Raw genomic sequence first — 57,671 nt, 5'->3', positions numbered from 1 at the left:
AGGTACATCCAGTACACCGCGATCGGCGCCCAGGGCGTGGTTGGGTATATCTCTACAGCCAAGCATCTGCTCGCCGATCTGCGCAGTTTCAAGCCAACGTATCTGCTCGGCGTGCCGCGCGTGTTCGAGAAGGTTTACAACGCGGCTTCGCAGAAGGCCGGCGCAGGCTTCCAGGGCCGCGTGTTCGCCAAGGCGTTCAAGCATTTCGCCCAATGGTCGAAGGATGAGGACGAGCACCAAGGCCGTCATACTTTGGGGGAGCGGATCCACCATCGTTTCTACATGGCCACGGTCGGCAAATCGATGCGCTCCGCACTCGGCCCGAACCTTAAGTATCTTGCCTGCGGCGGCGCGCCCATCAACGCCGACCTCGCCCATTTCTTCAACGGTATGGACGGCATTACCTTCATCCAGGGGTACGGCATGACGGAAACCGCAGCTCCGTGCGTGGTCAACTTCGAAGACGCGAACGAAGTAGGTTCGGTCGGTCGCCCCGGCCCCGGCATCGCGATCAGGACGCTGGACGACGGAGAAGTCGAAATAAAAGGCCCGAATGTGTTCAAAGGCTATTTCAAGCAGCCGGAACTCACGGCTGAAGTCCTTGAGCCCGACGGCTGGCTGCACAGCGGCGATATCGGATATATCGACGACCGCGGATTCCTGTTCATCACCGGCCGCAAGAAGGATATCATTATCACCGCGGGCGGCAAGAACATCAGTCCGGCACCGTCGGAAGACACGATCAACACCTGCCCGATCGTCTCGCACACCGTAGTGATCGGCGATGGACGGCCGTTCGTGGCGGCACTCATCGCGCTCGACGAAGAGATGACCCGTGATTGGCTGAAGAACCAGGGTATGGATGCCGAGATGCCAATGGAACAAATCGCGAACAACGATGCTGTCAGGGCGTTCGTGCAGCAGTACATCGATCAGGCGAACAGCTCCGTCTCTCGTGCGGAATCGGTGCGCAAGTTCGCCATTCTTCCCGATGATTTCAGCCAGGACGCCGGCACGCTTACCCCAAGCATGAAAATGGTGCGCAAGAAGGTCATCGAGCGTTACGACGATATCATCGAGCATGTCATCTACACGCCGAAAGGCCCGTCCGTACCGATTCCCGCGACCGTGAAACTGTTTGACAAGACCGCGGAGACGGTGTCGCAGGTCTCTGAGACCGTCAGCCCGAAGGTTAAGCAAGCGATTGACCAGGCCAAGTCGAATATGGCCGAACTCCGCGCCAAGCGGCAGGGCGAAAACTCCGACGAGGAACTCGCTCGGGGCACGGATGCCGAGACCCAAGACAACGGCACTGAGAGCACCAATGAGACAGAGGAGAAGTGACAATTGGCAATCCGAGAGATTCGAGTAATTCCCGATCCCATCCTGCGCACCCCGTGCGATGAGATCACCACAATCACGCCGGCAATCCGCCGTTTGGTGCAGGATCTGCTCGACACCGTCGACGATCCCGGTCGCGCCGGACTTTCAGCAAACCAGATCGGCGTGAGTCTGCGCGCCTTCTCATACAACATCGAAGGCAAGGTCGGCTATGTCCTCAACCCGGTAATCGAGGATAAGCAGGGCGAACAATACGCCGATGAAGGCTGCCTCTCCGTACCCGGCTTGTGGTACAAGACCCGTCGCGCCGATTACGCCCGGGTGCGCGGCATCGACCTCGACGGAAAAACCGTCGTGCTCGAAGGCAAAGGCATCATGGGAAGAATGCTGCAGCATGAGACAGACCACCTCGACGGCCATATCTATCTGGACCGGCTGGAGAAAAGCGAGCGCAGGGCCGCAATGAGGCAGTTGCGCGGCGAACGCTGATCTGGCGGTTGGTTGTGTGATGGCACGGATCGGGAAATCCCCGGTCCGTGCTATTATCTTGCCCCGTGCGCCGTATCGCTTCCGTGCAAGTCGCGCAGCTAGGAAGCACCCATTGTCCAACCGGCGCATAATTCGCGTCATGTCCGCGACGCCCCGTGTCGGTCGGCCTGGTATCAGGTTGCACGCGGAGGCACATGGCCAGGCAATAACCGACAATGAAAGGTAGCAGTACCATGGCTCAGATCACTATGAGCGACATGCTGAAGGCCGGTCTCCATTTCGGCCATCAGACCCGCCGTTGGAATCCGAAGATGAAGCAGTACATCCTCATGGAGCGCAACGGCATCCACATCATCAATCTGTTCAAGTCCCTTGATCTGATTGACGTCGCCTACGACTTCATCAAGGAAACCGTTGCCCACAACGGCACGGTTCTCTTCGTGGGCACCAAGAAGCAGGCGCAGGAAGCCATCAAGAACCAGGCGATCCGCGTCGGTATGCCGTATGTCTCCGAGCGCTGGCTCGGCGGTATGCTTACCAACTTCCAGACCGTGTCCAAGCGCGTCGCCCGTCTCAAGGAACTCGAAGAGATGGACTTCACCGACGTGCATGGTTCCGGCCTGACCAAGAAGGAACTGCTGCTGCTTGAGCGCGAGAAGGACAAGCTGGAGAAGCAGCTTGGCGGTATCCGCAACATGAACCGCACTCCTTCGGTGCTGTTCGTCGTGGACATCAACAAGGAAGCGCTGGCCGTCTCCGAAGCCCACAAGCTGGGCATTCCGGTGGTCGCCATCGTTGACACTAACACCGACCCGGATCTGGTTGATTACCCGATCCCGGCGAACGATGACGCGATCCGCGGCATCGAACTGCTCACCAGCCTGATGGCTGACGCCGTAGCCGACGGTCTGCTCGAGCGTTCCGGCAAGGCGGCCAAGGCCGATGACAAGTCCGAACAGCCGATGGCTGCTTGGGAGAAGGAGCTCCTGACCAAGGACGCCCCGACTGCCGAGGCCGAAGAAACCAAGAGCGAAGAGCCCAAGGCCTGATTCGCGGCATTTGTTATCCTAGGCGGCGGGAGACCAACCATCTCCCGCCGCTGGGTATCACTTCAAAATCAAGAGGAGACAACACATGGCAGCTATCACTGCAGCTCTGATCAAGCAGGTGCGTGAAGAAACCGGCGCCGGCATGATGGATGTGAAGAAGGCTCTTACCGAAGCCGAAGGCGATGTCGCCCGCGCCAAGGAAATCATCCGCGCCAAGGGCATCGCGGCAGCAGGTAAGCGCGAAGGCCGCAAGGCTCAGGAAGGCACCATCGCGTCTAAGGTCGTCAAGACCGCGGACGGCGAGGTCGGCTACGCTGTTGAGATCAATTCCGAGACCGATTTCGTGGCAAAGACCCCGAAGTTCGTCGAGTTCGCCGACTCCGTGCTGGACGCAGCCATCGCCGCCGACGCGAACAACGTGGACGACGTGCTTGCAGCCAAGACCGCTGACGGCGATGTCAAGCTGGACATCGAACAGGCCGCTGCGCTCTTCGGCGAGCATGTCAAGGTCGGCCAGTTCGCCAAGATCGCCGGACCTCATGTCGAGATCTACGCGCATCGCAAGTCCGCCGAAATGCCGCCGTCCATCGTGGCCCTCATCGCCACTGACGAAGCCGGCGAAAAGGTCGCTCACGAGGCTGCGCTGCAGATTTCTGCGATGAGCCCGCGCTGGCTCACCCGTGAGGACGTCGATCCGACCGTTCTCGAGTCCGAGCGTCGTATCGCGACCGAGAAGACTTCGGATGAGCTCGCCGCCAAGGGCAAGCCGCAGGCAGTCATCGACAAGATCGCGCCGAAGATCGTCGAAGGCCGTCTCAACGCTTTCTACAAGGAAGCGGTGCTTCTGGATCAGGATTACGTCAAGGATCCGTCCAAGACCGTCGGCAAGCTGTTCGACGAAGCCGGTGCGAAGGCAATCGCTTTCGCCCGTATCGAAGTCGGCAAGGGCGACGAAGAGGACTGAGCCTCTGACAGTCCGCCCCGTGCCATCACCTGAGGGTCAGGGCTACGGACGCGAACCGATACCCGTCGTAGTCAGTTTCAAGCAACTGGCCGCGGCGGGTTTTCCTATCTTTGGCGGTTTGCGATATCCCCAATGCGGTGATGCAACACCCGCGTGCGAGTCGATGTACGCCTGTCGTTCATCGACGCTACAGTGGTTAGGCGGCAATGATAAGACAGGCACAGAAAGGCCCAAATATGACTGGCACGGATAAGCCACGCAGGGTGTTGCTCAAGCTCTCAGGCGAAGCGTTCGGCGGGGGAGCAGTCGGCATTGATACGAAAGTGGTGCGGCGCATCGCCCAGGAAATCGTTCCCGCAGTACGTCAGGGTGTTCAGGTAGCCATCGTCACCGGCGGCGGCAACTTCTTCCGCGGAGCAGAACTTCAACAGGCCGGCATCGATCGCAGCCGCGGCGATTACATGGGCATGCTCGGCACCGTTATGAACTGCCTCGCATTGCAGGACTTCCTCGAGCAGGAAGGCCAAGCCACCCGTGTGCAGACGGCCATCGCCATGGGGCAGGTCGCCGAGCCGTATATCCCGCTCAAGGCCATCAGGCATCTGGAAAAGGGCCGCGTGGTGATTTTCGGCGCCGGCGCCGGCATGCCGTATTTCTCAACTGACACGGTTTCCATCCAGCGTTCCTTGGAAATCCATTGCGACGAGGTGCTGATGGGCAAGAACGGCGTCGACGGTGTCTATACCGCCGACCCGCGCAAAGTCGAAAAAGCGCAGCGTTTCGCCACGCTCAGCTACAATCGCGCCCTTGTCGATAACCTCGCTGTCATGGACGCGTCCGCATTGTCCATGGCACGCGACAACCGCAAGCCGATCCGCGTATTCGGGCTCGAGGAGCCGGGCAATGTCACCAAGGCCCTGCTCGGCGAACAGCTCGGCACGCTCGTGTCAACCGCCCAATCGACGCTCGTCGACTGAACATCAAGGGTCGTGCGCCGATTCGACGCCGCATGACGATACAATAAGAACAACCAGTCGTTCAACGACGAATCCGCCAAAGGAGATAGCATGGCCACAGTCATCGAACAAGCCAAGGAACAGATGAGCAAGTCCGTCGAAGCCACCAAGGAGAACTTCACCGGCATCCGTACCGGGCGCGCGAACCCGGCGCTGCTCAACGGCCTGACCGTCGAGTATTACGGCGTGCCTACGCCAATCAAGGCCGTCGCCACCATCGGCGTTCCAGAGCCGCGTACTCTGGCGGTCACTCCTTATGACGCCTCACAGGCGAACGCCGTCGAAAAGGCCATCCGCGACTCCGATCTCGGCGTCAGCCCCCGCAGGGAGGGCAGCGTCATCTACGCGACCATGCCCGAGCTAACCGAGGAACGCCGCAAGGAATATGTGAAGATCGCCAAGACCAAGGCCGAAGAGGGCAAGGTGGCGGTTCGTAACATCCGTCGCAAGGCCAAGGAAACCATCGACAAGTCCGTCAAGGACGGCGATATGGGCGAGGACGACGGCGATCGCCAGCTCAAAGAGCTTGACAAGATCACCAAGCAGTTCACGGACGAACTTGATTCTCTGCTGGAAACCAAGCAGAAGGAGATCATGGAGGTCTGAGGACCCCTACACGACGGGCCTCGATCATGCCGTATACACGGATGTCGGGGCCCGTTTCCGATGGTGAGCCGATAAGGGATGATGATGGACAAACATGTAGAGCATGACGGCAACGCCGACGAAACGATAGAGGAAATCAACAAGAAGACGGGTCGCAACATGCCCCAGGCGATTGCCACGGCCGTCGTGCTGATCACGATCATCATCGCATGCTTGGCGATCAGCATGGACGTGTTCATGGTGTTGCTCGTCGTCTTCATGATCCTGGCCTTGTGGGAGCTTCGAGTCGATTTCGCGATCGCCGGCATGCACATCCCTGTGGTGATGCTGTGGATTTGCTCAACGATCACCCTGCTGGCAACCTACTATTCGCCTTGGCATGTGTCGACAATGGCCTTGTGCATCATGCTCTCAATCGTGCTCGTCGCACTGAGCGCCACCGCGAATTTCAGCTTCGGAGACCGGCTGAGCATGGAGGTTGAGCGGAAACTCGCGCAGACAAACGCCGGGGCACGGCTCGAATCCTCCTTCAATCACGGTTCCGCCACCGTACAGCACAGCCGGCTGACCAGTGTGGCGGTCTCCGTGTTCGCAGTGTTGTATATCCCCTTGATCGCCTCGTTCATCGCATTGTCGCTGACCTTCCACGGCCATGCTTTCGCCCATGCCATCATGATTGTGTTCCTGCCCGCGTTGAGCGATACCGGCGGCTTGTTCGCCGGCGCTTGGTTCGGCAAGCACAAACTGTCTCCACGTATTTCCCCCAAGAAATCGGTGGAAGGGCTGCTCGGCTCGATTCTGTTCGCCATGGCGGGCGCGTTCGCCATCTTCGCATGCACCTACCCGTCTCTGTGGGCATCCCGCTGGTGGGTGCCGATCGTGGTCGGCATCCTCATGGGTATCGTGGGCACGTTCGGCGATTTGTGCGCATCCATGCTCAAGCGCGACATCTGCATCAAAGATATGGGCCATCTGCTCAAAGGTCACGGCGGGGTGATGGACCGCGTCGATTCCATTCTGCTGACCGCCCCGTTCATGATGGCGTTGCTGTATGTCACCGGCTTGTAACCTGATACGCGGTCGGCATCATCAATGACAGCATTCCATGGGTCCGCCCGCAATACAAGAACCAAGCAACACAACCGACAGGAGCATGTATGGCTACGCACGATGACGGCGATGTGAACTCGGGTCAGACACCGGAAACCGGTATCACACCCGGAGGCACCACTGGCGCATTCCGCGATGTGCTCGCCAAGGACCATGCCCGACGCGGCAAACCGCCGGTTCATCTGGTCGATATGAGCCCCGAGGAACGCGTGGCTGCGGCGAAGGCCATCGGCATGCCCAAATTCCGTGTCAAGCAGCTCGCTAACCACTATTTCGCGCATTTCGACACGGATGTCGAATCATTCACCGATTTTCCGTCGAAACTCAGCGCCACCGCGCAGGAGGCGTTCTTCCCGGAACTCATCCATGAGGTCACGCACCAGAGCGCAGACGAGGGAACGACAATCAAGACGCTGTGGCGCTTGTTCGATGGGGCCATGATCGAATCCGTGCTCATGCGATACCCGAGTCGCACCACCTTGTGTATCTCAAGCCAGGTCGGTTGTGGGATGGGCTGCCCATTCTGCGCCACCGGCCAGCTCGGACTGACGCGCAACATGTCGACCGGCGAGATTCTCGAGCAGGTGCGCATCGCGGCGAAAACCGCTCGCGACGGCGGCATCACCGGCGGTCCATGCCGATTGAGCAATGTCGTGTTCATGGGCATGGGCGAGCCGATGGGCAACTACCGTTCCGTCATCAGCGCAGTCCGGCAGATCAGTGCGATGCCACCGGAGGGGTTTGGCATCTCCGCACGCAACATCACCGTCTCAACGGTCGGCGTCGTGCCTGGCATTCGAAAACTCGCCCAAGAGGGGCTGCCTGTCCGCCTCGCGGTGTCGCTGCATGCCCCCAGCGACGAGCTGCGCGATGAACTCGTCCCGATGAACCGCAGGTTCAACACCACCCAGGTGCTCGATGCCGCTCATGACTATTATCTGGCGACCAAACGCCGGGTGAGCATCGAATACGCGCTGATGCGGGGAATCAACGACCAGGCGGAACATGCCCGACTACTCGCGAAACGATTGAACCACTACGGCGATGATTGGGCGCATGTCAACCCAATTCCGCTCAACCCTATCGAGGGATCGAAGTGGACCGCGTCCAAACCGGAAGACGAGCGCCAATTCCTTGACATCCTGCACCGCGCAGGCATCACGGCGACCCTGCGGGACACCCGTGGACAGGATATCGACGGCGCGTGTGGGCAACTTTCAGCGAAATACAGGAAAACCGCTTGAAACGAACCGAATTCGGATTGCGCGCCCACTTCGTGAGACGGACCGCCGGATTGCTCTAGCCCAACGGCTATGGTGTGACGTGTAGGCAAGCTTCACCCTTCACACAAGGAGTCGCATATGGCATTGGCGGTTCGCGTTATTCCGTGCCTCGACGTCGACGCAGGTCGTGTGGTCAAGGGCGTGCATTTCGAGAACCTCCGCGATGCAGGCGATCCGGTGGAGCTTGCAGCCGAATATTATCGTCAGGGCGCGGATGAGCTCACCTTCCTCGATGTGACCGCCTCCACAGGGCATCGTCGCACCATGTTCGACGTCGTCAACAGGACGGCCCAGCAACTGTTCATCCCGCTTACCGTGGGTGGTGGAGTCCGTTCCGTCGACGATGTAGACCAGCTCTTGCGGTGCGGCGCCGACAAAGTCAGTGTCAACACTGCCGCAATCAACAATCCGACGCTAATCAGCGATATCTCCCAGCGTTTCGGTAGCCAGGTCCTAGTGCTTTCTGTGGATGCACGTCGCGAACGCGGCGAGCAGCACACGCAGTCCGGTTTCGAAGTGACGACCATGGGCGGCCGCCATTCCACCGGCATCGACGCATTGTGGTGGGCCCGGCGGGCCCAGGAACTTGGAGCAGGCGAAGTACTGCTGAACTCAATGGATGCTGATGGAACCGAGAACGGATTCGATCTCGAGATGATCCGTGCGATGCGTTCGCAGGTCACCATACCGATTATCGCCAGCGGCGGTGCCGGCAAGGTGGAGGATTTCCCACCCGCCATCGAGGCCGGAGCCGATGCAGTCCTCGCAGCGTCAGTCTTCCATTACGGGAAGATGACGATTGGCGAAGTCAAAGCCGAGCTGCGCAAGGCCGGCTATACGGTTCGCTGACCCAACAGCATTCCGAGGATACGTTGAGACATCCGGATATGGCCATAACGCAATCAGGCCAGTCCATCATCCCGAAGTTTCTCTCATGTTTTCTTCAGTACCCGCTTTCCGCACCGGCGGACGGGAAATCCCTCGCCGATGCTTGGCGACAATGACATCCCAACAACAAGCCAACAGACAGGGAGCGAAACCCATGGCATCGAATGGCAATGATCCACAGCCGCAATACGACAACAGCACCGTGCTCGACCCAAGGATCGCCGCAAGACTCAAGCGCGACGACAAAGGACTTGTGGCCGCGGTCATCCAGCAATACGACACGCGTGAAGTGCTGATGGTCGGTTACATGAACGATGAGGCTCTCAGACGCACACTCACCACCGGGCGGGTGACGTTCTGGTCCCGCTCACGACAGGAATATTGGCGCAAAGGAGACACGTCCGGACATGTCCAGTATGTCAAGGCGCTGAATCTCGATTGTGACGGCGACGCCATCCTCGTCGAGGTCGATCAGGTCGGAGCGGCATGCCACACCGGCAAGAGGTCATGCTTCGAACAGGGCGGTCCGCTGCCGGTGGTCGTTGGATATCGCACGAAGGAACAGGAACAGCAATGAGCACGTGCAGTGTAACCAACCTGAGATGGGGCGAAACCTGGCCGGACCGCCGCCAATTCCACGAGCTGGCCGACCAAGGGTACCGCGTCATTCCCATTGTGCGCAGGCTGCTCGCCGATTCACTGACACCCGTGGGATTCTACGAACGGCTCGCCGGTGGAGCAAGCGGCACGTTCATCCTGGAATCCGCGGAATACGGCGGATCGTGGAGCCGGTACAGCTTCATCGGTGTACATTCCATGGCGCAATTGCGTTCCGACCACGGCCAAGCCAGCTGGTTGGGCACCGTGCCCAAAGGCATCCCCACGAGCGGCGATGTCGCCGAAGTCGCGCATGCCACTCTGCGAGCGCTCAAGGCGCCTAACGTCGAGGGGCTGCCGAACCTGACCAGCGGGCTGGTCGGCACGGTCGGCTGGGATGCCATCAGGCACTGGGAGCCGACGCTCAGCGCGAACGCGCCCGATGAGACCGGCCAGCCGGAAACGGTGCTGGCACTGGCCACCGATATCGCCGTCGTCGACCATGTGAACGGTTCGGTGTGGCTGATTGCGAACGCCGTCAACATGGATGATTCGCCTGCCCATGCCGACCTCGCCTACGATCGCGCCGTCGAGCGCCTGAACACGATGGAGCGCAAGGCCGCAACCCCCGCCGAGGGCGAATCCCGGGTCAATGTCCTCGACCCGAGCGTCCCCAAGCCGGAACTTAGGTTCCGTACGCCCAAGGACCAGTACGAGCACGCGGTCGAACGCGCCAAGCAGCATATCATCGACGGGGACGTGTTCCAGGTCGTCATCTCGCAGCGTCTCGACATTGATTCCCCAGCCGATCCCATCGATGTCTACCGGGTGTTGCGCACGCTCAATCCGAGTCCATACATGTACTTCTTCGCGTTGACGGACGCACAGGGCCGTGATTTCAATGTCGTCGGTTCGAGCCCGGAAACCTTGATCAAAGTGGACGACGGCCATGCGATGACCTTCCCGATTGCAGGGTCGCGGCCCCGCGGCGCCACCCCAGAAGAGGACGCCCGTCTGGAGCAGGAACTGCTTGCCGATCCGAAGGAACGCAGCGAGCACATCATGCTTGTCGACCTGTCCCGCAACGATCTGAGCCGCGTATGCGTCCCCGACAGCGTGGAAGTCGTCTCCCTGATGGATATCAAACGGTTCAGCCACATCATGCACATCTGTTCGACGGTGACCGGCACGGTCAGCCCGGACAAAACTGTATTCGATGTCTTCACCTCGGCGTTCCCGGCGGGCACGTTGTCGGGAGCACCGAAGCCCAAGGCGATTGACATCATCGACCAGCTCGAACCCGCAGACCGCGGTATTTACGGTGGAACCGCCGGATACTTCGATTTCAGCGGCAACATGGATATGGCCATCACCATCCGCACCGCCTTCATCCGCGACCATCAGGCCTCGGTGCAAGCGGGCGCCGGCATCGTACTCGACTCCGTGCCGGCCAACGAGTGGCAGGAGACACGCAACAAAGCCGAGGCGAGCGTCGAAGCAATCCAGATTGCCGCGCAATTGCGTTCGCTGCAACCAGAGGATCCACGCCATGTACGGGGAGGAGCTGCGACGCGTCCACGCGCACGCCGAGGTACCGGCATGCGGGAATCCCTGTGGAATAACGCGTCTGAATCGTTAGTCTTGGGAACAACTTCTGGAGGAACCATGTCAGTACTTGACGATCTTGTGGCAGGAGCCACACAAGACATGCATGAGCGTGCGCAACGCACGCCGCTCGATGAGCTCAAACGGCTCGCGGAGACGAGGACGCCGGCGCTTGACGCCACGAAATGGCTCAAACGCGCCGATGCCATACCGGTCATCGCGGAAATCAAACGCGCATCGCCGTCCAAAGGGCATCTGGCCGATATTCCCGATCCGGCTGCGCTTGCACGCGAATACGAGACCGGGGGAGCAAGCGCAATCTCCGTGTTGACGGAAGGGCGTCGATTCCTCGGCAGCCTTGTCGATCTCGACCAGGTGCGCCAAGCCGTGCATATTCCGGTGTTGCGCAAGGACTTCATCACCGATGAATACCAGATCTGGGAAGCCAGGGCGCATGGAGCGGATCTGGTGCTCCTCATCGTCGCGGCACTCGACGATGGCCGCCTCGCCCAGCTGCTGAAGCTCACCCACGATTTGGGCATGACCGCACTGGTCGAAACCCATACGCGTGAGGAAATCGACCGTGCGCGCCATGCGGGGGCGAAGGTCATCGGAATCAACGCCCGCAATCTCAAGAATCTTCAGGTGGATGTAAGCAAGTATCAGGAACTTGCCGGTGATCTGCCTGATGATGTCATCAAAGTCGCGGAATCCGGCGTGTTCGGCAGTGTCGAACTCGAGGATTACGCGCGGGCCGGCGCCGATGCGGTGCTGGTCGGTGAAGGTGTCGCGACCGCCGACGACCATACCGCGGCGGTGCGCAGGCTAATACAGACAGGAGAACGCGTGAAAGCCTCAGAATCCACACCATTATCACAACATCAGGGCCCGTATTTCGGCAAGTACGGTGGCCGATTCGTTCCGGAGGCGTTGATTGGGGCGTTGGACGAGCTCAAGCGCGTCTACAACGAAGCCAAAGCCGATCCGGCGTTCCAGGCAGAGCTCAAGCGTCTCAACGAACAATATGTCGGCCGTCCTTCGAAACTCACCGAGGCGCCGCGCTTCGCCGAACGACTCAACAAGAAGACCGGACTCAACGCCCGTGTCTTCCTCAAGCGTGAGGACCTCAACCACACCGGTGCCCACAAAATCAACAACGCGTTGGGCCAGGCGTTGCTGGTCAAGCGCATGGGCAAGACCCGCGTCATCGCGGAGACCGGCGCCGGTCAGCACGGTGTCGCGACCGCAACGGTCTGCGCATTGCTCGGCCTCAAGTGCCGCATCTACATGGGCCAAATCGATGCCCGCCGCCAAGCGCTGAACGTGGCGCGTATGCGGCTGCTTGGTGCCGAGGTTGTCGAAGTAACTCAAGGATCGCGTATTCTCAAGGACGCCATCAACGAAGCGTTGCGAGACTGGGTCACCAACGTGGAGACCACGCATTACCTGCTCGGCACGGTCTGCGGGCCGCACCCGTTCCCAACCATCGTGCGTGACTTCCAGAAGATTATCGGCGAGGAGGCTAAGGAACAGCTCAAGGACATCTACGGCATCGACCATCCGGATGCGATTTGCGCTTGCGTCGGCGGTGGTTCGAACGCCATCGGCATCATGAACGCCTTCCTCGATGACCCCCGTGTCAACCTGTACGGGTTCGAAGCCGGCGGCCACGGCATCGAATCGGGTGAGCACGCCGTACGTCTGACCCCGGGGGCGGCGGATCTGGGCCTGTTCCAAGGAGCTGAATCCTATCTGCTGGAAAATTCCGAGGGACAGACGAAGAACACGTATTCGATTTCTGCCGGCCTTGATTACGCCTCCGTCGGCCCCGAGCACGCGTGGCTCAAGGACATCGGCCGCGTACAGTACTCGTATGCCACCGATGACGAAGCGATGAGCGCGTTCAAAGACCTGTGCGAGACCGAAGGTATCATCCCAGCCATCGAAAGCTCCCACGCAGTCGCAGGCTCCTATAAGGCTGCCGCCGATCTCAAGGCGAAGGGGTACACCAATCCGGTGATTGTGGTCAACATTTCGGGACGAGGAGACAAGGACGTGGCCACAGCCGGCAAATGGTTCGGCTATCTGACCGATGAACAAAGCAAGGCGCTGGAAGCCAACGGCGCACACGGCACGAGCGTAGATGGAGAGTGAACGATGACCAACCCCGCAACAACCCCTTCAGGACAGCCTCTCGGCATCAGCCATAAACCGAGCAAGACCCGCGCCATGTTCGATGGCTTCAGGAAGCGCGACGAGCCCGCGTTCATCGGATACCTGCCGTATGGTTTCCCGGATTCCGAATACTCACTCAAGGCCTTCGACACGATGGTCCGCCATGGCGTCAACGCCGTGGAAATCGGTCTGCCGTATTCCGACCCGGTGATGGATGGCCCGGTCATCCAAGCGGCGTCAAAAATCGCGATCGACAACGGCGAGCGCATCGCCGACGTGTTCAAAGCGGTGGAAACCGTGGCGAACGCTGGCGGCGTGCCGCTGGTTATGAGCTATTGGAATCTCATCTTCCATTACGGTGTGGAACGTTTCGCGACCGATTTCGAGAACGCCGGTGGCGCCGGTATCATCACGCCTGATCTTATTCCCGACGAAGCCGGTGAATGGATTGAGGCGTCTGACCGACACGGTCTGGATCGAATCTTCTTGGTGTCTCCGGACACCTCGGATGAGCGTCTGCGCATCGTTGCGGCGAACGCACGCGGTTTCGTGTATGCCGCATCCCGTATGGGCGTCACCGGCGAGCGCGCGACCCTGTCCACCTCACCGGAGCGTCTCGTCGCTCGGACTAGGGATGCCGGTGCGCAGAACGTATGTGTCGGCATCGGCGTGTCCACCCCAGAGCAGGGTGCACAGGTCGGATCGTATGCGGATGGCGTGATTGTCGGTTCCGCGTTGGTGCACACCTTGCTCGATGATTCTGCACGCACCCCGAAGCCACTCGACGAAGGCCTGTCAGCGTTGGCAGCCAAAGCAGAGGAGCTCGCTGAAGGCATCCACAACGCGCGGCACTGACACCATGCGCTGAGGTGCTCGGTCGGTCGGCCCGCCTTCTCACGTACCCCCGCGCCGATGACAGGACCCCACCAAGGTGACGCTTGGTGGGGTCCTGTGGTATTCGTTCCGTATCCTCGCCTGGTCACAGTCGACCTAAGCCGCTGTACTGCTGTATTACATTCCTGCAATACAGCAGTACAGCAGGAGCAAAAGACAGCTCTGGAGTAACTGCCCGCCCACGACGCGCGCCAATCCGCCACATCGGCATGTTATCGCCATCGTATACTACCATCAAGGAATCATGACACTGGCTTATATCCCGTCCCCGTCGATTTCGCAGTTCACCATCGGCCCGGTGACCATCCATTTCTACGCGCTGTGCATCCTCGCCGGCATCATATGCGCGGTGTGGATTACCACGAACCGGTGGAGACATGCCGGGGGCACATTCGACCAGATTCTCGACATCACGCTGTGTGCCGTGCCGGCCGGCATCATCGGCGCGCGGGTGTACCACATCATCACCACGCCGGAACGCTTCTTCGGCCCCAACGGCGATTGGGTCGAGATGTTCCGCATCTGGAACGGCGGACTGGGCATCTGGGGCGGCGTCGTCTTCGGCGCCTTGGCCGCATGGGCATGGTGCCGGCACAAGCATTACCCGATGGCCTTGCTCGCCGATTGCGTGGCACCGGGGCTCTTGGTCGCCCAAGCAATCGGGCGTCTGGGCAACTGGTTCAACCAGGAACTGTACGGAGCGCCCACCACTCTTCCTTGGGGGCTGAAGCTCAACACTGCGGGAACCGCCATCGGCAGCATGGAGCAATGCTACGACGGCTCGACCTGCCCGACAGGCACTCTGTTCCACCCGACCTTCCTCTACGAGATGATTTGGAACCTCATCGGCGCCGCACTGCTCGTGTGGATCGGGCACAAGGCGTACCGCACCCTCAAATGCGGATCCCTGTTCGCTCTGTATGTCATGTGGTACACCGCTGGACGCACATGGATCGAATGCCTGCGCATTGATTTCGCCCACGAGTTCCTCGGCGTGAGGATCAACGTATGGGTATCCATGGTGGTGTTCGTCCTCGGCGCCATCGCCTTCGTCATCCTGCAACGGCGCGGAAAAGACAGTTCGCTGCTTGCTGAACGCTTGCGTACCCAGACCGAACTGGAAGCCAGCGCAATCGATGCATGACCTGCCCGGCGGCGGGCCGTGTCCATCTTCTGGCTCCCGGTTCGTCATCGTCAGCCGTACTCCATAGAATGGGTATTATGAGTATTCAAATCGCACCTAGCATCCTGTCCGCCGATTTTTGCAATCTCGAGCGTGACCTCAAAGCGATCAGCAATGCCGATCTCGTCCACGTCGATGTGATGGATCACCATTTCGTGCCGAACCTCACCTTGGGCGAGCCAATCGTCAACCGTATCTGCGAGGTCACCGACCTGCCGGTCGACGTGCATCTGATGATCGAGGATCCGGACCGCTGGGCTCCGGAGTATGCGAAGCTCGGCGCGGCGTCGGTGAGCTTCCATATGGGCGCCACACATGCGCCGGTGCGTTTGGCCCGCCAACTGCGTGACATGGGCTGCAAGGCTTGCTTCGCGGTTCGTCCTGCTGAGCCCGTCGAGCCGATTTTCGACATTCTTGACGAGTTCGACATGGTTCTGATCATGACCGTAGAACCGGGCTTCGGTGGCCAGAAGTTCCTTGACAACCAGATGGGCAAGGTTCGTCGCTTGCGCGATGAAATCACCCGCCGCGGTCTGGATACCCACATCCAGGTCGATGGTGGAGTCAGCCCCAAGACCGCGCACATCGTCGCCGATGCGGGCGCCGACGTGCTCGTCGCAGGTTCCGCCGTGTACGGTGCCGAAGATCCCGCCGCAGCCATCGAATCAATCCGTGAGAAAGCACAGGCGGCATACCGGGCATAACCAGCCGCACTGCACGCAACAACAGACAACATAGGGAGACCAACAAGTGAAGACCTTCGAATCACTGTTCAAGGAGCTCAGCGAGAAAGCCCAGACCCGCCCTCAAGGTTCACTCACCGTCGGCGAGCTCGACAAAGGCACGCACTTCATCGGCAAGAAGATCGTCGAAGAAGCCGGGGAGACGTGGATCGCTGCCGAATACGAAGGAGCGGAACGCACTGCGGAAGAGATGAGCCAGTTAATCTACCATCTTCAGGTCATGATGATCGATCGGGGCATCACACTGGAAGACATCTACAAAAACCTGTGAGCGTCCTGTCTTCGGGAACCGCAGCAATTAGGGAGGAAATATGTTAAGGATTGCCGTGCCAAACAAAGGCATGCTGTCGGAACCGGCCTGGAACATGCTCGCCGAGGCGGGGTACCGCCTGCGCAGCAACTCACGGCAGTTGGTCGTCGAAGACCCCGATAACGATATCGAGCTGTTCTACCTTCGCCCGCTGGACATCGCCGTGTATGTGGGCCGCGGAACCATCGACGTCGGCATCACCGGCCGCGATCTGCTGCTCAATTCCGGCACCGAGGCCGTCGAGCATATGCCGCTCGGGTTCGGTGCGTCCACGTTCAGGTTCGCAGCTCCCGCGGAATCGCCGATCAACCGTCTTGAGGACATCGACGGCAAGCGCGTTGCCAGCTCCTATGACAAGCTGGTCGACGATTATCTCAAGGCCCGCGGAATCCACGCCGATATCATCCACCTTGACGGCGCGGTCGAATCATCCGTGCAGCTTGGCGTCGCCGATCTCATCGCAGATGTCGTCTCCACCGGCACGACGTTGCGCAATGCTGGCCTGCGCGTGTTCGCCGACCCGATTCTGCACTCGGAAGCCATCCTCATCCGTTCCCCGCGTGTCACGGAGAACGACGAGCGCCTGACCATCCTGGGCCGCCGCATCCAAGGGGTCTTGACCGCACAGCGGTACGTGCTCATGGACTACGACATCCCCGTCTCGAAAGTCGCAGCTGCGGTCGAGGTCACGCCGGGCTTCGAGAGCCCGACTATCTCCCCGCTACATGACAAGCAGTGGGTAGCCGTGCGCGTCATGGTGCCGCGTGAAAAGGTCAATCAACTGATGGATCGGCTCTATGAGGTCGGCGCCCGCGGTATCATCGTCACCGCACTCCAGGCATCCCGTATCTGAAGTCCCCGGTGTATATGAGCGATACACACACGCATTCCAACACTTCAGGGGAGCAGTACAGCCCTGAAGCACGCGACGTGATATTCACGGTGCCCAATGGTATCAGCGTTTTGAGGATTATCTCAATCCCCGTGATTGCCGTCTTGGTGTCCAAACACGAGATGGTCGCCTCGTTGATCATCATCGCCCTGTCGGCCATGTCCGACGGGCTTGACGGAGTCATCGCGAGGAAATTCAACCAGGTGAGCAAACTTGGGCAGATCCTCGACCCTATCGCTGACCGGCTGCTCATTTTCTGCAGTATCCTCGCCCTCGGCATCGCCCATGTCATCCCATGGTGGGTGTTAATCGTCGTCGGTATGAGGGATTTGCTCATGGGAGTCCTCATCGTGATGCTCGCGCAGCATGGGTATGGGCCTCTGCCTGTCCATTTCGTGGGAAAGACGGGCACGGCTCTGCTTATGACGGCGATCGTGTTGCTGATTTTCGCCGATATCTGGAGAAATCCGGCAACATTGACCTTGCATCTGGTTGCCTTGGCCATCTGCATCTGGGGCATCGCGTTGTATTGGCTCGCAGGGCTTATCTACGCGCATCAGGGACTGGGACTGATTCGTAACGACAACAGGCAGTGACATATGGCAGATACGCTGCATGAAGCACCACAGGCGCCGGACTCCATACCGATACCGAAGGAGACGGCGCCTGTGCGCACGCGTGCTGTCTTTTCCGCTTCCGCAGCATCACTGGGCGCACACCATGCAGCGCCGTCACCGGACATGCCCATCACTCCGAGGCGCAGGCGCCCCCAACTGGAGGATGATTCGCTGCGTCTCATCGATGACCTGACCAACCGTCCGATGGACCCGATGTTCAGCGATTCAAGGCTGGACAAGCGGCCGAAATCAGCTTTTCGTGTGTGGTCGACACGGGTCATCGTGTTCATCATCTGCATTGCCGTAGGATTCTCCGGCAGCATCATCGTCCAGATTCTGCACACCGACCCTCGCAAGGAGATTCGCAGCAGCCTGGCGAAGGAACTCACACAGCAGACTAAACATCTCAACACCCTGAACAGTGAAGTCTCCTCCTTGAGAGTCAAGGTGGAGAACCAGTCCAAGAAGCTGTCCAACACCACCAAGGACGACACCTTGACCTACGACGAGATGGCCACCGGCACGATTCCTGTGAACGGACCCGGCATCACGCTGACCATCGCGAACCCGCTCGCCGCGAACAGTGACACCACCTCGGGGTCGTTGCCGCGGGAAAGCAGCTCGAATATCCGTGTCGTCACCGACGGCGATCTACAGGTGTTCATCCAGATCCTATGGCAGGCCGGCGCGGAAGCCATCTCCATCAATGGCTATCGTCTAGGTGTGCAGACGTCGGTGCGCACCGCAGGCCAGACAATTCTGGTGGGTGTCAACCAGGTGCAGAGCCCCTATAAAATCCAAGCCATAGGGGATGCAAGCGCGTTGGCCTCCGCCGTGGGGGAGAAGAGCCAGCGCTCGTTATATACGACGTTGAACGGCGCGGGAATCTACCCGCAAATCACGACGTCGAAGTCGATTACACTGGAAGCGGCAAGCTCAAGTGAAATCAGCTACGCGGAAAGGGCGAACTAATGGCTGCAGTATTGGGGCTGATCATAGGCGTGGTCATCGGCATCTTCGTAAAACCGGATATACCAGTCGTCTTGCAGCCGTACCTGCCAATCATGGTCGTCGCGGCGCTTGACGCGCTGCTGGGAGCGGCCCGTGCGTATTTCGAACGCACATTCTCCGACAAGGTGTTCGTGATTTCGTTCATCTCCAACGTATTGACCGCCACACTACTCGTGCTTCTGGGCAATCAGCTCGGCGTCGGCTCGCAGCTGCAGACTGCAGTCATCGTCGTGCTGGGCATCAGAATCTTCTCCAATGTGTCCGCAATCCGCCGGTTCGTCTTCAAGGCGTAATGTCATATGAGTCATAAGAAGGAACCACAGGATTTGCTCAGCCGTGTGCACCGCCAGCGTGTCGCGGACAGCGCAAACGACCATACCGAGACCGGATCGTTCCCGGTTGTCAGAAGAAAACCCAAGCGTTCGCTACAAGCGAACGCGTCCCGTACCCGTTTCATGACCAGCCTGCTTGTGCTCTTGCTGTGCGCATTGCTAGGTTTCAGCTATGCCATCCAGCTGAACAACACCACATCAACATATGAGACGATGAGCGAGGACGAACTGACCAGGCTCATCACCGAGACCAGTTCCCAAGTGCAGAATCTCGAACAGCGCAAAAGCCAGCTGACCGAACAGCTCACCGCGCTGCAGAAGGCCGCGGACAAGCAGGCGGAAGCCGAACGCATCGCCAAGCAGAACGAAGAGACCAGCGGCTTGCTCTCCGGCCGTCTGGCAGCACAGGGCAAGGGCGTGGTCATCACCATCAGCAAGGGCACGAAGGACCGCATCGATGCCGCCACCATGTTCGAACTGATCGAGGAACTGCGCAATGCAGGTGCGGAAGTCATGGCGGTCAACACCGTGAGAGTCGTGACGTCAACCTACTTCGCCGACACGAAAACAGGGCTGATTTGCGACGGTCAGGAACTTTCCACACCGTACAAGGTCAAGGCTATCGGCGACCCGCAGAATCTGCAGAACGCCGTCAATATCGCCGGCGGCGTCGGCTCCAGGCTCAGTGTGAAATTCGGCGCGAAAGTCAAAGTGACATCATCCGATAAGGTCGAAATCAACGAGATTCGCGACGTACCCCAATATCAATACGCAAAGACTGTAGAATAGCAAGTATGACTGATCCGATTCCAAGCGCAGGCGAAACGACCATCATCGGGATGCCTGCCATCACGATACCCCTTACCACGACCGGGGACCGTCCTCTGACGCAGGAAGACCTCGACACCCTCACCAAATTGTCGCCCGGCACGGCGCTGCTCATCTCGACGCGAGGCGCTGTATCAGGCTCCAGGTATCTCCTAGACGAGGACGAAGTGACGGTGGGACGCGACCCGCATGCGGACATCCTGCTCGACGATTCGACCGTGTCGCGTCATCATGCGGTCTTCCGCCGCACGAACGGCACGTTCGAAGTCATCGATGCGGGAAGCCTCAACGGCACATATGTCAACCGTCAACGTGTGGATAACGCGGTGTTGCACAACGGTGACGAAATCATGATTGGTAAATTCAGGCTGGTGTTCTTCGGCAACGCCGCGCAGGCCTGAATTTGGGCGTGATCAGCGGCAATCCCGCGATCACGCCTCTTCTTCCCGCACTGCGGCCTCGGTACGGTCTCCAAAGCCACGGCAGTATTCTTCAGAAAGGGCACAGGTGACATGGCAGTCCATCGTGCTACTTACGCGTCGAACGCTACTGTGTCATCCAGTGGCATCACCATCGTCCAGGGGGAGTTGTTTTCCTTCCCTGACGATGACAAGCCGACACGCGGGTACCGGGGGACTGTTGCCTCGAAAGTCGCCGGCATCACCTACCGTCAGCTGGATTATTGGGCACGGAAGCAAATCGTCGAGCCGTCCATCAAAGCCTCGCATGGCTCAGGTTCGCGAAGGTTGTACTCGTTCAAGGACGTGCTGATTCTCGCCGTGTCCAAACGGCTGCTTGACGCAGGCGTGAACCTGCAGAACGTGACCATCGCCATCGGGTATCTCATGCAACGAAGTACCGCACAACTAGAGCATACGACGATTCTCAGCGACGGCGAGCATGTGCACGAATGCCGGGATGGGGACAGAATCGGCGATGTGCTCGGCAGCGGAGCGGCGGTGTTCGGCATTTCCGTGACTGCGCTGTGGCATGGAATCGAGCAGCGGCTTGAACAAGAGCCGCACGTCGACGTGTTTCCCGATGGTTCCGTCATAGCTTCCCAGATGCCGAGCGGGGGACCGTTCGAGGAGCTTGCGCAAGCCCGTATGCGCAGTAAACTTGAAATCCGACATGAGGAACGCAGCATGCAGGACTTGGATGAGTATGATGCGTTCCTTGTGCATGTGTGAGTAGCCGGGCATTCACGCGCGGCATGCCATTGCTGCTGTGGATCGCCGTTGTTGACAGATATGCTCTGATATAGGTTTATTGTCAGTTCTAAGGAGTTACATTCGATGCCTGCTCTTCCGCTTGTTCTCTGGCTGATTGCCTTGGTATGTTGCGTCACCGTCATCGTGATGGTGCTGAAGACGGATACGCAGCGCTCCCATACCGGTCATCCGGCGGATTCGGCGTCCGCCACCTCTGTAGCGTCTGCTGCCAAGACAGCATCAGACGGCGTTGTGGCGTCAGACGATACCGTCGCGGCAGGGGAGGAGGAGAGCGCAGATCCTCGTCCGGTCAGCAAAACCGTCATCATACTGCATTTCGTCTCGTTGATTCTTGCTATGGCGCCGTATATCGTGGCTACCGAAGCCGCGGACAGTATCGGCAAAACCATGCTGTCCTGGTATGACAGCGTCGAAGGCATCTCCGGGGCGATTCTGATCGTGCTCATCGCCTTGGAGCTGTGGTTCATGTACCGGCAGGCGTCACGCGCCGCGAAAGCCGAAGCCACACGCGCCAAACTTGCCGGGCATAAGAACCTCGAGCATGCCGATCAGTCAGCGCAGACCGGGAAAGACAACACCGGGAAACACGACGATGACGCCGTCTCGGCGGCAAACAGCGGGAGTGACCGGAAGTAGTCCTTACGTGACTCCTGCACATCGTTCCCGCATCGGCGATATGAGTCGCGTTCGATTTACCAGCGCGTGGTCATCCACCAACCGGGCAGCAACACCAGGAGACAGATTGCACTAATCGCATACGCCGATATCATCAGCGCGCGTGTGACATCGGGAAAACAACCGCGGTTCCGAAATCGCCTAAACGATCCGCCTACGAAGAAATACAACACCCACAAATCACCGAACGAGCGGAACAAGGGCAGACTCACGCCGGGACGTTGCGACAGCAAGGATGCCACGGTTCCATATGTGGTCCATGCGCCGAGCAGGACACAGAAGAATATCCACCTAGCACCGTCATGTAAGCGGTAATGGATCACGGACACAGCAACGGCATACACCAGAAAGCCGATATCCAGTATCATCGCAACCATCGCCGGCAGGAACCAAGCCATAGCCACCTCACTACACGTCATCAAATATCATCATGGCGCGCCGAACGCCATGTCGAGCCGAAGCCGATTCACGCGATAACAAACGCCGTCGTGACAATGACATCAATGACGTTTGGCGCCTACACCAATGATATGACGACGAACAGTCACGTTGGAATTCGCATCGGAGTGCCGACGCCGGTTGTCATAGATCGCTGATGCGCCGGGATGAGCGCGTGCGTCGTTGGCGTATTGAAGCGTCGAAAGATACGCAATTGCGTGTATGGGGAGGGGTCAATAGTTACTATCTGACATAACGTATGTTTTTCGGATTACAGTTCGCGTCAAAAGACTTGGAACCATAACCAAGCTCCGAAAGAATCGACAGCCAATCCCAATAATTCGTATGCAAGACAGGCTTGCCGTTATGCATCTTCACCTTACCGGGCTTCGACTGGGAATCCGTAATCTCGTTAGCCGCACGCCAAATCGCATTACGCCCAGGCAACGCGACGGACTTACGCGTCGTGCAATACCGCGAATACGTATCAATCACGTTGTCAGACAAGCGAAGTTCCTTGAACAGCTGATGCTCCGGCAGCGGAGCCGCGAACGGCTCGGCATCCGGATTCTTACGATTCACCCGGTCAACCGCGGCAATCCACCGATCGGCGAAATCAGCCTGGAAAGCGTCCAAACGCCCCTTGTCCAGACGATGACGGAAGAACCAGAACACATGGAAATGCACATGCCAACCATTCGCCGGACTGAACGTGCACTCCATCGCACGGATATACCCGAGACGGCCCAATCCATCAAGCATCGACCGCGTACCATGCTGCTGCATCACGCTACGCCACACCTGCTGGATCATCGCACGGACAGACTTCAGCTGGTCGCCCAAGTCATGACGCAACGTCAACGTGCCGAACACCACGCCATACCCGCGCTCCTGCGCAACCTTCAATGCCTGCTGAATCTCGGACTGACGCACATTCTGGATCTTCGCATTGCACACCGGGCAGCACCACACACTTCCACAGGTACGCAAGCCACCGAACCGCGCCTTATGCTTGCTGTCCCAATACAGGCCGACACCCATCTGCTTGGATACCGGCCTCCCGCACCCGGCGCACGCCGTACCCGGAAGCAAATGCCGGTTCACCGCGCGTTGCGCCCACCGCTGGGCACGGAAGCGACGGGACAGCTGCTCGCGTGTCGTGTGGTTGTAATGCCGCCCGACAGGGGCCGCATAACTTGCCATGCTCTCAAGGGCGGCTTCGCCGCCGTCGCATGGCGCTGGTGGTATACTGGTATCAACCATGAAAACCTCGCAGTTAGATTGGTTACCGTCCCGCGATCTAGTCCATCGCGGGACTTTTCTTATTCTGATATCGGATTATAGTCGCCGTCCGTTGATGATTCCAAGTCGTCGAGATCTCGGGCGACCAACATGGAAACATAGGCGCTACGGCTTACCCCGATAGGTTTTAGGTAGTCGTCCATACGCTGGAGCAATTCCGGGCTGATGCTCATCTGGACGATGGCCTTGGTTCTTGTCGCCATCCTCATCTCCTTTCGATAACTCTATTATACATCATGTAGTGACATTGTCAACACGGCGTGTCGTTTTTTAGTGTATCAGCCACAGCCAAGCGGGGACGGATCCGAGCAATCCGATAACGGAAACGGTGTAGCCGGCTATCATCAGGGCGTGCGACAATTCAGGGTAGACGCCGCGGTCCCCGAAACGACGGAAGGAACCGCCAACGAAAAGATAGAGCACGAAAATCCACCCATAGCAGATATAGATGGATTGCGATTCATTGCGGGGGAAGAACGTAAATTGAACGGCACTGACAAGCATCTGCACGCCGAGTAGGACGAGCAGCACCGCGAAAACAATCCACCGGCTACCTTCGCCGAGACGGTAGTGGATAACCGGCACAGCTACCGCATAGACGATGTACGCCAGGATAAGCACTGCCACGATGACGAAAAGCGCGATATTCAACATACTTCTATTATACACGCTGTAACTACTTTGTCAACATTACGTGTCGTGATTGTCGGGTTGGTTCAAGGACTTCGTCCTTGTGTGTCGGGGGCAACTGTTGCCCCCGAACCCCTTCACCCCACGCCGGCATCGCGCCTATCGGCGCTCAACCGGCGAGGGGCCCCGGATATCACTTCCGCGACTTCAACGCCACGTAATCGGCGCACGAACATTCGGGGACACGACGACGCCCGCCACACACCGCGCAACGCCCGGACAACAACACCGTGCCGATCGTGCTCACACTGTCCAGCGTGTCATAGCACAACCGGGCCACATGCCTGGACAACAAGAACCAACTCGACTGCTGCGGGTCGAACCGGCGACGCGCCCCGTTGATATCCAACTCCGTGTAATCACTCGCGTCATAGCTCAGGAACCGGAACAGCCGGTTGGACCGCCAACGGCTGCCCTCGGCCGGACGGGAGAAATAACCGTAGCAGATCGTGACCGTGCGCGTGGTCTCCCGCAGTATCTTGTCCGCACGCGACCAGGACGGCGCCGTCCACCGCAACACCAGGTCACGCTTACGCAACTGCTGCAACAGCGTGGCGATCTGCGGGGGTAACGCGTCGGTCTCACGACTCGACGCGATCGACGCGACCTCGTCCAACAGGATATCCGCATGCCTGGCGTTCAAAATCTGCGACCAATCATGCAACATCACGACATTCGGGGGAGTGGTCCCGTCCGGCCACGTAAGCGGCACCGTCGTATAGATCATCCGACCCGCATACAAGGACGGGAGCGTGTCATGCACCATACACAACGTCTTGCCGCTGCCATTGCTGCCGATATACGCGGTGATCGCGAACCGGGTACGATACGAGCGTCCGCAGTCCCGCTCACGGGGCAACGGGACCGGAAAGCCGGGCGCGGGCACGGGCGCAGTCGCGCCCTCAAGCCCGCGCCCCGGCCCCGCCGAACCCGAATCCCCACGGGAACGAGCCAAGCGGTCGCGCGTGACCGCGACCAGGCGACGCAAACCAACCGACACATCATCCATCAACCATTACCCCCAATCCACGGCAGATGCCCGATAGCCGCACGCGCGGCACGGAACGCGAAACACCCCGACACGAACACGACACCCGCAAGGATGATCACAGCGAACCGGTCGAACGGCACCCACACGCCGAAACCCCTCAAATGACGTAGAAACTCCGCGACCTCCGGGGGCGGGGACTTGACCGCATCCGGGAAATCCACCCCGTCGAACAGATGGATGAACCAGTCCCACACGTCCGCGCCGAGCGCCATCAACCATTCGACGATCATTGGCCGTCACCACCCGCATGGAAATCGAAAATCGCCATGAAAGCCCTACGGCACAGGAGCATCACGCCCAGGGCGCACGCGATCGTCAGGAACGCCCGGCACAACACCGGCAGCCAGTCCAACGGCTGGCCCGGACACGCGTCCAGGAAATCCGCGTCATCGAACACCGGGATGCCCGCGAACTTGAACGAAACCTTATACCCCGAGCAGTCACCCAGCCCGTCCGCGAACACAGGACGCCAATTCTCCCGGATCAGATCCAGCTTCACGACTACGCTATCCCGCGTGCTGCGTTCGACCTTCGTGCGCGTTGTCCGCGTCACCTTGTCATCAGGCTTGAACAGCATCCGGCCCGCACACGCGACGGGCTCGTACAGCCATTTCGCGGCATTGCCGGCCGTCTCCTGACGAAGACATGTCCCGTAATCCACCTTCGGGTCAGCCTTCGCGACCGGCTTGTCCAACGGTCTGCCGTCCGGGTCCGCGCCAACATCACCAGACCGCTGCGCCTGCTCGCTGAAACTGTTAGCATACGCGACACACTCGCCGATAGGAACCTCAGTGACCTTGCCCGGCACATCATACGAACACTTATACCGCAAGGCCGGCAGTTCTTTCGTGGTACTCTTCGTTGACACCGTCAACTGATGATCGGGGATCAGCTGTTGCGTCTCCGTATACCAGTCCGCGCAAGCGTACCCCTCGCCGAAACACGACTTGCCCGTGGTCAAGTCGATAAGATCGAGACGCTTCTGCGCCGTATCCACCTGCGGGACCGACACATCACCGACATGCTGCGTCGTACCGTCATCGGCTACCGTGTCATAACTGATGTTCGACGCCGTGGTCCTGCCGTCAGAACCCACCGGTACGGGCACCGACGCCGGGACCTGCACCGAACCCGGATCGGCCGGATCACTTACCGTACTGCCGACGTCATTGCCCTGTGGATCCTTGGCCGTCGCCTTGATACGCACCTTCGGTTTCCTGGTCTGCAAATCCGCGGGGCACGACTTGTCGCACTTATGCCAGGCATGCACGTTGGCCGCCATCCTGGTTCGCCCGCCGAAATCATCGGACTTTCGACCCGCATTCGTAAAGGACCCGTTCACATAGTCATACCCGACATTACCATCTTTAGGCGTGACGAGTACGAGAAGTTTCTTGAAAATATCATCGGCCTTGCCAGGCAACGCCCAAGTTTTGGCATTTTGTTTACCAGCGAAGGTGGCAGCATGCGAATTGTACCGAAAATAAGAAACCGTATAATACGGGTCGTCCGGGATAGATTGATTCAAATACGAATCATTCAAATATATCTTACCAGGCGTGCTGGAAAAGATACCGTATGTGGGGAAATCATACGTCCAATTATAATTCCCATCCGTTCCGGTCAAAGGGATAAGCATATCAAGACGTAACTTCCAATCATTTATATCCTCGGATTTTGAAAGCAGCCAATCACCTTCAGACCGGACCTGCGACGCATTATTATATGATGAATCGCCACCGTCTTGGAGGAAGAGCATGGAATGTCCTTTATCATCGGTCGCTTGGGTTGAGCGCATATAGATCTTGCCATAAGGCGTGTCCGCGTAATACCAAGGCGTATACGAATAGTGCAATACCGCGAGATCGGCGTCGCCCTGGCCCTGGTATTTCGGCTTGTCGGGATCCTGCGAACTTTGTTGCGCGAACTTGCGTACAGACGTAGCGGCCTCACCGTCAGCGGGGAAGTGCGATGCATCATACTCGTCACAGTTCAAGCCCTCACCGACACCGAAAATGAAACGCATCACATTCTCACCGGCTTGTGACCTATCGCCCATCATAGCCGTAGACCCGCAAATGTCATCATCCGTGAAGAACCAAGTGCGAATCTGATGGATGCCGTTTTGCACAAATGAGAACGGCTCGATCCATGCGTTCACGGTGTCGATTGCGTGGTTCAGCGTGGAATGCGCTTTCTTGACTTTCTCCAGGCGCTTGTGAATACGCCGGTCACGCGCGGTCGCGTGCCGGCCCCATTCCAACTCGCGCAACGAGGGGTTCGAGCTCGTGTCGCCGGAGTACGCGTCGCCCGCGCCGTTCTCGGCCTCCTGCTCGAGAATCTTGTTCGCGTAGGAGCTGCCGTCGTCCATGTCCATCGCATACAGTTCCGTGTACTGTTCGCTTTTCTTCATCTTCCGGTCGCTGTACGGCTTGACGTCCGAAGCGGGGGAGACACGATAGGAAGCGGCACGCACGGGCATGGGTGAAACACCGCAACGCGACACATACCCGCTCGTCTCGGTACCCGATGACGACGCATCGGACGCGCCGACCTCGGAATCGGCCTGCAACTCGCTGGTCGTGACGGAAAGCTTGCGCGTCCATTCGTCGATCTCGTCACTCGTGGGCACATACCCCGGATCGCCGTAATGCAGGTCGCCGGACTGCGATGCGGCGTACCCGTCCGCATACGTCTTGCCGTACACGTCCCACAATTTGACGGCATCGACCGTGGTGTCCCCGTACACCAGGCGCGCACGCCGGGCACGGACCAGGCTGTCCCAGTCATCATCGGACGGGACGCCGTCCGGCCGGTCGGCAAGCCGCGCGTCCACCTTCAGATCACCCTGCATCGTGGGGATGGTACGCGCCACATCCTCCTGGAGCCACAACGGATAATCCTGTTCCCCGATGCCCATGCGCTCCATCGCTTTGACCGCTGACCCGTACCACGTCGGAAACACCACATCGGCGGCCGCGGGAACCGCCATCACCACCGCGGCCGACACGACCGCGAGCACCGCGAACGCACGCCGCGACACCATACCAGGCACAAACAACCTCATAACAAAACCCCTCGTTGGGAAAACGAAAAGAAAAAACGCCCGGGAGCATAAGGCCCCCGGGCGCTCACACCCCGAGGGGCGTCACTTCGCGGAACGCTTGAAGAAGCCGATCAGCCTCGGAACGCCCCACATGATCACGGCCAGACCAGCGGCGGCCGCGATCACAGCCGGAGCGGCGCCGTTGAACTGCTGGGTCGCCACATCGGTGAAGTTCTTCACCAGGGAGCCCAGATCGGTGGTGGTGGCACCATCGACAGCAAGCACAAGTCCGTTCATATTTTCACCCCCTTACCAACACGAAACGATGCAGGAAACCAAGCAGGAGACCCGCGGCCCACGCCGCGAACAGCAACATCGCGTCAGACACGAAGCCTCCAAACCCTAACGCGCGACCCGCACGAACAGGACACGCAGCCAATCACAAGCGACCAACGCCCCCGTGACACCCGAAAGCAGCAGAACCAGCGACACACGCGTCACCTCCCGCCGAACATGTGGAACCCCGAGGAGAACACGACCAGAATCGCGAACACGCCGCAGAACTCCATAAGGTCAGGGGACAGGCCCGTCAGCATCAGCGGCCGGCCTGACGCAGGAAGTTAAGCTTCAGGAACCCATAAGGGCCGCCCGTGCGCTTGCTCACCCCGTAGATGATGAACGGGCGCACGACCCACGACACCACGTCGCCCGGCTGGCAGCCGGCCGCCTGGAGATCACGCGTCGCCTGAGCGCTGAACGAGACGTCGCTGATGCCGTCCGCGTTCTCGAGCTGCACCGTCGCATACTCGTTGCCCTTGTCGTCCCTATCCGTCTTCACATACCGCACGGTACCGTCGAAGCGGAGACCAGCCTCACGAATGTTAGCCATGAAAACCTCGCAAACATCATCACCTTGATAACCAATCGCCCCCGAGGGGACACCACCATCATGCACCTTGAAAAGGCATGCGGGAAAGTACGCGAGCGTACCATTCCACGGGGATGCCGGCCCATGGCGATGGGCCGGCGCGAGGGGGGCCGCCCCCTCGCATACACCCCCAGGGACACCGACCCCCGGGACCCGGCGCGCTGACGCGCGCGCCGGGTACGGGCCGGGAAGGCTCAGGCCCGCGGCGGGCAGCAGAACGACACCGGCGGCAGGGGAGCGGAACCCTCCGGGTCGGGCGCGGCGAGCAGGCCGAGCGGATAGGGCAGCGTCTCGTCATCGAACAACGGGCCGGACGGCACCACGGAATCACCGATCACGTTCACCACGCCGGTCAACGCCAGGGGAGCGGACTTGTCATGGAGCGCCTGTGCGGAGATCAGGTCGATGCCGTGCTCATGGTTCGCGCGGACCCATTCGACGACTTCGTAGTCGCGTTGCTCAACAACGAGCGTCCACGACGTGCCGTACCGCGCGTGCGTGGCCTTGACGATATCGTCAAGACGCCAATACGTCGCGTTGCCCACGCGCATCCGGTCGATGCAGTCGAGCCAACGCACATGACGGGACGGGCGCAGGTAATCACCCGAATACCCCGACATGCTCGCGAACAGGCGGGTCGTGACCATCGGCCGGTCGTAGAAGCAGATGACCTGGTTCATGCCGATGCGGCACAGGTCGCTGAACAGATACATGATATCCTCCTTGGATCCATATGGTTGATTGGTTGCCGGAAAAATCAGATGTAGTAATCGCCGCCGCCGACGTTCCGCCGTCGCAGATGGGGCGGCTTGGTATGCAGGGCGTTCGACCTGCACCAGCGCAGGCAGACGGACGGGTCGCCGTGGTACTTGTCGCACACGTCGAGCAGGCCGACGGCGAGATGCTCGCGGCGCGACAGGCACCTGGACCAGTCCCAGACCGTCAGGACATGGCACTTCGGGTCCGTGAACTCACGGGCCGCGATCGTCTGGTCGTCCTCCTCGGGCGCAATTCCCAGCAACGCCCGCAAATTGCGCGACCAGACCAGGGCGCGCGACCCCTTCATCTCGCGGTAATACGCCTTGGCGAGGGCGACGATGCGGGCGGGGGTGTAGCCGAACCTCACCAATCTGACATAACGTACATTATCGGATGTTAACGGTGTCACTTCCGTCGCCGCCGACTGAAGCGCTTCATGCATAGTTATTCCAGGCAATCACGCACACAATAAGAACGCCCGGATGCATATCATTCTGCATCCGGGCGAATGTGTTATGTTCGTATCGGCATCCATGCCGATTATGGATTGTCGATTGCCTTTGATTTAGTTTTCGTCAATGTTGAAGTAATCTTCGACGGCGTCACGCAACTGGCTGACTTCGTCGATAATTCGGTACGCGCCATGTTCGTTGAGCTCTCCGGGCTCGGCGTACCCCCATCCGCAACCCAGGCAATCCAAGCCGCATGCCTTCGCGCCTTCGACGTCCGTCCAGCGGTCGCCGACCATCAACGCGCGATCACCTTGGACAACATTGAAGCCCATATTTTCGAACGCGTACCGGATGACCTGGTCCTTGTCGAGCCTGGAATTGTCTTTGCTGGCGCCATAGACTGCATCGACCAGCTTGTCAAGCCCGAAATGCTCGCAAATCGGCTTCGCCTGATATTCCGGCTTGCACGTCGTGACGGCCAGGAAATACCCGTCGGCCCTCAATGCCTGCAACTGCTCAGGAATGCCCGGATACACAGTGTTGTACAGCTTTCCCGGTACCTTGTTCCCGGGATGATTGGGGTCGTCGAACACCGCCTTGTTGCTGTAATAATCACGGTAAATCTCGACGGCTTTGGCCAGCTGATCATCCGGAATGTGATTGCGCTGCATCGATTCGATAATCGCCGGCCCGATGAACCGGTGAAGTTCCGCTTCGTCCGGCACCGGACGGCCAAGCGCCTCAAAGGCCTTGATCACGCAGGCAATGATGCCCGGGTCAGATTTGGTCAACGTACCGTCAAGGTCAAGCAGCACAATGCGCCGCGGTGAATGCAATACGGTCATACGGTCCTCTTTCCGAATGCTCCGAAGGCTGTAAGGTAAACGTCTTATCAACGCCTCTCCCCATTCGTATTATGCCTTGAACGTGTGACCTTGGCGTGTTCGAACCAACGCACGCGAATCCACTGATGAACTGGAATCTCCCTGATACATGAAGTGCCGCGCCAAGGCAGGTATCCATGGCACGGCACTTAAGCACAACAAGCCCGGCTCAGCGCTTGTAGTCGCTGAGCCAAGCCAAGGAGATCACTCGTAATCCGGAATCCAACCGTCACGATGCATCTGAAGCCGCTTTTCCAACAACTCCTTGAGCTCATCCTCAGTACGGCGCTCCATCAGCATGTCCCAGTGGGTACGTGTCGGCTTGTTGATTTCGTCGTCCTCGGCGTCCTGATCGCCTTCACGATGGGCGATCTGCCCGCAACGGCATTCCCATTCCTTCGGAGGCTCAGCACCTTCGGCAAACGGGGCAATCGTACGATGCCCGTTCGGGCACACGTACGCGATGTCAGTACGGGCCGCGAAATCCACATTGTCGTCTGATTCCAGTGACTTGGCTCCGATGCTCATACCACGCAGACTGCGTTCTGCCATGTCGATCCATTCCTCCTAGGGGTTTAGTCAACTATCCAAATTACCTAACAGCCCGGACGCACCGCATATTCCCCGGGCGAAACGAGCCATGGCTTGGGGGCACAATCCTGAACAAACCCAAAACGAGCAGGAGGGAACGAACCCGCGACCCCTTGTTCCTCAGTCAACACCCGAGTAAGCCACAACTCCCCTGTTAATCATCAACTGGGCGGCACGCGCATGCACGGACAGCGGTCCCTCGTATTCCGGAACCCCGGGAAGCGCTGATGCTATCTGCTGCAACATATCGGCCAGGCGCTTCATGTTGCGTACAAAATCGCCGCCGGTCAAATCCATGTCGTGAAGGATCACGGCCAGAGGTTCACCATCGGCCCATGCATACACCGCATCGACAATCCCGAAATCTACATCCGGAAGCCGCTCCAGCCCATAATCCTCACGCAACGCATTGATACGCATGCTCATCGCGCGCAATTGCGAGCAGATATGGGCGACCGGACCGGTAGAGCCGCCAGGATACCGGCGGGGTTCACCACCCTCTCCCCTGCGCGACTCATAGACAAGCCCAGACAACGCGGCGGCAAGCTGCTGCGGGGTCAAGGTATCCAGCAATCCGGTACGGATCGCTTGGGCGAGCACAAGATCCTGTTCACTGTACAGCTGGCGGAGGAGACGCCCGCCGGCAGTTAATTCCAAAGAGGTTTGCTCCTGGCCGTTCTGATGGCGTTCGAGATACCCCAGTTCGACAAGGATGTCGCAGATGCGGTCGAACTGCCTAGCCACGGACCCCGTGCGCGAATCGTAGCGCCGTTGCACCCGGTCGAGTTCGCGCCGCTCCCTCATCCAGCGATGCCCCCACCTGAGGTGTTCCTGCACATCAGGGCATGAGGCGCAAGGATGGTGCTGCTGTTCCCATTTGACTTCGGCAATCTGCCTGTCGAGATCATGGAAGGCCGCACTACGCGCCTCTTGAGACGGGAACGAACGATGTTTGAGTTCGCGCCGCCCGTTCTTCTGCAAATCGCTGAGTTTCATCCTTAGCAGCATGAATTGAGTGAAATCGCCGCGATCGCAGTATGCCGCCTGCTCGTAGCCTTCCAAAGCATGTTCGAGCGTATGGATTTCGGATTCAAGCTGCCACGCCGACTCATTCGCCTCCCATTGCGCGAAGGACTGGTCGAGCGTCTTGCGGGCGGTTTCGTAGGAGCTGGAATACAACAGATTCACAGCCATATTGAAAGTAGGTTTGAAACTCGAATGCAACGGATACACACGTTTGCTGGACAACGCTGCCGCGGTGGCCGGAACGAACCCCTTATGGTCGACAATCACCGCGTGGCCGATCGTATCGATACCGCGACGCCCCGCACGGCCCGTCAGTTGCGTGAACTCTCCAGGGGTGAGCATGACGTGCCCTGTGCCGTCGTATTTCTCAAGTTTTTCGACGATGACGCTGCGGGCCGGCATGTTGATACCAAGCGCGAGAGTCTCCGTGGCGAATACCACTTTCACCAGACCCTCTTCGAACAAACGTTCGACAATCTGTCTAAACAGGGCGATCATACCCGCATGATGCGAGGCGAAACCTTCCTCCAACGCGAAACGGAATCGCGAGAATCGCAATGCTTTGAGATCGTCGCGGCTCATCTGCCCTTCGACCATCTCATCGACAATCTCACGGATCCGCATCGCCTCATCGTCAGTCGTCAGTTCGAGCCCCGCATTGATGCACTGCTCGACCGCCTGATCGCAGCCATTACGTGAGAAGATGAAATAGATTCCGGGCAACATGCCGAGGAAATTGAGTTCGTCGATGACTGCCGCACGCCGTGGGGTGAACCGTTCGGCTTCATACTGCGAACGACCGGCCCCGCGGCCGAAGCCCCGGCCTTTGCGGGATCCATGGGGCGGACGCCTGCGGGCGGCTTGATGCTCCAGCTGATCGATGCGTCTGGCCAATTGCGGATTGAGCCGTGTTGTGGCCTCACCGTCACTGTCGCGGCGATACAGGTCGATGAGCTCCGGTTCGGTGCGCTCGTTGGCCTGCACCATCACATGCTGTTCAAGGGGCACCGGACGATGCTCGGACACGATAAGCCTGGTGGAGCCACGCACCGAGGAAATCCACGCGGAGAAATCCTCGACATTCGATACCGTCGCAGACAATCCGACGATGCGAACGGATTGCGGCAGGTGGATGATGACTTCCTCCCACACCGGTCCGCGGAATCGGTCGGCAAGATAATGGACTTCGTCAAGAATGACGTATTGAAGCGCAAGCAGGGTGTTGGAATGCTCGTACAGCATATTCCTCAGCACTTCCGTGGTCATCACGACAATATCCGCCTCGGAGTTGATGGACGTGTCCCCCGTGAGCAACCCGACATGCTCGGCGCCATAGATTGCGGACAGATCATGGTATTTCTGGTTGCTCAACGCCTTGATCGGCGTGGTATAAAACGCCTTGACATGATGTTCGTGCGCCAAGTACATCGCGAAATCCGCGACCACTGTCTTCCCCGCGCCCGTCGGTGCTGCCACAAGGACATTGTCCCCGGATTCCAAGGCTTCACACGCCTGAATCTGGAAAGCGTCAAGATTGAACGGCAGCGATGACGCGAACCTTGCCACGGCCGTTTTCCGATACTGCTGGTTGCGTTTGAACCGCTGGTACCGTTGAGCCGGAGAATCCTGAATCTCCCCCGGACGGTGACTGGAATCTGTCCCACGCCCTTGCGGGGCATAATGCGAATGTCGAGACATGCCTTCTCTCCCCCATGTCAACACTGAACGAATACCGTGGAACGGTGTTACTCGTTGAACACGCCCCAACGACGCCATACGGCCTCATGCCGTTCGCGCTTGTGTTCCTCACGTCTGATCACTTGGGCGTGGGCGGAACTGTATTGGTCAATGGATTGCTGGAGCGGAACCGTGAACGATGCCGGTTTCGGCTGCGATTCATCGACCCCGTCCGCCGCGTCGAACTTGCTGCCGATGGCATCACCAAGCGCGGAGACCACATGCAATACGGCCAGACCCCGTCTGAACGCATACCAGATACCCGCGGCAAGAGATACCAGCAACGCTAAGACAAGCACAACCCAGACAACCCACCATTGCATGGAAACCTCCTGTCAAACGGATACGGACAGCATTCGAGCCTATCAGTCAGTGTCGTCTTCACGCTTGTCCACGCTGAGTTCACGCTCGGCGCGTGCCTTGATCATCAAACGCAAGGTCTCAGGGGCGACCGCTGTGATATGCCGAGCGTGGGCAATGCAGAAAGCAACGAACCACGAATCGGAAGATACAATCAGCCGGACTTTCTGCCCGTTGCCGCACGGTTCCACCGTCGCGCCCGGGAGCCGCTTGGTGAACGGCAAATCAGGCTGGTCAGTGATGAACACGGTCTGCGTGCCATTGTCGAAACTCCACTTGCGCAGTTCACTCACCGGTACATCCGGGATATCGAGCTTCTTGGTCGGCTTGACCAGCTCGGCCTTCTCGATACGGGCAAGACGCAGAACCTGCCACACTCTGGGCAGACCGTTCGCCTTGTTGATGGTGACGTCCTTCTGCACGAACTTGGCTTCATCGTGCGGAGCTGCGGATGCGACATCCGTCCAGACCGCCACATAGTACACGCCCTCATCCACGAAAATCTTCGCTGGGGCCACCAGCTTGCGGCGGGTACGACCCGCGCCGTCCGTGTACTCCATGTCAAGCAGGCTGTCCGTGGAAATAGCGCGCTTGACGATCGAGAACGCACGGGGTTCGAGTTCGTAGCCGGTCAGGCTCAGCCACGGCGTCTGACCGGGCTTGACATGCTGACGCAAGCGCGAATATAACGACTGCGCTTGGTCGCGCTGCTGATCGGGAAGCAATGACGAATGGGCCAGATAACTCACCGAAGCCGTCAACATGCTCAGATACTGCTGGGAAATGCCGGCGAGACGCTCCAAGCCAAGGGAATTCGTGGCCGACACGATACCCTCACTGTCCAGAAGCGGCCAATCGATATCGAAGAACTGGCTGCCCGCCATCTCACCGTCATCGGACACCGTCGTCAAGGTGTTGATGTCCTTGTGAATGATGTTGACGTACTTGGTAAGCTCATCCTCGGACTTGGGCTTGCCAATGAAACGCTCCGCAAGCTCGGCCAGCGAGAACTCCTCGCCGAGATGGGCAGACAGGAACAGCATAAGCCTCAACCTGCGGTCAACTTCGCTGCCGGTCTGAAATGACGGCCCAATCTTCTTCTGACGGGCCTTTATGCTTTCCGGATCACCAGGTTCGTGCACCTGCCGACTGATCGAGGGGGCATTGACCTCCAAGCTCTCCGAATTCTGGGCGGAGTCAGCTAGCTCGAACTTCGTCGCCGCGGTAAGCCTACGGTTGAATGCATCCACGGCCTCCTGGGGGCTGACGATATACGCACCTGGATGTTCAAGCACATACATGGCCAAGTCGTCGGAATCCGTGTAGGCGACGTTGATGCGCTCGCCGTCGACATCCACGGTCGCCGCAAAGCGACGAGAATCAATCACCTTCACCAGCGATTCGGGCAAGGTCTGTGTACCAAGCCCCGGAGCGATGGAATCCAAGCCAAGACCGGGCACAGGCGTTTGAGGCACGCGCGGCGCGGTCCGTGAGGTGTGCTGGACCTGCTGACTGGAAGCGCTTGACGAAATCGACATGGAACGCGCGAGGTAATTCGCTGCGGCGAGCACAGGCAAATCCTCCGGCTCGAAATGCAGGCGGACACGAGGCTCGTCCCCGAGTTGCAAGCGGTATGACGCAAAATCCTGACCTTCGGATTTCGAGGAATATTCCGGCTGCCGCGATTCAATGGCGATACCCATCGCCGCAAGTTTGGCGCGATCACGCTGGAACTGCTTGGCGAACGCCGCCTTCGCCGCTTGATCAGCCAATTCCCCATATGAGTCCGCATACGCCTTCACGCGTTGCGCGATCTGGCGCGAAGTGAGCCATTGGGGGAAGGCTGATGACAATACGGCCAAGACATCAAGCTCGTGCTTGCCCCATTTGTCGGAAAAACGCCGTCTCCCGTTGCTACCCTCTGCCATTAGTCCTCACGTATCGTTACAGTTTTCGAGTATCTGTGCTGGAAAGCACCTTTCCTCTATATTAGAGGCTTTTTGTGTTCCTGTGGGTCATTTCTCGAAAAAAGAGATATTTCTTGCCTGCGGTATAATCACGCGAGCCACTCGTCAGGCTCGATGCCCTGAGGACCGACGAATTCGCCGTTTGGCACGTAACTGGGCCGTCCTTGGTCTTGCAAGACTGCGTCGCCGTAGAACGACACGTTCTGCCCGAAGGTCCAATCCCCCTCGATGCGAACCGAGTTGGCTGCGGCCAAAGAAGGCACATTGTACGGGAAACGCTCGTTGAAGTCGTCGATGTTCTTGTAGTAGCGCGGATCAAGCTCAACGTTGGGGAAGATGTAATTGCCGTCTTCCATCTCGAACTGGTCCGTAAGGTGGAATCTATCCGACCGCATAATGAACAGATCGTCGGTGGTTTTTACGGGAAGGAACCGCATCCTGTCCACCTGGACGCAAATCGCGTCGTCGAACAGAGAAATCGCGGCGCCCATCGCGGTCTCCAGCTGGATCACCGGCGTGCTTGAGGGGTCAGTGGGATCGACCGTCTTCTTGTTGATGATGACCGGCAGCGGCAGCACCCCATGGTGGCTGGCGAGCAGGTCGCGCAAGGCGTCGATGCGAATCCAGAGGCTGTTCGTGTTGAAATACGGATGCCTGCCGATGTTCTGTGCGTGGGCGCGGTCTTCAGGATGCACCTGGCTCATCTCGCGGAGCATCAGACGTCCCGTTCGGCGGCTGCGCACCAGGTGTCCACCCTTGCGGTCGGCTTCGGTGCGAACCGCGACCTCTGCCATGAACGGAGCACCGGTGTTTTCGAAATATTGCGCCAAAGTGCGCGATGGACGTGCGCCGAGATTGTCTGAATTCGAAATGAACAGGTAGCGCAGCCCTTTATCCCATAGGATGTCAAGCAATCCCGACTCCCACAGCGTGGAGAACAAATCACCGTGTCCCGGAGGGCACCACTCCAAGTCGGGGCGCTGGGGATACTGGACCGGCTCGCCGGTGGCGATATCGATCTTCGGCTCGCGATGCTGGACGATCTCGACGGGAATGTCATCCTGATGGAACCGCGGGGTGGCTTCGAGGACACGCAATGTATCGGCCGAGGTACGGAAGGAATTCATGAACGTCAACGGCAGCGACACACCGAGCCGCTCACGCGCGGTCAGCACCTGGCCGACGATAATGTCGAGGAAGCGCATCTGACGAGCTTTGTGGCGACGCACAGGCAGCAGCGATTTCGCGCAGGACAAGCCCATCGAGGTTCCCAAACCGCCATTGAGCTTGATGAAGGCCGTTTTGCTGAACGCCTCCACAGCCTTGTCGTGGTCGATGGTCTGGTAGATATCGTGGAAGCTGGGGACGTCGCACAAGGGTTCGACATCGTCTTCGCGGATCCATGTCGTCTCGGAGCCTTCGGCCCATACGTCATACAGATGGCTGAACTGTGCGATGGCCATCTCGCTCATGCCATGTTCCCGCATCACTTGTGCACAACGTTCAGCGTGTTCGTTTGCCGTCATGTCGTAACCCTTTCTTCCATGACTGCTCATAAGTGTAACCCCATCGAGGCGGCGGCCGCGCATTGCAACCCTGATGCGAGTGAAGGATTCGTGGATGAATCCGTCAGTCGTATGGCGATGTGCATGAGCAAACCCCCAAAGAACGGCTCTAGGCACCCGGTCTTCAACTATGAGCCTTGACCGGTCTGTAAGCGCCGTGTGCAACTATTGCACGTACGAGTATGTCACACAACACCGCATTGGGCAACACGGAGCAAGGACACCTGGCGCATTGGATGTGGGTACGGCAGGTGGCGAATTCAAAATACCAATTCGGACGTGGATATGTGACCCGCCCGCTGTTCAAAGTGCTGTCCATGTCACCCGGTTGTCACCCGCCCGGAAAACAGAAGCCGCGGAATCGTTGTGATTCCGCGGCTTTCCGGTCGGGCCGGCGGGATTTGAACCCGCGACCCCTTGACCCCCAGTCAAGTGCGCTACCAAACTGCGCTACGGCCCGATCGGCGCTTGACGCGCCGAAGAGCTAACTTACCACAGCAGCCCAGTCTACGCAACTCGGCGTGGCGCGCCCTTCCGATTCCGGTAGTCGCCTACTTCCGCCGCTTTTCACGGACCTTGACGGAAATCTGGACAGGCGAGCCTTCGAATCCGAATTCTTCGCGCAACTGACGCTCCAGATACCGCCGATAGCCGTGCTCGAGGAATCCGGTCGCGAAAATCACGAACCGCGGCGGCCGAGTCGAAGCCTGTGTTGCGAAGAGGATTCTCGGCTGCTTGCCGCCTCGCAGCGGGTGGGGATGCGCCGCCTGGATCCGCCCGAGGAATGCGTTGAGCTTGCCCGTGGGTATGCGCTTGTCCCAAGATTCGAGAGCCGTTTGCATAGCACGAGACAGGCGGTTCGTATGCCACCCGGTCTTCGCCGAGAGATTGACGCGTTCAGCCCACGTCACCCGGTTGAACTCGGTTGCCCACAGACGCTCCAGCCGCTGACGGGAGAATTCGTCCATCAAATCCCACTTATTGAACACCAGGACGATTGCCCGGCCGGCGTCAACCGCCTGGCTCATGACTTTCAGGTCCTGATCGGCGATCGGCTGGGACGCGTCGAACAGCACCAACGCAAGTTCCGCGCGCTCGATAGCCGCCTGGGTGCGCAGTGAGGAATAGTATTCCGCGCCGGACAACTTGTGCTGGCGACGCTTGATACCGGCGGTATCGATGAACAGCCAGTCTTGGCCATCCATCGAGATGATCTCATCGACCGGATCCCTTGTGGTGCCGGCTAGATCATTGACAACCGAACGCTCCTCGTGGGCGAGTTGGTTGAGCAACGATGATTTGCCGACGTTCGGCCGCCCGACGAGCGCGACACGCCGCAGATGCGACGGCGTCAGGAATCCCGATGTCCGGTCAGCGGACTTCAGGGAGTCCAAAGCGGCGTCGAGCAGCTCGCCGACTCCTCTGCCGTGCACGGCTGAGATGCCATAGGGCTCTCCGAGGCCAAGCTTCCAGAATTCCGCGGTGAGATACTCGCTTTGCGCGTCGTCGACCTTGTTGACCGCGAGCGTCACCGGCTTGCCGGCCGCGCGCAGCATGTTGACGATCCGCCCATCGGTGTCGGTCATACCGATTTGCCCGTCCACCACGAAAATCACGGCGTCGGCGAGTCTTACCGCCACCTGCGCTTGGGACGCAATCGCCGAGGCGATGCCTTCAACGTCGGCTTCCCAGCCACCGGTGTCGACGAGTTTGAAATCGGTACCTGCCCATTCGGCGTCGTAGCTGACGCGGTCGCGGGTGACCCCCGGGGTGTCCTCAACGACCGCCGCGCGGCGACCAAGAATACGGTTCACCAACGTGGATTTTCCGACATTCGGCCGTCCGACCACCGCGATGACACCGACCTGCTTACCGGAACCGGCATCGGCGTCGCCTTCGTCTTCGCCAGCGATGAGTTCTCGGTCTTCCTCGTCAAGCTCGTATTCTTCGAGATTCGCGGCGTACTCCTGGTACTGCTGCTCCTCAATCGCTTGATCAACCAATGCGATGAGCTCGTCCAAGGTCTGCTCGAAGGTCAGATCCGAGTTATCCAAGGTCACGACCCCATCGGCGGCGGTCAGGAAACTGGTGACCTTCGAGTCCATGCGATCGCGTTTCGCGACATCCTCAGCGCCCACGCCCTGCGCGGATTGCCCGCTCCGGCGTGCCTGACGCACTTCCTCGCGCGCGGTCAGCAACACTCGTACTTCGGCATCGGGGGCCACGACGGTGGTGATGTCACGGCCTTCAGCGACGATGCCACGCCCTTGCGAGAAGGAATCCCCCGACGCTTCACGGGCGATATATGCGCGCTGCGCCGCGATGAGCACATGGCGGACGGGGATGATGCCCGACACCCGCGACACATGGGTGGACACCTCGGAAGATCTGATGTCCTCGCTGATGTCCTCACCGTCGGCGAGCACAATCGGACGGTCAGGGTCTACCGAGATATCGAAATGGTCTTCGGTGAAGAACTCCCCCACCGTCTCGGTAATCTGCTGCTCATCAATCTGCGCAGCGTCAAGATCGATGCCCTGATGCAGGCACCACCATGCGCATGCGCGATACATGGCTCCGGTATCAAGGTATGCGAAACCGAAATGTCTGGCCAGTTCTTTCGCCGTGGATGATTTTCCGACACCGGCGGGGCCATCAATGGCGACACGGATCATAGTCCGACCTCCTTGGCAAGTGAACGAACCTCAGTCTGAGACAGCACGCGGTACGAACCTGATTTGAGATCGCCGAGCTTGATCGGGCCAATCTGCGTGCGCACCAGGCGCTTGACAGGGAACCCGACCGCGTCGAAAATACGACGGACAATCCGGTTCTTGCCCGAATGCAGTACGACCTTTACCAAGGTCGTGTCATGGTTGGCGTCGATGATGGCGCAATGGTCGAGGCGAATCCAGCCGTCGTCTAGCTGCACGCCTTGAGAGACAAGACGCCGGCATACATTGCCGCTGATTCTGCCCTGCAGGGTGGCGATGTAGGTTTTCTCCACCTCATATTTGGGATGCATGACATGCTGGCTGAGTTCACCGTCATTCGTCATGAGGATGAGCCCTTCCGAGTCATAATCGAGGCGTCCCATATGGAAGATGCGCTCATACTTGTCGCCGACGATGTCCCGCAAGGTATAACGCCCCTTGGGGTCGTCCATGGTGCTGAGCACCTTGCGCGGCTTATTAAGCGCAAGCGTGATGTGATTAGGGTTCAGGCGGACGCGGGAGCCGTCGACACGAATCTCCTGCTTGCTCGGATCGGCACGGGTGCCGAGCTCGGTCACCAATTCGCCGTCAACCTCGACACGTCCGTCGAGAATGATCTGCTCGCACTTGCGCCTCGAACCGAAACCGGCTTGTGCGAGGATCTTCTGCAGGCGAATGCCTTCTTGATTATTGTCATGTGCTTTCAATGCACGAGAATATGCGTTTGGCATCGTTCTCCCAACGTGGCCGGACGGCGCCATCGGAGCCGTCATGGATAAATATCTGGTGTCGTGATGCACTCGCAACGGTACTCGCCATGGCATGAACTGCGAGACACACGACATAGATATTATAGCGTAAGGCACAGAAAAGCGTCCCTGCTGGTAGAATGTCACACGTCCGGCGGATATGGCCACGCTTCAGGCCGGAGCCTTGTCCGCTATTCCCCTAGAGAAAGAACAATCAATGACTGATACGGGATCGCAGCGCGCCAGTGACGCGGCATCATGCACGAAGGAACCACTCGCGGTACGCGTGGGCGCTGAACTGGCGGGAAGCTTCATCGTATTCTTCGCGATTTACAGCTTCACGACCTTCGGAACCGCCCTGTTCGGCATCAATATGGCGTTCATCGCCTTGGCCACCGGTATCGCGTACGCCGCGGTGACACTGGTGTTCTCAAAGGTGTCCGGCGGACATCTGAACCCGGCGATTACCCTCGCTGCAATACTGACCGGCAAGACCAAGGTGCTCGACGGCATCCTCTACATCATCGCCCAGGTGCTGGGCGGCATCGCCGCCGGCGCGCTGATCGTACGTATCCTGCCGACGGCCGAAACACTGACCGCGAAGATCTGGCTGACCGATGCCGTCAACGGCTTCGGCAACGGCTCCGTCTCCGCATCCACGCTGAGCAGCGTGAGTGCCTCTTTTGACATCACTCTGGCTGTCGTGGTCGAAATCATCGCAAGTATTGTGGTGATCGCCGCCGCTGTGGCGACCATGAACAAGGAGACCACAGCGGTTTCGCACGCTGCGGCCATCGGTTTCGCCTACGGTCTGGGCGCCGCGATGACCTATCCAGTCACCGGAGCCGGCATGAATCCTGCGCGCTCCACCGGCATCGCCCTGTTCGCGCGCAACGCGAGCCTGTCCCAGAACCCGCTGCAGCAACTGTGGGTCTTCTGGATATGCCCGATTCTCGCTGCGGCGATTGTCGCGATGGTCATGATCGGTGCGCAGTTGCTGCGTGACAATGTAAAGGCCAAGCAACAGGTTGTCGATGACACCGCCGCGCAACAGAATGTAGCTGATACCGACGCACTCGCCCTCAGCGGCAACGATGCGACGCAAACCGCTACCGAGTCTGCCAATCACGGCGAGCAGGAAGCGTCCGCGGTGTCAGAGCATGATGCGGATGCTCAGATCGAGCAGTGAGACTCCGATACCAAAACACAGGGACATCGACGCATCGAATGCCACGGACCGGACCTTCCATGGGCTGCGTTCACGCAGGATGATGCGCATTGTCCCCAAGACGATGGCCGTCGCAGCGAGCAACGCTGTGGCGGCCATCGTATATCCGAAGGCGGCAAGGATGCCGCTGACACATACCAACAGCGCCACAATCCATTCACATACCGGTTTGCCTTCTTTGGCTTCAGACACATACGGATGCTCTTGCGGCATGATGGCCTCCTCGTGGCGGTTGGGAACAGATGTCACACTGACAATCGGTGTGCGGTGAGTCCCGTTGTCGATATCTTGACGCGTTAAAGGGAAGAATACCTGTCCGTTTCGACGTGATACCGAAATCGCTGAGGAATATGGCAGCACGGTACGAGTCGATTGGCGACACCGGAAATCAGCCAGTCTGGAACACACGGCACCGCTGAGTACCGATCACTGAAACGCGACCAATGGTGGCTACCGCACCACCAGGAAGTCGCAACTAGGAAGTCGCATCCATGCAAAAGGCGGTGCCCGGCCCGAAGACCAGACACCGCCCCGAACAGGCCGTTACGCCGAAAACCGCGAATCAGTGGAAGAAGTGGCGGGTTCCCGTGACGTACATGGTGATGCCGGCTTTACGAGCCGCCTCGAAGACTTCCTCATCGCGGATGGATCCACCGGGCTGCACAATCGCCATGACACCGGCGTTGATGAGGTATTCCGCGCCATCAGCGAACGGGAAGAACGCATCGGAAGCGGCGACCGAGCCAGTGGTACGGTCGGCGCCATCAGCCAGCGTATTGGCACGTTCGACGGCGAGATGGCAGGAATCCACACGGTTGACCTGTCCCATGCCGATGCCGACGGTTGCCTGATCGTGGGCGATGAGAATGGCGTTCGACTTCACGCAACGAATGGCACGCCAAGCGAACTCGAGGTCGCGCAGCGTATCGGCATCCGCGGGATCGCCGGAGACAAGCTTCCACGCATCCGGGCTGTCGCCGGGGGCGTTGATCAGATCAGTGGTCTGCACGAGCAGTCCCCCGTCGATCTGACGGTACTGCTGCTTGGTGCGAGGAGGCTCGGCGACCTTCAGGATGCGAAGGTTCTTCTTCTTGGTCTTGAGTAGCTCAAGGGCTTCCGGCTCATAGTCGGGGGCGACGATGACTTCAGTGAAGATCGGCCGCACGTTCTGGGCCATTTCAAGCGTCACCGTGGTGTTCGCGGCGATGACACCGCCGTAAGCGCTCATCGGGTCGCAGGCATGCGCCTTCTTGTGGGCTTCGGCGACGGTCTTGCCGAGTGCCAAACCGCAAGGATTGTTGTGCTTGACGACGGCGACGGCGATGTTCGGGGCGAAATCCCACACGGCGCGCCAAGCAGCATCGGCGTCAACGTAATTGTTGTAGCTCATGGGCTTGCCGCCGAGCTGGTCGGCATGCGCGAATCCGCTTTGGTTCAGCGGATCCAAGTACAGCGCGGCCTGCTGATGCGGGTTCTCGCCATACCGCAGCAGATGAGAGCGATCCCACGTCCGCGTGTACGCCTTCGGGAACACGGTATCCTCATTGGGAATGTCGTCATCCGCCGCAGGCTGGTCGGCGGTGATGCTTTCCGGCTTCGGCCACTGCTTGGACGTCCACTCGTTGATGGTCGCGTCATAGGCGGCTGTGTGGGCGAAGGCCTTGGCGGCGAGCCAGCGACGCTCCTCAAGGCTGAACCCACGGCCGTCTTCGATACGCTTGGCCACCAGCGCATAGTCAGCGGGATCGGTAATGATGGCGACTGTGGCGCTGTTCTTCGCCGCTGCGCGAACCATGGACGGGCCACCGATATCGATTTTCTCGATGGTGTCCGCCTCATTCGCACCGGAACGGACGGTATCCGCGAACGGATACAGGTTGACTACCACCAGGTCGAAAGGCTTGATGCCCAGCGTTTGCAGCTGCTTGACATGCTCGGGGTTGGTCATATCGGCAAGGATGCCCGCATGAATGTGAGGATCAAGGGTCTTGACACGGCCGTCAAGGCTTTCCGGGAAGCCGGTGACTTCACTGACCTCGGTCACGTTGACACCAAGTTCGGCGAGACGCTTGGCGGTCGAACCGGTGGAAACGACTTCAGTGCCTGCGGCGATGAACGCCTTCGCAAGCACGTCGATGCCTTCCTTGTGGAATACGGATACGAGGGCCCGTTTAATCGGCCTGTTCGTTGATGTCATCCTGTTCCTCCTTGGTGGTTGTTGTCGCATGATCTGCGACAATAGGTGTACTGGCGACACCTCGCGGTTGCCTGTCAGCCGTATTCCCGGTTGACTGACTGTTCTTGGCCGGGCGCAGATGCGACCAACACAAGCGTAATCCATACCATGCCGCATCGGCAACGATGACCGCCGCCCATGTGCCGAATAATCCGACGATGGTCGGATGTCCTACGGCGCGTGTCGAAGCCACGACGTCGACGCCGACGTGCGCGAGCCGATGCGCTCCCAGCGCACCGTTGGACAGGGCGAACATGCATGACGACCCCAAAGCCACGAGTGCCCCCGAAATGCAGAATGAGCCAAGCGGATAGGCGAACATGATGATGTCGCGCACCACTGTGGCACGGTCGTCTCCGGCGCGGGGCGCCCTAATGGCGAAACCGGTCGGCGACAACATGAATGCGAGGGCGCAGACGAGAGATACGATCAGCGGGAGCGACAAGAGGAACGAGCGCAACCCATCATTGCCGATGGCTTGCGGGAAAATGCCGAACAGCGGCACACCCGGCAGGTCCGTAGACTGTCCGATCCACATCGTGAAATGCGCAAGCTCCCCTATGCGGAATCCAGACCCGAACATCCAAGACAGGGACCAGATGCACAGGTTGGGCAGCCACGCGAGTGAACATACCGATGTCATAATGCGTGATCCCACGCCCATCGCATCAAGTTCAAAAATCTTGGATACTGCATCGGCGCCGTAGACAATCCAGACCACCGCATCGATGCACGCCAACAGAACGTATATGCCTAGCAGCGTCAAGCCCAGTGCCACGCCGAGCGACAGCGCCCGCCTGAGTTCAGGGGACACATGCTGGCTGACGAACGCCTTGATGCGTTGCCACGATTCGCTTACCGGGAACGCCCCGAGCACAAAGGCCACAGTGAATACAAAACCGGTTTTTACTGCCACAATGCCGATATTGTCAAGCAGGCCCACGGAGATATGGAAGGTGAAGGCCATGTTGAGGGACATCCATGTGATGAGCCCGCCAAAATACGCGGCCCAAGACAGATGACGCTTGCGAGCGATGGATGCGAGCAACCACACCATCAGTAGCGTCAGTGTCAGAGGAATCACACTCAGGGTGATTACGCTGGTCTGGAATCCAATCCCTTGGCTGAGCAGAATCATGCTTTGCGTCAGTGAGAAGGCATAGTCTGTCAGACCGCCAGTACCCTCTTCCATGGATATGACTAGCAGAAGCAGGGAAATCAGCAACCAGAGCGCAAGCGCATATAACGCCATGGAGGCCGCTGCAAAGACGACCCCCTTGACGAATGAAACGCACCGTTCTTTCATGCGGCGATGGATTGCAATGCCTTGCGCATGAGGTCGGCGGTCTGACGCGGTGTCTTGCCGACAGGAATCCCGACGGCTTCCAGCGCAATCTTCTTATCTTGCGCAGTGCCTTTTCCACCGGAGACAATGGCGCCTGCATGGCCCATCTGCTTGCCTTCAGGAGCCGTGAAGCCTGCGATATAGGCGACGACGGGCTTGGTCATGTGCTTGCTGGCCCATGCGGCGGCATCCTGTTCGGCGCTTCCGCCGATCTCGCCAATCATGACGACACCCTTGGTGGCGTCATCGGCTTCGAACTGTTCCAATGCTTCCTGGAGTGTCGTGCCGACGATAGGGTCGCCTCCCACGCCCACGCACGCGGTGAAACCTATGTCGGAGAGTTCGCCCATGAGCTGGTAGGTGAGCGTACCGGATTTCGACACGAGGCCGAGCGGACCGCGGTGGACGATGCCATCGGGGATGATGCCAAGGTTGACGCCGTGAGCACCGTCAGTCGCCGGCAATGTAATCAGGCCCGGGCAGTTCGGTCCGATGATGCGGACGCCCTTGCGCAAGGCGAGTTCGACGAAGTATGCGGAATCGGCAACGGGAATGCCCTCGGTGATGACGACGATCGTGCCGATACCGGCTTGAATCGCTTCGACGACAGCGTCTTTGGCGAAGCGCGGAGGTACGAAGATGACACTCGCCTTGGCTCCGGTCGCTTTGATCGCTTCGCTGCATGTCGCGTATACGGGAATGACCGCGTCCTTGCCTTCACGGGCCTTCGGATAGGTGACGGTCGTGCCTGCCTTGCGAGGATTGACACCACCGACGATATTCGTCCCCGCCTTGAGCATTCTTGCCGTATGGGTCATGCCCTGATGGCCCGTCATGCCTTGGACGATGACCGGGGCACCATCTTCAACGAACAACGTCATTTCGTGGCCTCCTTGCTGGACGATGCGGCAGCGATGCGTGCGGCCTGTTGTGCTGCTTCCTCCATGGTGTCATAGACATGAAGGTTCGGGTCATTGGCATCAACGAGCATGCGCAGACCTTCCTGTGCAGCGTTGCCGTCGAATCGGACAACAATCGGCTTGACGGTCTCGATGGCTTGCAATGCGCCGAGAATGCCGGCGGCGACTTGCTCGCATGAGGTGATGCCGCCGTAGACGTTCACGAAGACAGAACGCACTTGCGGGTCAGACAGCACAATCTCCAAGCTGTTGCGCATGACCTCGGCTGAGGCGCCGCCGCCGATGTCGAGGAAGTTCGCCGGCTTGATGCCGGTGCCCTGTTCCTCGCCGGCTCCCGAAACCGCATCAAGCGAGCTCATGACGAGCCCTGCGCCATTGCCGATGACGCCGACTTGTCCGGTCAGATGTACATAGTGCAGTCCGAGTTCCTTCGCCTTGCGCTCGTATGGGTCAAGCTGCGTGGCGCCTTCGAAACGCTTCCAACCGTCATGCCGGTACGAGGCGTTGTCGTCGAGCGAAATCTTGGCATCGAGCGCGCACAACGATTTGCTTGATTCATCTTGTGGGTCGCCGATTTTGGCGAGCGGGTTGATTTCCACGAGCGTGGCGTCGTTGGTCTTGAAGCACTGCCACATATTCAGCAGGATGCGCGCAGCCTGGTCGACGTCCGCATGGTAAAACCCGATGTTGCGCGCCATCTCAGTCGCGGCGTCGAGGTCGAAAGTGTCCAACGCGTTGATGTGCAGGCGCTTGACCGATTCGGGATGGGCCTTGGCGATTTCCTCGACTTCGGTGCCACCGTTCGCTGTCGCGAGCACATCGAAATCACGCGAGGTGCGGTCCACTGAAATCGAGACATAATATTCGTGGATGACGTTCTTGGCTTCCGCGACCAGTACGCCACGAACCTGATGGCCATGGATGACCATGGGGAAGATGGCATGTGCCGCAGCGACAGCTTCATCGCGCGTATGGGCAATCTTGACGCCGCCTGCTTGACCGCGATGGCCGATTTTCACCTGCGCCTTGATGACGCACGGATATCCGATGGTATCCGCAGCCTGGGCGACTTCGTCGGCATTCGACGCATAAATCCCGCTTGGGGTGGGAATCCCTTGCTCGTCGAGCAGCTGGCGAGCCTGATACTCGTATAAATCCATTTCTGCCTCTCTTCATCCGGTCACGCCGGCATGGACACCAGTGTGCTCGTAGGGTATGGACCGAGACTGTCGATTCCGTCAAGCCCTTCGAGTTGCATCACAAAGCTGAAGCCGGCGATGGTGCCGCCGCATTTGCGAATCAGGTCCGCTGCCGCCTTCGCCGTGCCACCCGTTGCGATAAGATCGTCGACAATCAGTACGCGTTCGCCGGAGCTGACCGCATCGGATTCCACTTCCACACGGGCTTGCCCGTATTCCAAGGTGTAATCCTCGCCGATGACGGGTGGCGGCAGTTTGCCCGCCTTGCGCACTGCGATGAACCCCTTGCCAAGTCTGGCGGCAAGCGCTGGACCGAACAGAAAGCCCCTGGCTTCCAGCCCTGCTACAGAGTCAAAGAAATCAGCAGGAACCGGCAGTGCCTTTTCAAGGCCTTCCAAGAGGATCTGCAGACCTTTCGCGTCCTCGAGAACCGGCATGAAATCACGGAAGTTGATGCCTACCTTGGGGAATCCAAGCACTGAATGGAACAGGGAGGTCATATATTCGGCCTTGTCCCTGCCTACTAGTTCCAGTTGTCTGATATGGATATCGGATGCCATCGATTGGACCTGATCTTTCTGGTTGCTGTGTTGCCGGATTCGCCGGGCTGCAAATCGAGACGGAAACCGACTATGATAGGTTATTTGGCTTCGTTGTCGGATGCTTTGTCTTCGGTATCGGCTTCGCCTGCTTCAGCCGGTGCAGCTGTATCAGCGGTGTCATCCGCCGAGGACGCATTCTGCACGTCGGTTCGCTCGGTGTCAGAAACCTCAGTCTCGGACGCCGCAGACGAGCCCTCGGTCCCCTCGCTGCTGGCATCTTCCTGCTGCGAATCATTGGCTTCGGCCTCGTCGTCATCGATGAACGCCGGACGCACGTACTTTCCGGCGACGGCGTTGAGCTTGAAGCGCAGACGAGAGCCTTCGGAATCCACGACGATTTCCTCGTACTTCTCGTCCACGGATACAATCGTGGCGATGATGCCGCCACGAAGCAAGACGAGAGTGCCCGGGACCATGGCCTCGCGCAATTCTTCCTGCTGCTGCTTCTGCTGCTTCTTCATACGCCGTGAACTCATCCACATCATGAAGATGAACAGGATGAGGATGACGATCATAACCATATTAGGATCGAGATTCTGAGACATGGGACTCCTGACGTGCTAGCGGGGTGCTATCCAAATATCTAACCTTAGAATAGCTTGTTGACATCATCCTGGGGTTCAAGGCCGAGATGCCTCCAGGCCTTAGCCGTTGCGACACGGCCTTTCGGAGTGCGTACGAGGAATCCCTCGCGGACAAGATACGGCTCACATACCGTCTCCACGGTTTCCGATTCCTCGCCCACCATCGCCGACAGATTGTTCAAGCCAACTGGTCCGCCGTTGAAATTACGGCAGATTGCCTGCAATACGGCGATATCGAGTCTGTCCAATCCTTCGGTATCGATCTGGTACAGAGCCAGCGCCTGAGTGACCGCATCGACGTCCACATTTTCCAAATCATGGACGATTGCCCAGTCGCGCACACGACGCAGCAACCGGTTCGCGATACGCGGCGTCCCTCTGGATCTCAGGGATAGCTGGTGCGCCGCGCCTTCTTCCAATTCCACGCCAAGCACCGAAGCGGACCGCTCGATGAGTTTCTCCAACTCCTCATGTGGATAGAAATCCAGATGCGCGGTAAAACCGAAACGCGCCCGAAGCGGCGAAGGCAACATGCCTTCCCTTGTGGTGGCGCCAATCACCGTGAAGCGCGGCAAAGTCAACGGGATGGATGACGCACCGGGCCCCTTGCCGACCATGACATCGACACGGAAATCCTCCATGGCGATGTACAGCAGCTCCTCTGCCGGCCGAGGCAGACGATGGATCTCGTCGATGAACAGTACTTCTCCGGCGTCCAACGAGCTGAGAATGGATGCGAGATCCCCCGCATGCTGGATGGCAGGCCCCGAAGTCACCCTGATCGGCACGCCCAGTTCGTTGGCCACGATCATGGCAAGTGTGGTCTTGCCCAGCCCTGGAGGGCCCGCCAGGAGGATATGGTCCGGGGGAACCTCACGTTTGCGTGCTGCGTCAAGGAACAGCTGCAATTGTGCTTTGAGCCGTGGCTGCCCGATGAACCCTTCAAGGACATGGGGACGCAGCTCCTCGTCGCTCACTGGCTCGCTGTCCAATGGCTGCGAAGATACCATACGCAGGGATTCCTCCCTGGCGCCATCATTGTTCACCGTCGTGTCTTCAGATTGTCGCATATCTCACCTGTGCCCTTCTCATGCATTATCGCCCGCGGTCAAGTTCGGTCAGCGCCAGTTTGAGCACACGAGGCACGTCCTTCTCGCCTATCGGAGTTTCAATATCATGGTCGCGGCATGCGCGTTCGACGGCATCCAAGGCATCCTGCTGACGCCACCCAAGCGAAATAAGCCCTTCAACGACCTGTTGGGCACCCGTGTCCACCGGCGACTGAGCTGGGCCCGATACGCCCTCGACTTGGGACAGATCAAGCGAGCCTTTGAGCTCCAGGATGATTTTCTGCGCCCCCTTCTTGCCGAGCCCCGGCGCTTTGGCCAACGCAGTGGCATCCCCGTCGGCAACCGCCCTGGCAAGACGGTCAGGAGGCAAGGTGGACAGCAACGAAAGTGCGACCCTTGGGCCGATGCCGCTCACTTTTTGCAGCTGGAGGAACATCTTTTTCTCGGCAGGTGACAGGAATCCATACAACGTGATGGCATCCTGGGTGACCGCCATAGAGGTGTACACGGTAGCGGATTGCCCTGAGTGCAATGAGGCGAGATCAGTCTGCGGCATACGGACGTCAAAGCCCACACCGCTGATATCAAGCACGACCCCGGACTGGTCGACCGCTGCGACCTGCCCATGAAGCATGGCGATCATATTGCCTCCTTCAGACTGTGTAACCAACAATCGAACATCTGTTCGATAGCTTACATGCCGCGGTCGACTCCGCGACGACGCTTCGCCCGCTGCGCCGCGACCGCCCACTGTCGTTGCGCGGCGGTCAGATGCTGTTCACGTTCGCCTCCCTGCAACGCCCCTGCCGGCCGCAACGCATGACACATCGCTTGCGCCAAAGCGTCAGCTGCGTCAGGCGGGGTGGGCATCTCGGACATGTTCAGGATACGCATGACCATGCGTTCGACTTGGAGCTTGTCCGCTTTGCCGTTGCCAGTGATCGCGAGTTTGACTTCGGTCGGAGTGTGCAAAGCGACGGGTATCCCCCGCTGCGCGGCTGCGAGCATGGCCATCCCCGCCGCCTGCGCGGTTCCGAGCACGGTGTTGCGATTGGCCTGCGCGAACACTCGTTCAATGGACACCGTGTCAGGGACAAAGCGTTCGATTTTATCAACCAGTCCGTTGTAAATCGAAAGCAGCCTCAAATCCTGGGAAGTGTCAGGGCTGGTGCGGATGACATCGACATGGATAAAAGAAAGCCGGCGTGACGCGCCGGCTTCCACCACGCCGACCCCGCACCGAGTCAGGCCGGGATCAACGCCAAGGATGATCAACAGATCACTCCTCTTCCTCCAATTGGGCCATCACCTCGTCGGATGCGGTCCAGTTGCTGTAGATGTTCTGGACATCGTCGAGGTCGTCGAGGTTGTCGATCAGCTTGGACACCTTGCGGGCGTCGTCGAGGCTGAGCTCAATCTCGTTCTTCGGAATCATGACCAGATCGGCGGAATCGTAGTCGATGCCAGCTTCCTGGAGACCCTTGCGGACCGTGATGAGATCGGCGGGATCGGTGATCACGCTGAACACGTCACCGTCATCGGACACGTCCTCGGCGCCGGCTTCGGCTGCAATCTCGAAGAGCTTGTCGTAATCCAGACCCTCGGACGGCACCTCGATCTGGCCCTTGCGCTCGAAGTTGAAGCTCACGGCGCCTGACGTGGCTAGGGAACCGTTGCCCTTGGTCAGTGTGGAACGCACTTCAGCCGCGGCACGGTTGCGGTTATCGGTCAGGCATTCGATGATGAGGCCGACGCCGGCAGGCGCATACCCTTCGTACACGATGTCCTCGTAGTTGGCGGCACCGTCTTCCTCACCAGAGCCACGCTTGACGGCGCGCTTGATGTTGTCGGCAGGCATGGATGCCTTCTTGGCCTTGACAATCGCATCATACAGCGTCGGGTTGCCGTCGGGGTCGCCGCCGCCCAGACGGGCTGCGATCTCGATGTTCTTGATCAGCTTCGCGAACAGCTTGCCGCGCTTGGCGTCAATGGCGGCCTTCTTATGCTTGGTGGTCGCCCACTTGGAATGCCCTGACATAATGCTCCTAGCAGATACGGGTACGATAAACACACCGATTGTAAAGCGCTTTCAAGACAAGACCTCGGCGTACACACCGAGCACCTGGTCTACGACACTGCTCCAGTCATACTGCAATGCGCGGTTCTGGCCGGCTCGCCCAAGTGACTCACGGGTTTGACAATCAGCAATCAACGAACAGACCACGGCAGCGCAATCACGATCATCGCCGTTGCCGAACAACGCGGCTGCACGGCCTTCATCCGCGACAGCCACGAATGCAGGAAGATCGGAAGCCACGACAGGGCATCCCGCCGCCATCGCCTCGGCAAGCACGATACCGAAGCTTTCACCGCCAGTCTGGGGCGCCACGTAGACACTGAGCGAGCGATAGAACCTCGCTTTATCGTCGTCACTGATTCGGTCGAGGAATTCCATATGATCCATCAGACGCCCGGACTGGTCGACAGTGTTGACAATGGATTTGCCTTCGCGTTCGCCATCACCTGCACACAGGAACCGGGCCTCGGGGTATTGGTCGAGAATCCTTGCGGCCGCGCGGCAGAACACTGCAAAGCCTTTGCGCTCCTCCCCCATTCTGCCGAGAAACCCGATGGTGGGACTGGTGTCGTCGCCCTGCCAAGAGGGTATGGGCGTCGCAAGGGAAAACTGGCGAGTGGAGATGCCATTGGGAATCACCGATACAGGCATATCCTGCGGCAGATACCGTTGCGCGACGGTTCGGGAGGCGTCGCTGACGCAGATGGCGTGGGCCAACGGCCGCAGATACCGGTTGAGATAGCCCTGAAAGAAACGCAGTGCGAATGGATAATCATTGAACGCGGCATGGAAAGTTCCGACCAACGGCGGATGATGCACCATGGTCAACGGCTTATGACTCAGGGATGGCGCCTCTGGTTCATGAAGATGCACGATGTCGAAATGCCCTTGTCTGACCCAACGACGCACCTGAGCTCCCACGAATCCGAAATAGCTCAGCCGCGATACTGAACCGTTGTAGGGAATCGCAAAGGAGGTACCGACCGTCTGCACCCACAACGGCATATCGTTGGTCCGTCGTCCGGGCGCGAGGACCTCGACCTCGTGGCCTCGTGAAATCAGTTCCTTCGCAAAATCACGGATATGGAACTGCACGCCGCCCGGCGTTTCGAAGGAATATGGCGATATGATGCCGACGCGTAGTTTCCGGCCATGCAGTGGATCGTGCTGATCGTGCATATCACAGTCTGTATCGTCGCGAAAATCTGCGTTCGACATCATGTCCTTTCTTCCGTCGGAAGGCAATAGTCATAGCCTACACCGCCGTCAAACGTCGGAGAAGCGGTCACATGCCGCGGCGGCGACGTTCAATCAATGCACGCACTTCATCCGGCACGTCCTTGAGCCGCGAGAAGTCAAGATCCTCAATGAAAATCGGCTGGAGCATATGCCAATCCTGCGGATGCTGCGCGATTCCCCGTGACCAGACGTCAACCCACGCCTGGCTGATATCGTGGATCGCCTGTTCGCGGGGAAGACCGGCGAACCGGGCGACATCGATTGGAGCGCTGACATGGCAGACATATCCGTATGGGGTACGGGCTGTCCTGCGTCTTTCTCCATGCAGACGTTCACGATACATATTGACGACATACAGGGGCAGGCCGGTGTCATAGGCCAAGGTTGCGGGCCCTCGCGCCACACGAATCATCGAGTCGAAGGCGTGGACGAATTCGCCGTGACGGCTCAGATCACGGTCTGCGAGTAACGGCACCACCACATGCGGCTTGTTCAGTTTTTCCTCCAGTTTGCCGATCAGGCCGGGCTGACCGGTGAGCAGGATTGAAATGCCCAGGGACCGTCTGATGTCCACGAAAGTCTTGAGCAGTTCTTCGTTCTTCAACCGTTCGGCGACCGTGGTCACCGGGGCGACATCGCGATACGCCCAATACCCGGCGTAATCCCAATTACCTTGATGTCCCATAGCGATGGGCACCGAACCGGCTTGCACACGCGCAGATTCGATGATCAGCGCACACCCGGGGCCGTCCCCGCGTACACGGGCACTCAGGCAATCATCGCTTCTGCCGCCGACCGTCATGGCTTCGGAGAAATACGTGAAATAGGACCGCATCGCCCGGTGGGAAACATGCCGCAGATGTATCCTGTTCCGGATTGCCGCCCATACGCCGTCATGTTCAGACCGGTTGCGGTCATGCAATACGTGTGACAGGTTGCGTTCCAATTGCTTGACGCCGCCGGCGCGCGTCAGCCAAGCGATATCAGCGGCGAACAGGAACAGCCCCCTGACCAGCCGCTCAGGCAGCATGCCGGCGTGCTTGGCGATGAAGATAAGGACCCTGTCAAGCATGGCCGGTGTTACCGCTCATCGGCTTTCATCTGACGCTGCACTTCGAAAATCCTCTGGAACACCGTAATCAGGCCGAGCACAGCCAAGAGCACCATCGCGATGGCAAGCCCCAGCCCGTTATGGGTCAATCCGGTCACGAACATGCCGACCAGGATGATGAACAGGCGATCAGCCCGTGTCGCGATGCCGTTTTTAGCCTCGTACCCCACAGATTCCGCACGAGCACGGGCATAGGAGGTGACGAATGAGGTCATGATGGAAACGAGCGCGCAACCGATACCGACATGAGAGACGACATCCTCACCGGATCCGCCGTGCATCCACCAGTCGCTATGCAGGTAGAAAATCAGGATGCAGCCGATGAGAACCGCCCAATCGGCGATTCTGTCAAGGGTCGAATCAAGGAACGCGCCGAATTTCGTTCCCCCGGTGGTCAGCATGGCCACAGAACCGTCCAGGGAATCGAACAGCACGACAATCGCGAGGAAAAACACGAGGGGGATGATCCAACCGGTGATGCCAATTGCAATGGACAACGCTATGGACAGAATCGATCCGGTGATCGTAATGCCATTGGCACTCATATGCATGCGTACGCAGACACGAGCGATGGGTTCGGTCAGTTTCTTCCACAGTCCCCGGCAATGTTCCAGCATTGTCTTCGATACCTTTCTTGTCGATTATCGGCAGGCGAATCGGGCGGCACTGAAATCTCCAGTGCCGCCCGAACCCGTTCAGCGCAATGCCGTGCAGGTCACTTGGTCGCAGCCGTGAAATCGTCGGCGTTGTTCACTTGGACACGCTTCTTGATGACTTCGAGGATCCACGCCTTAGCCTGGTCCACCGGCACGCCGTTGAGCTGGCTACCGTCACGGAACCTGAAGCTGACGGCGTTCTTCTTGACGTCCTCTTCGCCCGCAATCAGCGTGAACGGGACTTTCGACTTGGACGCATTGCGGATCTTCTTGCCGAAACGATCGTCCGAGTTGTCCATCTCGCAGCGCACGAGGTTCTCCTCGAGATCGTCGATGAACGCCTGCAGATGCGGGGCGAACTCGTCGGCCACCGGGATGCCGGTCACCTGCACCGGGGCAAGCCACACCGGGAAGGCGCCCGCGTAATGCTCGAGCAGGATGGCGAAGAACCGCTCGATGGAGCCGAACAGGGCACGGTGAATCATCACCGGGCGCTGGTGGGTGCCGTCGGCTGCGATGTATTCGAGGCCGAAGCGCTCAGGCAGGTTGAAGTCGAGCTGGATGGTGGACACCTGCCAGGTGCGGCCGATGGCGTCGCGCGCCTGGACGGAGATCTTCGGGCCGTAGAATGCGGCGCCGGCGGGATCGTCGACGAGTTCAAGTCCCGACTCCTTGGCGACCTCGGCGAGCGTATTGGTCGCTTCCTCCCAGATCTCGTCGGAGCCAACGAACTTGTGGGGATCCTTGGTGGACAGCTCCAGATAGAAGTCGTTCAGGCCGAAGTCCTTGAGCACCTTGAGCACGAAGGTGAGCAGGCGGCGAAGCTCAGGCTTCATCTGCTCGCGCGTGCAGTAGATGTGCGAATCATCCTGAGTCAGACCGCGGACTCGCGTCAGGCCGTGCACCACGCCGGACTTCTCGTAGCGGTACACCGTGCCGAATTCGAACAGCCGCAGCGGCAGTTCGCGGTACGAGCGCTGGCGCGACTTGAAAATCAGGTTGTGCATCGGGCAGTTCATCGGCTTGAGATAGTAGTCGAAACCCTGCTTGGTGACGTTGCCGTCCGCATCGCGTTCCTCGTCAACGCGCATCGGCGGATACATATTGTCCTTGTACCAATGCAGATGCCCGGATGTCTCATACAGGCCGCCCTTGGTGATATGCGGGGTCTGCACGAAGCTGTAATGGGCCTTGCGATGCATTTCGCGGGAGTAATCCTCCATCGCGTTGATGACCGCGGCGCCCTTCGGATGGAACACGGCGAGACCAGGTCCAATCTCCTCCGGGAAGGAGAACAAGTCCATT

General features: G+C 59.1%; 58 protein-coding genes, 1 tRNA gene and 1 pseudogene (2 of these 60 cut by a window edge). 25 read left to right on the top strand and 35 right to left on the bottom strand.

All coding sequences use genetic code 11. From position 1 onward, the window contains the following. The 24 genes and pseudogenes from K315_RS0106800 to K315_RS0106685 all read left to right on the top strand — a co-directional run. Positions 1-1,344, top strand: partial view of an AMP-dependent synthetase/ligase gene (locus K315_RS0106800; protein ID WP_029576771.1) — the 3' portion only. It extends 714 nt beyond the left edge of the window; 1,344 of the gene's 2,058 nt are visible here — the last part of the coding sequence; the start codon falls outside the window, past its left edge; it ends in the stop codon at positions 1,342-1,344. Between the two features lie 3 nt (positions 1,345-1,347). Continuing rightward, positions 1,348-1,830, top strand: a complete 483-nt coding sequence (def, locus tag K315_RS0106795) for a peptide deformylase (RefSeq protein WP_029576770.1) — start codon at positions 1,348-1,350, stop codon at positions 1,828-1,830. A gap of 233 nt (positions 1,831-2,063) precedes the next feature. Then, on the top strand, positions 2,064-2,879 hold the full coding sequence (gene rpsB / locus K315_RS0106790) for a 30S ribosomal protein S2 (RefSeq protein ID WP_029576769.1): 816 nt from the start codon (positions 2,064-2,066) through the stop codon (positions 2,877-2,879). An 85-nt stretch (positions 2,880-2,964) separates the two neighbouring features. Continuing rightward, positions 2,965-3,843, top strand: coding sequence for a translation elongation factor Ts (tsf, locus tag K315_RS0106785; RefSeq protein ID WP_029576768.1), 879 nt, complete (start codon positions 2,965-2,967; stop codon positions 3,841-3,843). A 236-nt stretch (positions 3,844-4,079) separates the two neighbouring features. Continuing rightward, positions 4,080-4,820 carry a UMP kinase gene (gene pyrH / locus K315_RS0106780; protein WP_029576767.1) on the top strand — a complete coding sequence of 247 codons (741 nt, stop codon included), beginning with the start codon at positions 4,080-4,082 and terminating at the stop codon, positions 4,818-4,820. A gap of 90 nt (positions 4,821-4,910) precedes the next feature. After that, positions 4,911-5,465 carry a ribosome recycling factor gene (gene frr, locus K315_RS0106775; protein WP_029576766.1) on the top strand — a complete coding sequence of 185 codons (555 nt, stop codon included), beginning with the start codon at positions 4,911-4,913 and terminating at the stop codon, positions 5,463-5,465. Between the two features lie 84 nt (positions 5,466-5,549). Continuing rightward, positions 5,550-6,533 carry a phosphatidate cytidylyltransferase gene (locus K315_RS0106770; RefSeq protein ID WP_029576765.1) on the top strand — a complete coding sequence of 328 codons (984 nt, stop codon included), beginning with the start codon at positions 5,550-5,552 and terminating at the stop codon, positions 6,531-6,533. Between the two features lie 89 nt (positions 6,534-6,622). Further along, positions 6,623-7,819 carry a dual-specificity RNA methyltransferase RlmN gene (gene rlmN, locus K315_RS0106765; RefSeq protein WP_029576764.1) on the top strand — a complete coding sequence of 399 codons (1,197 nt, stop codon included), beginning with the start codon at positions 6,623-6,625 and terminating at the stop codon, positions 7,817-7,819. A 117-nt stretch (positions 7,820-7,936) separates the two neighbouring features. Then, positions 7,937-8,707, top strand: a complete 771-nt coding sequence (gene hisF, locus K315_RS0106760; RefSeq protein ID WP_015450542.1) for an imidazole glycerol phosphate synthase subunit HisF — start codon at positions 7,937-7,939, stop codon at positions 8,705-8,707. A 193-nt stretch (positions 8,708-8,900) separates the two neighbouring features. Next, complete coding sequence (gene hisI / locus K315_RS0106755; RefSeq protein ID WP_015450543.1) at positions 8,901-9,323, top strand: phosphoribosyl-AMP cyclohydrolase; 423 nt, start codon at positions 8,901-8,903, stop codon at positions 9,321-9,323. Further along, positions 9,320-10,873: pseudogene (locus tag K315_RS09630) on the top strand (chorismate-binding protein); the annotation flags it as partial. The gene hisI and the pseudogene K315_RS09630, both read left to right, overlap by 4 nt. A gap of 135 nt (positions 10,874-11,008) precedes the next feature. After that, positions 11,009-13,102, top strand: a complete 2,094-nt coding sequence (gene trpB / locus K315_RS09625; RefSeq protein WP_033520585.1) for a tryptophan synthase subunit beta — start codon at positions 11,009-11,011, stop codon at positions 13,100-13,102. 3 nt (positions 13,103-13,105) lie between these two features. Further along, positions 13,106-13,978: a tryptophan synthase subunit alpha gene (gene trpA / locus K315_RS0106740; RefSeq protein ID WP_029576763.1), complete on the top strand. Its 873-nt coding sequence runs from the start codon at positions 13,106-13,108 to the stop codon at positions 13,976-13,978. Positions 13,979-14,261: 283 nt separating this feature from the next. Then, positions 14,262-15,161 (top strand): prolipoprotein diacylglyceryl transferase, encoded by a 900-nt coding sequence (gene lgt / locus K315_RS0106735; protein ID WP_033520552.1) that lies wholly within the window; start codon positions 14,262-14,264, stop codon positions 15,159-15,161. A gap of 77 nt (positions 15,162-15,238) precedes the next feature. Further along, the gene (gene rpe, locus K315_RS0106730) at positions 15,239-15,904 is read left to right on the top strand and encodes a ribulose-phosphate 3-epimerase (protein ID WP_029576761.1); all 666 of its coding nucleotides are present in this window, start codon (positions 15,239-15,241) and stop codon (positions 15,902-15,904) included. A gap of 46 nt (positions 15,905-15,950) precedes the next feature. Then, entirely contained in the window at positions 15,951-16,214 is a 264-nt protein-coding gene (locus K315_RS0106725) for a phosphoribosyl-ATP diphosphatase (protein WP_029576760.1), read from the top strand. Between the two features lie 40 nt (positions 16,215-16,254). After that, complete coding sequence (gene hisG / locus K315_RS0106720) at positions 16,255-17,106, top strand: ATP phosphoribosyltransferase (protein WP_029576759.1); 852 nt, start codon at positions 16,255-16,257, stop codon at positions 17,104-17,106. Between the two features lie 14 nt (positions 17,107-17,120). Continuing rightward, positions 17,121-17,741, top strand: a complete 621-nt coding sequence (locus K315_RS0106715) for a CDP-alcohol phosphatidyltransferase family protein (protein WP_029576758.1) — start codon at positions 17,121-17,123, stop codon at positions 17,739-17,741. A 3-nt stretch (positions 17,742-17,744) separates the two neighbouring features. Then, positions 17,745-18,734, top strand: coding sequence for a DUF881 domain-containing protein (locus tag K315_RS0106710; protein WP_033520551.1), 990 nt, complete (start codon positions 17,745-17,747; stop codon positions 18,732-18,734). Next, on the top strand, positions 18,734-19,066 hold the full coding sequence (locus tag K315_RS0106705) for a DUF1290 domain-containing protein (RefSeq protein WP_015450554.1): 333 nt from the start codon (positions 18,734-18,736) through the stop codon (positions 19,064-19,066). The genes K315_RS0106710 and K315_RS0106705 overlap by 1 nt, the downstream gene beginning before the upstream one ends. Before the next feature lie 6 nt (positions 19,067-19,072). Further along, entirely contained in the window at positions 19,073-19,894 is an 822-nt protein-coding gene (locus K315_RS0106700) for a DUF881 domain-containing protein (protein ID WP_029576756.1), read from the top strand. 5 nt (positions 19,895-19,899) lie between these two features. Beyond that, positions 19,900-20,334 (top strand): FHA domain-containing protein, encoded by a 435-nt coding sequence (locus K315_RS0106695; RefSeq protein ID WP_029576755.1) that lies wholly within the window; start codon positions 19,900-19,902, stop codon positions 20,332-20,334. A 111-nt stretch (positions 20,335-20,445) separates the two neighbouring features. After that, positions 20,446-21,123, top strand: a complete 678-nt coding sequence (locus K315_RS0106690) for a MerR family transcriptional regulator (RefSeq protein WP_238556497.1) — start codon at positions 20,446-20,448, stop codon at positions 21,121-21,123. 105 nt (positions 21,124-21,228) lie between these two features. Next, positions 21,229-21,801 (top strand): hypothetical protein, encoded by a 573-nt coding sequence (locus tag K315_RS0106685; protein WP_029576753.1) that lies wholly within the window; start codon positions 21,229-21,231, stop codon positions 21,799-21,801. 56 nt (positions 21,802-21,857) lie between these two features. On the opposite strand, the gene K315_RS0106680 is transcribed toward K315_RS0106685, so the two are convergent. The 20 genes from K315_RS0106680 to K315_RS0106580 all read right to left on the bottom strand — a co-directional run bounded on the left by K315_RS0106680 (position 21,858) and on the right by K315_RS0106580 (position 42,081). Further along, complete coding sequence (locus K315_RS0106680; RefSeq protein ID WP_029576752.1) at positions 21,858-22,238, bottom strand: hypothetical protein; 381 nt, start codon at positions 22,236-22,238, stop codon at positions 21,858-21,860. A gap of 283 nt (positions 22,239-22,521) precedes the next feature. Next, on the bottom strand, positions 22,522-23,541 hold the full coding sequence (locus tag K315_RS0106675; protein WP_152571419.1) for a protein rep: 1,020 nt from the start codon (positions 23,539-23,541) through the stop codon (positions 22,522-22,524). 59 nt (positions 23,542-23,600) lie between these two features. After that, a complete protein-coding gene (locus K315_RS0106670; RefSeq protein ID WP_029576750.1) occupies positions 23,601-23,783 on the bottom strand; it encodes a hypothetical protein in 183 nt (60 codons plus the stop codon). Positions 23,784-23,850: 67 nt separating this feature from the next. Then, complete coding sequence (locus K315_RS0106665; RefSeq protein WP_029576749.1) at positions 23,851-24,234, bottom strand: hypothetical protein; 384 nt, start codon at positions 24,232-24,234, stop codon at positions 23,851-23,853. Between the two features lie 169 nt (positions 24,235-24,403). Continuing rightward, complete coding sequence (locus tag K315_RS09620) at positions 24,404-25,270, bottom strand: P-loop NTPase family protein (RefSeq protein ID WP_152571418.1); 867 nt, start codon at positions 25,268-25,270, stop codon at positions 24,404-24,406. An 8-nt stretch (positions 25,271-25,278) separates the two neighbouring features. Beyond that, entirely contained in the window at positions 25,279-25,551 is a 273-nt protein-coding gene (locus K315_RS0106655; protein WP_029576747.1) for a hypothetical protein, read from the bottom strand. Continuing rightward, positions 25,548-28,388 (bottom strand): hypothetical protein, encoded by a 2,841-nt coding sequence (locus tag K315_RS0106650; protein ID WP_152571417.1) that lies wholly within the window; start codon positions 28,386-28,388, stop codon positions 25,548-25,550. The genes K315_RS0106655 and K315_RS0106650 overlap by 4 nt, the downstream gene beginning before the upstream one ends. 81 nt (positions 28,389-28,469) lie before the next feature. Then, entirely contained in the window at positions 28,470-28,664 is a 195-nt protein-coding gene (locus K315_RS0106645; RefSeq protein ID WP_029576745.1) for a hypothetical protein, read from the bottom strand. Positions 28,665-28,962: 298 nt separating this feature from the next. Continuing rightward, positions 28,963-29,256: a hypothetical protein gene (locus K315_RS0106635; RefSeq protein WP_029576744.1), complete on the bottom strand. Its 294-nt coding sequence runs from the start codon at positions 29,254-29,256 to the stop codon at positions 28,963-28,965. A gap of 233 nt (positions 29,257-29,489) precedes the next feature. Next, on the bottom strand, positions 29,490-30,008 hold the full coding sequence (locus K315_RS0106630; RefSeq protein WP_029576743.1) for a hypothetical protein: 519 nt from the start codon (positions 30,006-30,008) through the stop codon (positions 29,490-29,492). Between the two features lie 44 nt (positions 30,009-30,052). Further along, positions 30,053-30,496, bottom strand: a complete 444-nt coding sequence (locus tag K315_RS0106625) for a hypothetical protein (RefSeq protein ID WP_029576742.1) — start codon at positions 30,494-30,496, stop codon at positions 30,053-30,055. 123 nt (positions 30,497-30,619) lie between these two features. Beyond that, positions 30,620-31,351, bottom strand: a complete 732-nt coding sequence (locus K315_RS0106620; protein WP_029576741.1) for an HAD hydrolase-like protein — start codon at positions 31,349-31,351, stop codon at positions 30,620-30,622. 243 nt (positions 31,352-31,594) lie between these two features. After that, positions 31,595-31,942 carry an RNA polymerase-binding protein RbpA gene (locus tag K315_RS0106615; protein WP_029576740.1) on the bottom strand — a complete coding sequence of 116 codons (348 nt, stop codon included), beginning with the start codon at positions 31,940-31,942 and terminating at the stop codon, positions 31,595-31,597. Positions 31,943-32,101: 159 nt separating this feature from the next. Further along, positions 32,102-34,705: a DEAD/DEAH box helicase gene (locus K315_RS0106610; protein WP_029576739.1), complete on the bottom strand. Its 2,604-nt coding sequence runs from the start codon at positions 34,703-34,705 to the stop codon at positions 32,102-32,104. Between the two features lie 47 nt (positions 34,706-34,752). Continuing rightward, the gene (locus K315_RS0106605; protein WP_029576738.1) at positions 34,753-35,067 is read right to left on the bottom strand and encodes a hypothetical protein; all 315 of its coding nucleotides are present in this window, start codon (positions 35,065-35,067) and stop codon (positions 34,753-34,755) included. A 42-nt stretch (positions 35,068-35,109) separates the two neighbouring features. Then, the gene (locus K315_RS0106600) at positions 35,110-37,032 is read right to left on the bottom strand and encodes a helix-turn-helix transcriptional regulator (protein ID WP_029576737.1); all 1,923 of its coding nucleotides are present in this window, start codon (positions 37,030-37,032) and stop codon (positions 35,110-35,112) included. Between the two features lie 128 nt (positions 37,033-37,160). Then, positions 37,161-38,597: a UTP--glucose-1-phosphate uridylyltransferase gene (locus tag K315_RS09615; protein WP_033520548.1), complete on the bottom strand. Its 1,437-nt coding sequence runs from the start codon at positions 38,595-38,597 to the stop codon at positions 37,161-37,163. Between the two features lie 425 nt (positions 38,598-39,022). Next, a tRNA-Pro gene (locus K315_RS0106590) sits at positions 39,023-39,096 on the bottom strand. Positions 39,097-39,187: 91 nt separating this feature from the next. After that, positions 39,188-41,311 carry a bifunctional cytidylate kinase/GTPase Der gene (der, locus tag K315_RS0106585; protein ID WP_029576736.1) on the bottom strand — a complete coding sequence of 708 codons (2,124 nt, stop codon included), beginning with the start codon at positions 41,309-41,311 and terminating at the stop codon, positions 39,188-39,190. Then, complete coding sequence (locus K315_RS0106580) at positions 41,308-42,081, bottom strand: pseudouridine synthase (protein WP_029576735.1); 774 nt, start codon at positions 42,079-42,081, stop codon at positions 41,308-41,310. The genes der and K315_RS0106580 overlap by 4 nt, the downstream gene beginning before the upstream one ends. Before the next feature lie 235 nt (positions 42,082-42,316). Here K315_RS0106580 and K315_RS0106575 point away from each other — a divergent pair, with 235 nt between their 5' ends. Next, on the top strand, positions 42,317-43,288 hold the full coding sequence (locus K315_RS0106575) for an MIP/aquaporin family protein (RefSeq protein WP_029576734.1): 972 nt from the start codon (positions 42,317-42,319) through the stop codon (positions 43,286-43,288). Here the strand turns inward: K315_RS0106575 and K315_RS0106570 are convergent. From K315_RS0106570 to thrS, 15 genes are all read right to left on the bottom strand, one after another. Beyond that, positions 43,253-43,540, bottom strand: coding sequence for a hypothetical protein (locus K315_RS0106570; RefSeq protein ID WP_033520546.1), 288 nt, complete (start codon positions 43,538-43,540; stop codon positions 43,253-43,255). The two genes, K315_RS0106575 and K315_RS0106570, sit on opposite strands and share 36 nt — an antisense overlap. 349 nt (positions 43,541-43,889) lie before the next feature. Beyond that, positions 43,890-45,524 (bottom strand): bifunctional phosphoribosylaminoimidazolecarboxamide formyltransferase/IMP cyclohydrolase, encoded by a 1,635-nt coding sequence (gene purH, locus K315_RS0106565; protein ID WP_029576732.1) that lies wholly within the window; start codon positions 45,522-45,524, stop codon positions 43,890-43,892. Beyond that, complete coding sequence (locus tag K315_RS0106560) at positions 45,499-46,815, bottom strand: cell division protein PerM (RefSeq protein WP_162177558.1); 1,317 nt, start codon at positions 46,813-46,815, stop codon at positions 45,499-45,501. The genes purH and K315_RS0106560 overlap by 26 nt, the downstream gene beginning before the upstream one ends. Positions 46,816-46,865: 50 nt before the next feature. Beyond that, positions 46,866-47,789, bottom strand: a complete 924-nt coding sequence (gene sucD, locus K315_RS0106555) for a succinate--CoA ligase subunit alpha (protein ID WP_015450574.1) — start codon at positions 47,787-47,789, stop codon at positions 46,866-46,868. Next, positions 47,786-48,988: an ADP-forming succinate--CoA ligase subunit beta gene (sucC, locus tag K315_RS0106550; protein ID WP_029576730.1), complete on the bottom strand. Its 1,203-nt coding sequence runs from the start codon at positions 48,986-48,988 to the stop codon at positions 47,786-47,788. The genes sucD and sucC overlap by 4 nt, the downstream gene beginning before the upstream one ends. A 20-nt stretch (positions 48,989-49,008) precedes the next feature. Continuing rightward, positions 49,009-49,587, bottom strand: a complete 579-nt coding sequence (locus K315_RS0106545; RefSeq protein WP_029576729.1) for an adenine phosphoribosyltransferase — start codon at positions 49,585-49,587, stop codon at positions 49,009-49,011. Between the two features lie 80 nt (positions 49,588-49,667). Further along, positions 49,668-50,174 (bottom strand): preprotein translocase subunit YajC, encoded by a 507-nt coding sequence (locus K315_RS09610; protein WP_029576728.1) that lies wholly within the window; start codon positions 50,172-50,174, stop codon positions 49,668-49,670. Positions 50,175-50,218: 44 nt separating this feature from the next. Beyond that, complete coding sequence (ruvB, locus tag K315_RS0106535) at positions 50,219-51,283, bottom strand: Holliday junction branch migration DNA helicase RuvB (RefSeq protein ID WP_029576727.1); 1,065 nt, start codon at positions 51,281-51,283, stop codon at positions 50,219-50,221. Positions 51,284-51,308: 25 nt separating this feature from the next. Further along, positions 51,309-51,926: a Holliday junction branch migration protein RuvA gene (gene ruvA / locus K315_RS0106530; protein WP_029576726.1), complete on the bottom strand. Its 618-nt coding sequence runs from the start codon at positions 51,924-51,926 to the stop codon at positions 51,309-51,311. Between the two features lie 50 nt (positions 51,927-51,976). Beyond that, the gene (ruvC, locus tag K315_RS0106525; protein ID WP_029576725.1) at positions 51,977-52,558 is read right to left on the bottom strand and encodes a crossover junction endodeoxyribonuclease RuvC; all 582 of its coding nucleotides are present in this window, start codon (positions 52,556-52,558) and stop codon (positions 51,977-51,979) included. Positions 52,559-52,562: 4 nt separating this feature from the next. Further along, a complete protein-coding gene (locus tag K315_RS0106520) occupies positions 52,563-53,321 on the bottom strand; it encodes a YebC/PmpR family DNA-binding transcriptional regulator (RefSeq protein WP_015450581.1) in 759 nt (252 codons plus the stop codon). 51 nt (positions 53,322-53,372) lie between these two features. Then, positions 53,373-54,539, bottom strand: coding sequence for a glycosyltransferase family 4 protein (locus tag K315_RS0106515; RefSeq protein ID WP_152571415.1), 1,167 nt, complete (start codon positions 54,537-54,539; stop codon positions 53,373-53,375). Between the two features lie 106 nt (positions 54,540-54,645). Beyond that, positions 54,646-55,671, bottom strand: a complete 1,026-nt coding sequence (locus tag K315_RS0106510) for a phosphatidylinositol mannoside acyltransferase (protein WP_029576723.1) — start codon at positions 55,669-55,671, stop codon at positions 54,646-54,648. Between the two features lie 8 nt (positions 55,672-55,679). Next, complete coding sequence (locus K315_RS09605) at positions 55,680-56,327, bottom strand: CDP-alcohol phosphatidyltransferase family protein (RefSeq protein ID WP_033520544.1); 648 nt, start codon at positions 56,325-56,327, stop codon at positions 55,680-55,682. Between the two features lie 98 nt (positions 56,328-56,425). Beyond that, positions 56,426-57,671 carry the 3' portion of a threonine--tRNA ligase gene (thrS, locus tag K315_RS0106500; RefSeq protein ID WP_029576722.1) on the bottom strand. The gene runs 788 nt beyond the window's last position, so 1,246 of the gene's 2,034 nt are visible here — the last part of the coding sequence; its start codon lies off the right edge, out of view — the gene reads right to left on this strand; its stop codon occupies positions 56,426-56,428.

The organism is Bifidobacterium thermacidophilum subsp. thermacidophilum DSM 15837 (assembly GCF_000426425.1).
GTDB lineage: Bacteria > Actinomycetota > Actinomycetes > Actinomycetales > Bifidobacteriaceae > Bifidobacterium > Bifidobacterium thermacidophilum.
The sequence above is the reverse complement of the archived record's forward strand: the minus strand, read 5'-3'. Positions and strand labels throughout refer to the sequence as shown.

What these genes read in the sequence shown, in the direction of transcription:
- ruvB (WP_029576727.1), bottom strand. Translation starts at nt 51,283, where the DNA reads ATGCGACAATCTGAAGACACGACGGTGAACAATGATGGCGCCAGGGAG.
- K315_RS0106650 (WP_152571417.1), bottom strand. Translation starts at nt 28,388, where the DNA reads ATGAGGTTGTTTGTGCCTGGTATGGTGTCGCGGCGTGCGTTCGCGGTG.
- K315_RS0106610 (WP_029576739.1), bottom strand. Translation starts at nt 34,705, where the DNA reads ATGTCTCGACATTCGCATTATGCCCCGCAAGGGCGTGGGACAGATTCC.
- K315_RS0106770 (WP_029576765.1), top strand. Translation starts at nt 5,550, where the DNA reads ATGGACAAACATGTAGAGCATGACGGCAACGCCGACGAAACGATAGAG.
- K315_RS0106600 (WP_029576737.1), bottom strand. Translation starts at nt 37,032, where the DNA reads ATGGCAGAGGGTAGCAACGGGAGACGGCGTTTTTCCGACAAATGGGGC.
- K315_RS0106645 (WP_029576745.1), bottom strand. Translation starts at nt 28,664, where the DNA reads ATGAACGGACTTGTGCTTGCTGTCGATGGTGCCACCACCACCGATCTG.
- trpB (WP_033520585.1), top strand. Translation starts at nt 11,009, where the DNA reads ATGTCAGTACTTGACGATCTTGTGGCAGGAGCCACACAAGACATGCAT.
- K315_RS0106680 (WP_029576752.1), bottom strand. Translation starts at nt 22,238, where the DNA reads ATGGCTTGGTTCCTGCCGGCGATGGTTGCGATGATACTGGATATCGGC.
- hisF (WP_015450542.1), top strand. Translation starts at nt 7,937, where the DNA reads ATGGCATTGGCGGTTCGCGTTATTCCGTGCCTCGACGTCGACGCAGGT.
- K315_RS0106685 (WP_029576753.1), top strand. Translation starts at nt 21,229, where the DNA reads ATGCCTGCTCTTCCGCTTGTTCTCTGGCTGATTGCCTTGGTATGTTGC.
- K315_RS09615 (WP_033520548.1), bottom strand. Translation starts at nt 38,597, where the DNA reads ATGACGGCAAACGAACACGCTGAACGTTGTGCACAAGTGATGCGGGAA.
- lgt (WP_033520552.1), top strand. Translation starts at nt 14,262, where the DNA reads ATGACACTGGCTTATATCCCGTCCCCGTCGATTTCGCAGTTCACCATC.
- rpe (WP_029576761.1), top strand. Translation starts at nt 15,239, where the DNA reads ATGAGTATTCAAATCGCACCTAGCATCCTGTCCGCCGATTTTTGCAAT.
- K315_RS0106635 (WP_029576744.1), bottom strand. Translation starts at nt 29,256, where the DNA reads ATGGCTAACATTCGTGAGGCTGGTCTCCGCTTCGACGGTACCGTGCGG.
- K315_RS0106625 (WP_029576742.1), bottom strand. Translation starts at nt 30,496, where the DNA reads ATGCATGAAGCGCTTCAGTCGGCGGCGACGGAAGTGACACCGTTAACA.
- K315_RS0106710 (WP_033520551.1), top strand. Translation starts at nt 17,745, where the DNA reads ATGGCAGATACGCTGCATGAAGCACCACAGGCGCCGGACTCCATACCG.
- K315_RS0106630 (WP_029576743.1), bottom strand. Translation starts at nt 30,008, where the DNA reads ATGTATCTGTTCAGCGACCTGTGCCGCATCGGCATGAACCAGGTCATC.
- pyrH (WP_029576767.1), top strand. Translation starts at nt 4,080, where the DNA reads ATGACTGGCACGGATAAGCCACGCAGGGTGTTGCTCAAGCTCTCAGGC.
- K315_RS09610 (WP_029576728.1), bottom strand. Translation starts at nt 50,174, where the DNA reads ATGTCTCAGAATCTCGATCCTAATATGGTTATGATCGTCATCCTCATC.
- K315_RS0106545 (WP_029576729.1), bottom strand. Translation starts at nt 49,587, where the DNA reads ATGGCATCCGATATCCATATCAGACAACTGGAACTAGTAGGCAGGGAC.
- frr (WP_029576766.1), top strand. Translation starts at nt 4,911, where the DNA reads ATGGCCACAGTCATCGAACAAGCCAAGGAACAGATGAGCAAGTCCGTC.
- K315_RS0106580 (WP_029576735.1), bottom strand. Translation starts at nt 42,081, where the DNA reads ATGCCAAACGCATATTCTCGTGCATTGAAAGCACATGACAATAATCAA.
- tsf (WP_029576768.1), top strand. Translation starts at nt 2,965, where the DNA reads ATGGCAGCTATCACTGCAGCTCTGATCAAGCAGGTGCGTGAAGAAACC.
- K315_RS0106560 (WP_162177558.1), bottom strand. Translation starts at nt 46,815, where the DNA reads ATGGCGTTATATGCGCTTGCGCTCTGGTTGCTGATTTCCCTGCTTCTG.
- hisI (WP_015450543.1), top strand. Translation starts at nt 8,901, where the DNA reads ATGGCATCGAATGGCAATGATCCACAGCCGCAATACGACAACAGCACC.
- K315_RS0106675 (WP_152571419.1), bottom strand. Translation starts at nt 23,541, where the DNA reads ATGGTTGATACCAGTATACCACCAGCGCCATGCGACGGCGGCGAAGCC.
- K315_RS0106575 (WP_029576734.1), top strand. Translation starts at nt 42,317, where the DNA reads ATGACTGATACGGGATCGCAGCGCGCCAGTGACGCGGCATCATGCACG.
- rlmN (WP_029576764.1), top strand. Translation starts at nt 6,623, where the DNA reads ATGGCTACGCACGATGACGGCGATGTGAACTCGGGTCAGACACCGGAA.
- K315_RS0106715 (WP_029576758.1), top strand. Translation starts at nt 17,121, where the DNA reads ATGAGCGATACACACACGCATTCCAACACTTCAGGGGAGCAGTACAGC.
- sucC (WP_029576730.1), bottom strand. Translation starts at nt 48,988, where the DNA reads ATGGATTTATACGAGTATCAGGCTCGCCAGCTGCTCGACGAGCAAGGG.
- hisG (WP_029576759.1), top strand. Translation starts at nt 16,255, where the DNA reads ATGTTAAGGATTGCCGTGCCAAACAAAGGCATGCTGTCGGAACCGGCC.
- K315_RS0106700 (WP_029576756.1), top strand. Translation starts at nt 19,073, where the DNA reads ATGAGTCATAAGAAGGAACCACAGGATTTGCTCAGCCGTGTGCACCGC.
- K315_RS0106510 (WP_029576723.1), bottom strand. Translation starts at nt 55,671, where the DNA reads ATGCTTGACAGGGTCCTTATCTTCATCGCCAAGCACGCCGGCATGCTG.
- K315_RS0106520 (WP_015450581.1), bottom strand. Translation starts at nt 53,321, where the DNA reads ATGTCAGGGCATTCCAAGTGGGCGACCACCAAGCATAAGAAGGCCGCC.
- K315_RS0106655 (WP_029576747.1), bottom strand. Translation starts at nt 25,551, where the DNA reads ATGATCGTCGAATGGTTGATGGCGCTCGGCGCGGACGTGTGGGACTGG.
- ruvA (WP_029576726.1), bottom strand. Translation starts at nt 51,926, where the DNA reads ATGATCGCCATGCTTCATGGGCAGGTCGCAGCGGTCGACCAGTCCGGG.
- K315_RS09605 (WP_033520544.1), bottom strand. Translation starts at nt 56,327, where the DNA reads ATGCTGGAACATTGCCGGGGACTGTGGAAGAAACTGACCGAACCCATC.
- K315_RS0106620 (WP_029576741.1), bottom strand. Translation starts at nt 31,351, where the DNA reads ATGACCGTATTGCATTCACCGCGGCGCATTGTGCTGCTTGACCTTGAC.
- K315_RS0106515 (WP_152571415.1), bottom strand. Translation starts at nt 54,539, where the DNA reads ATGCACGATCAGCACGATCCACTGCATGGCCGGAAACTACGCGTCGGC.
- rpsB (WP_029576769.1), top strand. Translation starts at nt 2,064, where the DNA reads ATGGCTCAGATCACTATGAGCGACATGCTGAAGGCCGGTCTCCATTTC.
- K315_RS0106615 (WP_029576740.1), bottom strand. Translation starts at nt 31,942, where the DNA reads ATGGCAGAACGCAGTCTGCGTGGTATGAGCATCGGAGCCAAGTCACTG.
- K315_RS0106690 (WP_238556497.1), top strand. Translation starts at nt 20,446, where the DNA reads ATGGCAGTCCATCGTGCTACTTACGCGTCGAACGCTACTGTGTCATCC.
- K315_RS0106605 (WP_029576738.1), bottom strand. Translation starts at nt 35,067, where the DNA reads ATGCAATGGTGGGTTGTCTGGGTTGTGCTTGTCTTAGCGTTGCTGGTA.
- K315_RS0106670 (WP_029576750.1), bottom strand. Translation starts at nt 23,783, where the DNA reads ATGGCGACAAGAACCAAGGCCATCGTCCAGATGAGCATCAGCCCGGAA.
- sucD (WP_015450574.1), bottom strand. Translation starts at nt 47,789, where the DNA reads ATGACGTTGTTCGTTGAAGATGGTGCCCCGGTCATCGTCCAAGGCATG.
- K315_RS0106705 (WP_015450554.1), top strand. Translation starts at nt 18,734, where the DNA reads ATGGCTGCAGTATTGGGGCTGATCATAGGCGTGGTCATCGGCATCTTC.
- K315_RS0106695 (WP_029576755.1), top strand. Translation starts at nt 19,900, where the DNA reads ATGACTGATCCGATTCCAAGCGCAGGCGAAACGACCATCATCGGGATG.
- der (WP_029576736.1), bottom strand. Translation starts at nt 41,311, where the DNA reads ATGATCCGTGTCGCCATTGATGGCCCCGCCGGTGTCGGAAAATCATCC.
- purH (WP_029576732.1), bottom strand. Translation starts at nt 45,524, where the DNA reads ATGACATCAACGAACAGGCCGATTAAACGGGCCCTCGTATCCGTATTC.
- K315_RS0106665 (WP_029576749.1), bottom strand. Translation starts at nt 24,234, where the DNA reads ATGTTGAATATCGCGCTTTTCGTCATCGTGGCAGTGCTTATCCTGGCG.
- K315_RS0106570 (WP_033520546.1), bottom strand. Translation starts at nt 43,540, where the DNA reads ATGCCGCAAGAGCATCCGTATGTGTCTGAAGCCAAAGAAGGCAAACCG.
- trpA (WP_029576763.1), top strand. Translation starts at nt 13,106, where the DNA reads ATGACCAACCCCGCAACAACCCCTTCAGGACAGCCTCTCGGCATCAGC.